Here is a 57,671-nt window from a genome sequence, read left to right as displayed (position 1 = left end):
CGGCCAGGTGTAGAAGCGATCCGCGATGATCCATTCGGGGTTCAGGATCCGGCCCTGGACGGAGGGAAACAGTTGAACTGTGCAGCGGCTGGTGAGGTGTGGGGCGAGGTTGTTGGTGGCTGCGACGAGGGCGCCGTCGGGGATCTGGTCCATCAGCTGCTGGGCTGCGGTGGCGCGCGGGCTGGGTTGCCAGGTTGCGGCTTTGGTCAGTTTGGCGAGGGGTTCGCCGGTGAGGCCCGCGATCACCATCACGACGCTGATCCCGATCACCGCCCTGCGCAGACGGAGGAACGCCGGTGCGGGGAGGATCCGGCGGCCCGCCCCCAGGCCGTCGAGCATCGCCAGGTACATGATCGGCATCAGCACGGCGCTGTAGTGGAAGCCGATGATCCAGTACGAGGAGTTCGTGGACATGAAGCGCCACAACAAGGTTGGAACAGCCAGCAACGCCAGTGGCGAGAACAGCGCTAGGAACGCCGTGGGGACAAGCAAGGCCGAGAGGGTGAACAGCTTCTCCTGAGGCGCCACCAGACGTTCGGGTCCGTCCAGCATGATCTGCCACCACGGCTCGTCCTTGCCCAGTTCATGCGCGAAATCGTACGACCCGGTGGGGTTGAACGACGGGATCAGCACCACCAGGATCAGCAGGAAACCCGCGACCCCCGAAACCATCACCCACACACCGGGACGCCGTTGTCCTTTGAGGACCAAGTAGACTCCCAGCACCGCGAAGGTCAGCGGCAGGTCCTCCTTGACCAGGACAAGGGGCGCCGCCCAAGCGACAGCCGCGGTCCAGCGCTGGCGCAACAAGCACTCCATGGCGAAGGCCAGCAGCGGCACGGCGAACACGACCTCGTGGAAGTCGAAGTCCACAGTGGTCTGAAGGCCCCACGACAGTCCATACGCGACACCCACCGTAGCGGCCAGCCCACTCCCGAACCGTTCCTGTGCGATCCGCACGACCGGCACTGCCGAGACCCCAAGCAGCACCGCCTGGGCGATCAACAGCGTCAGCGGCCCCGGGAAGAGGCGGTAGAACGGCGCCAGCGTGACCAGGATCGGGTGGAAATGGTCGCCCAACAGGACGTACCCGGGGCCCTTCAGGTCCGAGACCGGCGCGCGAAGCTCGCTGTACGCGCGCACCGCCTGCTCGAAGATGCCCAGGTCATAGCCGGTTGTGCCCAGGTGGAGGTGGTTGGTGACCGACAACAGGGCGTACAGCACCGTCAGGACACCGGCCACCAGCCACGGCAACGGGCGCCACAGCCGGGTCGCCACTGGGGTGGGGAGAGTCAGCACGTGGGCCAGCCTCGGCAGGCGTGGCTGAACCCGGGCTGAAGACAGCTGAAGACGTCTTCAGCAAGACGATCACGCTGTGGCACGCTGGAGGGTGATGCGCGTACTGGTTGTCGAGGACGAACGCCGGCTGGCGGCGGCGCTGAAGCGCGGCCTGGAGGCGAACGCGTTCACGGTCGACATCGTCCACAACGGATCGGACGCGTTGTGGACGGCCGCCCAGCGCCCGTACTCGGCGATCGTGCTGGACATCATGCTGCCCGGCCTGAACGGCTACAAGGTGTGCGCCGAGCTGCGCCGCGGCGGGGTGACAACGCCGATCCTGATGCTGACCGCCAAGGACGGCGAGTACGACGAGGCCGAGGGCCTGGACACCGGCGCCGACGACTACATGACCAAGCCGTTCTCCTACGTCGTGCTGGTCGCGCGGCTGCGGGCGTTGCTCCGCCGTGGGCACGCGGCGCCCGCGCTGCTGAAGGTCGACGACCTGGTGCTGGATCCGGGATCGGGCACGTGCAAACGGGGCGAGCAGGAGATCACGTTGACCGCGCGGGAGTTCGCGGTGCTGGAGTGCCTGGTGCGGCGGCCGAACCTGGTGCTGAGCAAGTTCGAGATCCTGCAACAGGTCTGGGACGAGCACTACGACGGCGACGTGAACGTGGTCGAGGTGCACGTGAGCGCGTTGCGCAAGAAGATCGACCAGCCGTTCGGCGTGCGCAGCCTGGAGACCGTGCGCGGCATGGGATACCGGTTGGTGGGCCGTGCTGAGTGAATGGTGGCGGCGATGGCCGGTCGGGCTGAGGTCGGCCGTCGCGGCCGGGCTGATCGCCGGGTTGCTGCTGACCGCTGGGGCTTTGTGGTTGCGGTCGACGATCGCGGACATCGACCGGGAACGCATCGCCGCCCGGATCGCCGGTGGCGAGACCGTGCTGACCGCGGTGCGGAGCACCATCCTCAGTGGACAGCCACCACCGGTGATGGACACCCCCTACGAGATCCTCGGCGGCAACGGCACAGTCCTTCCATCCAGCAATCCGGACCTGCGCGCGGTCGAGGAGAGCCAAGGCCCGGCCACGCCGCCGCCTCAGCTGAACGACCCCGCCGGGACACAGGTACTCACCTCGCAAGATCTGGACTACCACAACGACCTGTGGGGCATCGACCTGCCGTCGTGGACGGTCATCGCGGAGACGATCCCCACTCCGCCCGCGCTGGTGTCCACATTGGGCGAACGGCTGCGGATCAACGTCCTGGTGACCCGCCCGGACGAGCATCCCCTGCCCGGGCTGGACCGGGTGCTGTGGCCGGGAGTTCCGGGCGCGGCGCTGCTCGTCGCGCTGGTCGCCTGGCTGTCCGCGGCGCACGCATTGCGGCCCGTCGAACGGATCCGCAGGCAGGCCAAGGAGATCAGCGCCACCGCGCTGCACCGGCGGATCACGTTGCCCGGCAGGTGGTCGCGCGGGTGGTCGATCGGGATGCGGGCGGCCGTCGCCGCCGGGTTGATCGCGGCGGTGCCGTTCGTCGTGGGCGCGGTCTGGATGCGGCACACCCTCGACGTGATCAACACCGCCCGGATGATGTCCAACGCCGAAGCGGCCGACGCCGCCCTCGACGCGCTCAAGGTCCTTGTCCCCCAGGGCAAGTCCATTCCCACCGCGGAGGCCTACCGGTTCAGCGTCGGGCAGCCGCTGTCCACACCTGACAACTACCGCTTGCTGGACCAGGCGAACGTTGACGGCACAGAGATCTACACCTACGAGAAGCTGATCCCCGGCTGGAGCCCGGCGCCGGAGATGGACCGGGTGCTGTGGCCCGGTGTCCCCGCCGGGATCGCGCTCGTCGGGTTCGTCGCCTGGCTGGCCACCACTCGCGCGTTGGCTCCGGTGGAACGGATCCGCAAGCAGGCCGCGGAGATCAGCTCGCAGGCGTTGGACGTCCGAGTTCCCGTTCCACCGACCCGGGACGCGATCGCGCGGCTCGCGGTGACGTTGAACGAGACCCTCGACCGCCTGGAGAACTCGGTACGCACCCAGCGCCAGTTCATCGCCGACGCGGCCCACGAACTGCGCAGCCCGATCGCCAGCCTGCGCACGGTTCTGGAGGTCGCCAACGACCACCCGCAGAGCGCGGACTGGCCCGCGGTGGTGCGGGACGCGGTGATCGACACGCAGCGGCTGCACTCCCTGGCCGACGATCTGCTGCTGCTGGCCACATTGGACTCGGCGATCCCGTTGCGGATGACCGGGATCGACCTGGCCGAGCTGGTGAAGTCCGAAGTGGGCGGTCGCGTCGAGGTCATTGTGGACGGACCGGCGCCGATGATCGGCGACGTCAGGAAGGTGTCGCGGCTGCTGCGCAACCTCGTCGACAACGCCGAACGCCATGCCGCGGCACGGGTCACCGTCACCGTCCGGGCGACCCCCATGACGGTGTCCGTTGAGGTCGCCGACGACGGGCCGGGAATCCCAGTAGAAGACCGGGAACGCGTCTTCGACCGGTTCACCCGCCTCGACGAGGCCCGCGACAGCGACGCCGGCGGAACCGGCCTGGGCCTGGCCATCGCCCGCGAGATCGCCCACCTGCACGGCGGAGACATCACCGTCGCCGACACCGGCCCAGGCGCCACCTTCGTGGCCCGGTTCCCCCGCGACTAACGACGCTTCCGTGGCGTCAAACGGATCGGCGGCAGCGGGGGCGCCGGAATCCGGTCGGTGCCGTGGAACGGGATGGAGCCGAACCGGGCAGCCTGGGCCTCCCAGTCGGCGCGTGCCGCTTCGATGTCCTCGTGGGACCGGCCCACGAAGTTCCACCACATCACCAGTTCGTCCGGGAACGGCTCGCCGCCGAGCAGCACCGCGCGGGCGTCGCCGGAGATGTCCAGCGAGCAACGGCCGGTCCCGAGGTAGAGCAGTGGCCCACGGGACAGCTCGATATCGGCGGCTGCCAGAGAACCATCGAGGACCAGCAGGCCGTACTCGAAATCGGGCCGCAGCGGCAACGTGGCGTCACCGGAGATCGTCAGGTCCGCGCCGACCAGAGGCGTGTACACAGTGGCCGGAGACACGACGTCGCCCAGCTGGCCCATGAAGACAGTGGCGGACAAGCCGGGAACCGTGAACGACGGCAAGGTCACGTACTGCGCGAACGCGTGCTCGATCTCGACGCCCGACGGGAGCGCGACCCACAGCTGCAGGCCGTGCATCTGGCCGGTGCTGACCGAGAACTCCGAGTGCGAGATGCCCGGGCCGCTGGTCATGAGGTTCAGCTGGCCCGGCTTGAGCACCACGTCGCTGCCGATCGAGTCACGGTGCCGGATCTCCCCCGCGATCGGCCAGGTGACCGTCTGCAGGCCGGTGTGCGGGTGCGGCAGCACGTTCATCCGCTCGGTGCTCGGGCCGAACTGGTCCAGGAAGCACCACGCCCCGATGGTGGGCAGGCCACGCTGCGGCAGCACCCTGGACACCGTGATGCCCCGGATTCCGCCGAGCGGAACCTCACGCGCCTCGAACAGGGTCGCCTCGGGCGTGGCCGGCGCGCTCGTCACACATTCGGTCACAGCCGGCCGGGCGTCGAGGTTACTCACCGATACCGACATCCTTGGGCCATTTGACGTGGCTCTCGTAGCGGTCCTTGTTCCGGATGACGAAACGGGCGATGAACGGGCACACCGGCACGATGGTCCCGCCGTTCGCGACGACGTCGTCGAGCGCGCCCTCGGCGAGGATCTTGCCGAGCCCCTGCCCGGCGAATGCCTCGTCGACCTCGGTGTGCACGAACACCGTCAGGTCACTGATCTCCTCGTACCGGGTGAAGCCCGCGAGCTTGCCGTCCGACCACACCTCGTAGGAGTTGTCGCCCGGGTTGTGGACGACCTTGGTCTCAGCCATCGAGCCCCTTACGCCGCAGGTGGTTCTTGCGCCCATACCGACGCACCCAGGGTGATTTTCATTCCCTCCGCCGGTGAACGCCACAGCGTTACGCTACGTTGTCGTCCTTGTGGAGACCGACGCCGAGATCACCCGGCTGGCGTTCGCCGCCCGAAGGGGTGACCGTACCGCCCTGGAGCGGTTCGTGCGCGCCACGCAGCGTGACGTCTGGCGGCTCGTGGCGCACCTCGGCGACGTCCGGCTGGCGGACGACCTGGCCCAGGAGACCTACCTGCGCGCGCTGGGCAGCCTGGCCCGGTTCGAGGGCCGTTCGTCCGCGCGGACCTGGCTGCTGTCGATCGCGCGGCGGGTCGTGGTGGACCAGATCCGGGCCACCTCGGTCCGGCCGCGCAAGGCCGACCTGGCCGACTGGGCGGCAGCCGTCGAACGCTCCCAGCCGGTGGACGGGTTCGAGGACGCCGTGCTGCTGGCGGAGCTGGTCCGCGGCCTGGACGAGGACCGCCGCGAGGCCTTCGTGCTCACCCAGACGCTCGGACTGTCCTATGCGGACGCCGCGGAGGTCTGCGACTGCCCGATCGGCACGATCCGGTCCCGCGTGGCGCGCGCCCGCGACGACCTGATCAAGGCCATGCGGGACACCGGCGGCAACCGCTCGGCGATGTGAGGACGACGCCGGACCAGTGGGCGGGGAGCCGGACCGGTCCGGCGTGGGCCGGCTGGAATGTCCAGTGTGGACACTATACCGGCGCGGTTTTCCGGGTCGTGCGCAGCCATGCCCAACCCACCACGGCCGCCGCCGCGAACTCCAGCGCCACCAACGACCACGCGAGCCAGTACCCGCCGAGGTCCACCAGGAGGCCGAAACACGGCGGCCCGACCGCGAACCCGCCGTAGAACCCGGCGGACACCAGCGCGGAGTGCCGCCCGACCTGCTCCCCCGGCAACGACAACACGACCAGCATGGACACCGCGTTGCCCGACACGGCGAACACCCCGATCCCCAGCACCCCCACCCAGGCCAGGAAGGTTCCCAGCGAGGCCGCCGCCAGCAGGATCACCGCCGCGACCGCCGCGCCCAGCCCCAGTGGTACCAGCACTTTCCCGGCCGGACGGCCGTTCGCGACGAGCCGCGACCAGCCCAGCCTGCCCGCGATCCCGGCGATCCCCAGCACCGCCACCAAAGCCGCGGCCACCTGTGGACCGAAGCCGAGGTCCTGCGTCGCGAACAACGCCACATAGGTGTTCACCGCAACGGTTCCCGCGCCCAGCAACGCCTGGAACCCCATCAGCCACCACACCGCCGGATCCACCGGGCCAGAAGACCGCGCCGCCCGGCGTAAAGGTGGATCGCGCGGCAGCAACCCGCTCGCGAGCATGGTGACGAAGGCGCACCCCGCGGCCGTCCACACCGCGACCCGCCAGCCCAGGCCACCGGCCAGCGCGGCCAAGGGCAGCCCGGCGGCCAACGCCCCGAGCTGCACCCCGGACTGCTTGATCCCGACCATGAGCCCCCGCCGCGAAACCGGGATGTGGGAGGCGATCAGCTTGTTCGTGGCCGGGTTGGCCAACGCCTGTGCCACCCCGCAGAAAGCGATCGCGACCACAAGTACCCCGTAGTCCCCAGCCTGTGCGAACACCGCCAACGCGGCGGCGACCACGCCGAACAGCACGAGCATGGCCCGCCGCGCGCCCACGGCGTCCACGACCTGGCCGATCACCAGCGACAACAGCGCGCCCACGCCATAGCCTGCGGTACCCAGGATGCCCAGCAGCGGCCGGGCGATCCCGAACGAGGCCACCAGAGCCGGCGCCAGCGCCCCTACCAGGAACAGCGGCAGGTTCGGGAACGCCATTGCCAACGTGGCAAGCCCTCCAACGATCCTCACCACGACGAAACTAGCGGTCAGAGCGATGCCAGCACTGCTTTCGTCGATGTGATCTCGGCGAACCCACCCGAGTGGAGGTTTGCCGCCGTGGCGCGGGACAGCTCGTCGGCGGTCACGACCGCGCCATCCGGGGTGGTGGCGTCGTAGGTGTGCGTGGCGTCGATCGCAACCCTGACGTGGTAACCGAGATTGCCGCCGACGCGGGCGGTTGTCTCGACGCACCAGTTGGTCTGGATGCCGATCACCACGATGTCCTTGATACCGCGGGCGTCCAGCCACGCCTTGAGGTCGACGTGGCCGTGGAAGGCGGAGTTCACGTTCTTGGTGAACATCAGGGTCGGCTGGACGCCGTCGAGCTCCGGCTTGAACGCGTTGCCGGGCGTGCCGGCCCGCAGCGGCGACTCCGGCTTCAGCGAGTCGTGCCGGACCAGCACGATCGGCTCCCCGGCCGCCTGCCAGGCGGTCACCAGCTCGCGGATGTTGCTCTCGCTCGACGGGTTGTTGCGCGGCGGCAGGTCCGGGGAGTCGAAGCCGAGCTGCACGTCGATCACGATCAAAGCTGTTGTCATGCCGGCAAGCCTGCCGCGGGCAGCGCCACGAAGGGAGTGGCAAAACCGGCGCGATCCGGTACTTTTCTGCCATGCGCACTGTCGGCTTGCTGGTCCTCGAGGGCACCCGGACGTTCGACACGGCGGTCGCCGCCGAAGTCTGGGGCCGCCCGCACGCCGACACCGGTCTGCCGCCCTTCGAGCTGCGGATCTGCACGCCCGGCAAGGTGACCATCCCGATGCACCCCGTCGGCGCGCTCGTCCCGACGCACGGTCTGAGCGGCCTCGACGAGTGCGATCTCGTCCTCGCGACCGGCCGCGGCGACCACCTGGCGGACGTGCCACAGTCCGCGCGAAGGGCGTTGAAGAACGCCTACGCCCGAGGTGCCACCGTGGCGTCCTTGTGCTCGGGCGCGTTCACCCTGGCCGCAGCGGGGCTGTTGACCAACCGCAAGGCGACCACCCACTGGGCGCTGCTCGACGACCTGGCGAAAGCCGCACCGGAAGCGGACATCAGCGGGGACGTCCTGTACACGCAGGACGGTCCGGTCTACACGTCGGCGGGCGTGGTCGGCGGCCTGGACCTGTGCCTGCACCTGATCCGCCGGGACTTCGGCGCGCAGGTGGCGACCCGGCTGGCCAAGCGCCTGGTCATGCCACCGGCCCGGGACGGCGGTCAACGCCAGTACGTCGAAGCGCCGGTCCCCGAGCAGCCGCCGGTCAGCATCGCGTCCACAGTGGACTGGGCAATGGCCCGGCTCGGCGACCCGATCGGCATCACCGACCTGGCCGGGCACGCCCGGATGAGCGACAGGACGTTCCACCGCGCCTTCGTCGCCGCCACCGGCAGCACCCCCGGCAGGTGGCTGTCGATCCAGCGAATCCGCCTGGCGCAACGACTTCTGGAGACGACATCGCTCACTGTGGACAGTGTGGCGCAGCGATCCGGCATGGGCACCGCCGCCAACCTGCGCCGCCGGATGAAGGCGCAGATCGGCGTCAGCCCGGACAGCTACCGCAGGACCTTCGGCGGGTCAGCCCAGCTCGAGAACGGCCTTCCCGGCGACCCTGCGGCCGCGCAGCGCCTCGACGGCCTCCTCGAACCGCTCCCATGACCCCCGCCAGCCCAGGTCCACGGTGAGCCTGCCCTCGGCGGCCAACCGGGCCACCTCCTCGATGTCCGGGCCGAACGGGCTGACGGCCTCGAAGGCCCGCAACGACTTCGGCTGTCCCACGGTCGCGTACGGCGGGAAGGTCGCGGGCTCCAAAGACGTCCAGCCGATGCTCTGCAGCACGCCACCGGGCGCCAGCAGACCCCACGCCTGCACGAGCTGCGGCCCGCCGACGGTGTCGATGATCACGTCCACCGGGTCCAGTCCGTCCAAGGTGGACACAACCTCGTCGGCGCCCAGTTCGGCGAGGCCCTCACCACGACGGGCAGCGGCGATGACGTGCGCGCCCTGCGCGGCGGCCAGCTGCACGGTGTAGCGGCCGACACCACCGGAAGCCCCGGTGATCAGCACGCGCTTGCCCTCGATCGGCCCGGACGCCCGCAGGCTCTGCACACCGGTCACACCCGCGACCGGAACCGCCGCGGCCACAGCGAAATCCACCGCGTCCGGCACGACACCCACGTCCTGCGTCCGAACCGCGCGCCGCTCGGCCCAGGCGCCGTTGTGGTGGAACGACGACACGCGCGCGCCGACCGCGGGCCCGGAGCCGTCCGCCGCGGCCTGCACGACCACACCGGCCGCGTCCCAGCCGGGGACCGTGCCTGGCTTGGCCCGTGCGATGCCGTTCACGTCGCCGAAGTTCAGCGAGACCGCCTTCACCTCGATCAGGACCTCGTCCGGCCCGGCCACCGGATCCGGCGCTTCGGCCAGCTCCAAGCCGGACTGTGTGGTGGGGTTCGCTACCAGTGCTCGCACCGGACTACCTCCGTCAGACGACCCAGTTCGTTCAATTTTGAACGAACTCCCGCGTACGCAGACTTATTCCCCGGCGTACGCGCCAGTGCGTAGACCGAGAGCCGCGTTCGGGCGGACGACCATGCCCGCCCGCCGCCGAACCATAGAGCCCATGACTACAGCACGGGCGGGAAACATCGCCGAACGACCCGCGAGGGACGGGATGCGGCTCGCCAAGAACCCGCGCAAAGGCTTCCTCGTCTTGCACATCGTGTCGTCCGGCGTGTGGATCGGCATGGACGTCGTGATGGGCGTCCTGGTGTTCACCGCGCTGGCCGACACCGGGACCGCGCTCACCATGTACCAGGGCCTGGCCCAGTTCGCCGTCTGGCCGTTGCTCACCGCGGGCCTGTTGTGCCTGGTCAGCGGCATCGTGCTGGGCCTGGGCTCGAAGTACGGGCTGATTCGCTACTGGTGGGTGGCGGTCAAGCTCGCGTTGAACGTCGTGCTCTGCGTCCTGGTGCTGTTCCTGTTGCGCCCGGGCGTCGAGGCGGCGGCCGCCGGCGGCGCCACCGACGACACGATGGTCTTTCCCCCGATCGTGTCCACCGCCACCCTGCTCTTCGCCACGATCCTGTCCGTTTTCAAGCCATGGGGGCGTGTCCGCGATGAATCCGATTGAGACAGACAACCTCACCAAGCATTTCGGCACCACCAAAGCGGTCGAAAAGGTCAGCCTGACCGTCCGGCCCGGCGAGGTCTACGGGTTCCTCGGGCCCAACGGTGCCGGGAAGACCACCACGCTGCGGATGCTGCTCGGCCTGATCCGGCCGACGTCGGGCCGGTTGCGGGTGCTGGGCCAGGAGCCCGGACCTGGGTTCCTGGACCGGGTCGGGGCACTGATCGAGGGGCCGGCGTTCTACCCGTACCTGTCCGGCCGCCGCAACCTGCGTGTGCTGGCCGGGCACGCGGGTGTCGCACTGTCCCGTGTGGACGAGGTCCTCGACGTCGTCGACCTCACCGAACGCGCGGACAGCCGGTACTCGACCTACTCGCTGGGCATGAAACAGCGCCTGGGCCTGGCCGCGGCGCTGCTGAAGAACCCGCGGCTGCTGATCCTGGACGAGCCGACCAACGGCCTCGACCCGGCCGGCATGGCCGACATGCGGGTCACCATCCGCAAGCTCGCCGCGGACGGCTGCACGGTGCTGCTGTCCAGCCACCTACTGGCCGAGGTCGAGCAGATCTGTGACCGGGTCGGCGTGATCAGCCGGGGCAGCCTGGTCGCCGAGACCACCGTGGCCGAGCTGCGCGCGGGCGGCACCCTGCGGGTCGTCGGTGCCCCGCTCGACCGGGCCCGCTCGGTGCTGACCTCGATGATCGGCGTGCACAAGGTCATCGTCGACGGCGACCACCTCGACCTGGAGGTCACGCCCGCGGACGCCGCCCGGATCAACGCCGAGCTGGTCGGATCCGGCGTCGAGGTCAGCGAGCTGCGCTGGCGCGAACCCGACTTCGAGCAGACGTTCCTGCAGCTGACCGGAGGTCACCATGCATAACATCCGGGCCGAACTGGCCAAGCAGGTGCACCGCCCGGCGAGCTGGCTGCTGCTGGCCATCGCCGTGGTGCAGACGATCACGTTCGCCTACATCATCCCGTACGCGGGTTCGGGCGGACCGGTCAGCCGGGGGCTGGACGCGATGCTGCCCAGCGGGTTCGTGTCCAGCTCGATCGCCGGGCTGCCGCTGTTCATCGGCGCGCTCGCGCTGATCTTCGGCGTGCTGGTGGCGGGCAGCGAGTACGGCTGGGAGACCTGGAAAACCGTTCTCGCGCAACGACCTTCCCGGTTGAGCGTGTACGGGGCCAAGCTCGTCACGGTCGCGGTGGGCACGTTCGTGATGGTGCTCGCGCTGATGGCGTTCAGCGCTGCGACCAGCGCGGTCATCGCCGGGATCGAGGGCAGGCCGATGGCCTGGCCGGGGGTGCTCGACATCCTGCAGGGGTTCGGCGCGGGCTGGCTGGTCAGCACGATGTGGGGCGCGCTCGGCGTGCTGCTCGCGATCCTGTTGCGGGGCGTGGCGTTGCCGATCGGGCTCGGTCTGGTGTGGATGCTGGCGATCCAGAACCTGTTGTCCGCCATCGCCGCGCCGATGCTGGACTTCATCGCGCAGCTGCAGAAGGGCCTGCCCGGGCCGAACGCGGGCTCGCTGGTCGCCGCGATCACCGGCCCGAACCAGGCACCCGGGGTCGACGCCCTGGTGAGCGGCGGCCCGGCGGCGCTCGTGGTCACCGCGTACCTGATCGCGTTCGCCGGAATCGGTGGCTGGCTGCTGCGGCGACGGGACATCATCTAGCCATGAAGGTCTCGGATGTCGTCCTCGCGTTCGCGGTGACGGTGGTCAGCGTGGGCGGGTCGATCGGCGCCTCGCGGATGTTCACCGGCGCCGGGCAGCACGTGGACGGCTTCGGGCTCGCACTGGCCGCCGGCTGCGGCGCCGTACTCCTCGTGCGGCGCCGCTGGCCGCTGCCCACGCTGGCCGTCTCGACCACGCTGATCACGACGTACTTGTTGCTGAACAACCCGTATGGGCCGGTCTTCCTCGGGTACGCGATCGCGGTGTACACCGTCGGCCGCTACGAGCCGTTCCGCACGGCCGTGCTGGCCAGCGGGATCTCGCTGGTGGTCCTGCTGACGCACCTGCTGACCAACCGGGGGGCGTTCCCGGATCTCTACGGCCTGATCCCGGCGATCGGCTGGGTGCTCGTGCCGCTCGCGCTCGGCGTGATCATCCGGACCAACCGCGAGTCGGTCGAGCAGGCCAGGGCCGAGGCGGTCCGCCAGCGGGTGGCGGACGAACGTTTGCGCGTCGCCCAGGAGGTGCACGACGTGGTCGGCCACGGGCTGGCGGCGATCAAGATGCAGGCGGACATCGCCCTGCACCTGCTGACCAAGAAGCCCGAACAGGCCGAGATCGCGCTGACCGCGATCAGCCAGACCAGCGAGGCCGCGCTGGACGAGCTGCGCGCGACGCTGACCGTGGTCCGGTCGGCCGACCGCGCCCCCGCGCCCGGCCTGCACAACCTCGCCGAGCTGCAGGACCGGATGAGCAAGGCCGGGATGCAGGTCCAGGTGGACGTGCGCGGCGAGTCCCGGCACCTGCCCGCGGCCGTCGACCTGGCCGGCTACCGGATCGTGCAGGAGTCGCTGACCAACGTTCTCAAGCACAGCGAGGTCAAACGGGCCACGGTGAACGTCAGCTACGAGGATGATGGCGTGGTGATCGCGATCTCCAACCCCGCGTCCGCCCCGGTGACTTCGGGCGGTGGCTTCGGCATCCCTGGAATGCGCGAACGCGTCACCTCTTTGGGTGGTTCGTTCAGCGCCGGGCCGACCGGGGACGGCCGGTTCGAGGTTCGCGCGTCGATCCCGGTGGAGGCGTCGTGACCCGCGTGCTGATCGTCGACGACCAGGACCTGATCCGGCTGGGCCTGCGGACGTTGATGGAGAACGAGGACGGCCTGGAGTTCGCCGGTGAGGCCGCCGACGGGCTGGCCGCCGTGACCGCGGCCCGGGAGCTGCAGCCGGACGTCGTGCTGATGGACGTGCGGATGCCCGGGATCGACGGGATCGAGGCGACCCGGCGGATCGTGGCCGACCCGGCCTGCGAGCGCGCCAAGATCATCGTGCTGACCACGTTCGAGCTGGACGAGTACGTGTTCGACGCGCTCAGGTACGGCGCGAGCGGATTCCTGTTGAAGGACACCAAACCCGACGAGCTGGTCCGCGCGATCCACCTGGTGGCCGCGGGCGGGGCGCTGCTCTCGCCGTCGGTGACCCGGCGGGTGATCAGCGAGTTCACCGGGCAGCCCAGCCGCGCCGCCAAGCCGCACCCGCAGCTGGACTCCCTGACCCAGCGGGAAAGGGAGATCGTGGCGCTGGTCGGCGAGGGCCTGACCAACGACGAGATCGCCGAACGTCTCGTCGTCAGCCCGGCCACCGCCCGCACCCACGTCAGCCGGGCCATGATCAAGCTCGGCGCCCGTGACCGGGCCCAGCTCGTGGTGTTCGCCTACCAGTCAGGCCTTGTCTGAGAAGAACTCCAGCACGTCCTGGACCAGGATCCCGGGTTCCTCCATGGCCGCGAAGTGGCCGCCCTTGTCGACGTCGGTCCACCGCGTGATGGTGTGCGCGCGTTCGACGTACCGGCGGATGCTGATGTCGTGCGCGAACACCAGCGCGGCGGTCGGCACCTTCGAGACCTCGACCTTCGCGCCCCATGCGCCGGTCTGCGCGTAGCCGACGTAGGCCGCGGACCCGGCGGTGCCGGTCAGCCAGTAGATCATCACGTTGGTCAGCAGCCAGTCGCGGTCGAGGATCTCGTCCGGCGGGGTCTGCCGTGGGTGGGTCCACTCGCGGAACTTGTCCATGATCCACGCCAGCTGGCCGACCGGGGAGTCGACCAGGCCGTACGCCAGGGTCTGCGGGCGGGTGGACTGGATGTGGATGTAGCCCATCTCCTCGCGCTGGAACGCCTCGAACCGCTTCAGCCGATCCTGCTCGACCTCGGTGAGGCCCTCGTTGTCACCCAGCGGGTACGCGGGCGGACCGTTGAGGTGGACGCCGATCACCCGATCGGGTGCGACCCGGGCGACCTCCGGGCTCACGATCGCGCCGATGTCGCCGCCCTGCACGCCGAACCGCTCGTAGCCCAGCCGGGTCATCAGCTCGGCCCAGGCTCGCGCGATGCGGTTGGTGCTCCAGCCGCTGTCGTTCGTGGGCCCGGAGAAGCCGAAGCCGGGCAGGGACGGGATGACCAGGTGGAACCTCCGCGACAGCGGCTCGATGACCTTGACGAACTCGGCGACCGAGCCCGGCCAGCCATGGGTCAGCAGCAGCGGAAGCGCGTTCTCCCCGGCCGAGCGGACATGGAGAAAGTGGATCTTCTGGCCGTCGATCACGGTCGTGAACTGCGGGAAGGAGTTCAGCTCGGCCTCGGCGGCGCGCCAGTCGTAGCTCGTGCGCCAGTAGTCGACCAGCTCATGCAGCCACTTCGTGGGCACGCCGGTGTCCCACCCGTCGCCGGGCAGCGGCGCGGGCAGACGGGCGTTGCTGAGACGTTCTTTCAGGTCATCGAGCTGCGCCTGCGGGACCTTGATGCGGAACGGAATGATCTGTTCAGTCATGACATCACCGTACCGGCGATTGCGGTCAGTTTCCGACCGCAATGAACTGCTTCGTGAACTCGTTGCCGAACTTGCCCTCCGGGTCCCAGCGGGCGGCCAGCGCCTTGAAGTCGGCTCCGCGTTCGTAGTCGCAGGTCCGGGTGAAGAGTTTGGCCCAGTGCGGTTTCGGGTCGAACGGCCGGAGCCGGCGCTCGATCAGCTCGATCACCGGCAGGACGCGGTCGGCGTCCGAGTGCAGCGTGAAGTGGATGCTCACCGTGTCGCGGTGGTAGAACGGGCTGAGCCAGAGGGCGTCCGCCTTGATCGTGCGGACCTCGCTGATGTGCAGGACCGGGTGGATCTGGTCGCGGATCTCGTTGATCGCGTGGAGTGCGTCGACCGCGTTCTCCTTGGCGACCATGAACTCGGCTTGCAGCTCATCGCCCGCGCTCGGTGTGAACTCGGGGCGGAAGTGTGGGAGGCGGGCGTACCACGGGCCGGGGACGCCCATCTGCTGCGTGCAGTTCTCGGCCGGCATGCCCGCGACCGGGTGGCGGGGGCCGTCGGCCGGGGTCGCCGGGATGTCCACGTGCGGGTCGGTGGTTCGCTCCTTGACCCAGACCTGGGTGATTCGGTCGCTGGACCAGTCGGTGAAGAAGCTGACGCTGTAGGCGCTGTGCAGGATCGCCAGCAGGTCTTCGGTCAGCGACAGTCCTTCGTAGACATACTGGCGGATTTCGAAGTACGGCACGAGATCCAGGGTCACCGCGGTGACAATTCCCAGCGCGCCAAGGTTCACCACCGCACCGTCGAAGTCGGGGTCGCCTCTCTCGATGGTTCGCAGCTCCCCGTCCGCGGTCACGATCTCCAGGCCGGACACCGCGGTCGAGAGGCTGCCGGTGCCTGAGCCGTGGGTTGCCGTGGCGCAGGCACCGGCGACCGAGATGTGCGGCAGGGAGGCCAGGTTCGGCAGCGCGTACCGCTCCAGGTGGGGGTTGATGTCGGCGTACTTCAGGCCGGCGGTCACCCTTACCCGGCCGTTCTCGATCTCCATCACCTGCGGCAGGCCCGCCACGCTGACCAGGTCCTCGGTCGTGTCGGCGATCTTGTTGAAGGCGTGCCTGGTGCCCAGGGCGCGGATCCTCGGGGTGCGCGCCACCAGTTCCTGGAGGTGCCCGACCTCGGTGGGGCGGTGGATCGTCTTGGCCCGGTAGGTGACGTTGCGTGCCCAGTTCAGTTCTGCCACAACACCATTAGTACTCGTCGTGGTACTTCAGCGCAGGACTTCCCGCCGGGGCGCCGAGGCCGGTGGCGCGGCCTTTGGGTTCCTCCCACGCCTCCTGGCGGCCCAGCGGCGTCAGGTCCAGCAAGGTCGTCGTGCTGCCCAGGCCGTCGAGCCCTCGAGCGTACGTCGAGTACGTGTGGAAGGTGCCGCCTCCGGCGTCTCGCAGGAACACGCTGATCCCTGGGTACTCGCCGTCATCCCTGGTGGCGTGGAAGTCTTCGTTGAAGTCGCTGCCGTTCGAGGAGTACCACGGGATGTGGCTCCAGCCCATTCGCTGCTTGTGCTTGTCCAGCTGGGCTTGTGGGGCACGGGAGACCGAGGCGAAGGTCGTGCCCCGGGCGTTGAGGTGGGCCAGGTGGCCGATCTGGTCGAGGAACGCCGAGCAGCTGCGGCAGCCCGCATCCCACTCCGGGGCGTACATGAAGTGGTACACGATCAGTTGCATCCGGCCTTCGAACAGGTCGGCCAGGCTGAGATCGCCTTCGAACACATAGTCCTTGCCGATCTCGACCATCGGGAGGCGGCGGCGGTCGGCGTTCAGGACGTCCCGGGCCCTCGTGGCCGCTTTCTCCTTGAGCAGCAGTTCGTCGCGGGCCTGCTGCCATTGGTCTCGGGTGACCACCTCGGGGAGACTCATGTCTGCTCTCCTTTCCTCAGGAGTACAGACTGGTGTCGCCGGGAGAACTCATCGCAGTCTCTGGAGTTGCTCGTCGAGCAGGCGTCTGGTCAGGGCCATCACCTGGGCGTGGTGGTCGCCCTCGTAGCCGCGTGGGACCGTCTCCACGATCATGATCAGGTAGAGGTACGTGCGGTAGAGGGCGATCCGGCGGCGAGTGTCCACTGTGAACTCCGGATTGCCGTAGCCTTCCAGGAAGTCCTTGTCGTCCTCGATGTCGCCGAACAGGCTCAGGGAGACGAACTCGGCCGCGGGGTCGCCCCAGAAGGCTCGTTCGCCGTCCACCAGGCCACTGATCCTGTTGTCGTGGATCAGGATGTTGCCTGGCCAGAGATCGAAGTGGACGAGAACCGGTTTGCGGATCGCGTCGAGGAGATGGGCGTTCTTGCCGAGGCTGTCCTTGATCTCGGGGAGGTCGACTCCGTAGCGCTCGGCGTCGTTGAGGACGTCTTCGAGCATGCCGGTGAAGGCTTCGCGCCAGGTGGCTTTGGGTGGCTGCTGGGGGTAGCCGAAGGTCTCGCCTTCGATGGTGTGCAGCTTGGCGACGATTGCGCCGAGTTCACGGCGGAGCTCGGCGTGGTTGGGTTCGTCGCGGCCGAACCAGTTGTGGCCGGGGAGCTCGGTCATCAGGAGGTGTTCGTCGTCGGCGTGGATCACCTCCGGGACCGGGATCCTGCCTTTGGCCTGGGTGTAGAACATGGCCTCGGTGCGGATGAGGTCGTGTTCGTGGGCCAGGCCGGGGGCCGTGGGGTCGGGGGCGACCTTGAGGATCCGCCCCTGGCCGTTGGTCCTGATGCGGTAGACCGTGTTGTAGCTGGCCTCGGTGAGTTCCTCGAAGCCGTCCACTGTGGAGAGACCCGGGATGGCTTTCAGGTCTTCGAGGGTGAGGTGGCGGCGGTAGCGGTGCGTGTTCAGAGCAGTCCCCCAAGGATGGCGCCGAAAGCTACATGGTCCAGGATTTGCGGCAGTTGTGGAAGGGCTCTCACCGCCGGGTACCTCTTCGCCGCTATGCCGAGGTCGAGGGCGGCTATCGCCAGGCCTGCCGCTGCCCCGCCTGTGATGCCCAGCTTCCAGTGCTTGTTGGCCGTGCTGATGACTGTGGTCCAGCCGGTCGAGATGATCGCGTGGGCGACCGCTCCGCGGATGATCGTCGGCTTGCTGCCGGGGAGGAGCGTTCCCGCTGCCCTTGTTGCCGCGAGGACATTCCTGCCGGTGACGAGGGCGTGGACTGTCGACGGGATGCCGCTGGCTGTGGCGGCGATGACTCCGGCTCTGAGGGGCCCCATCCTTGAAACCCTAGACCTGGGGGCGCTCGTGGGCGCCGTGGCGGGGCGTGCGGATCGATTTGGTGTGGGGACCCCTTGAATGCCTTCCTCTAGGTGCGTTTCCGCACGTCTTGCCTCGGGGTTTGGGGTTAGTTGGTGATGAGGTCGAATTGTTCCCAGGGGCCGATGGCGTCTCGGTTGGCGATGAGGGGGGCGGCGCCGGCGTTGTCGGCGCAGACGTAGCGGTTGTTGATGGTGGCGCGGAAGGTGACTGTGGTGTTGGGGTTGTGGATCAGCTGGAAGGTTTCCCAGGGGCCGGCTGTGTCTCTGTTGGCGATGAGGGGTTGGGCTCCGGCGTTTTCGGCGGCGACGTATTTGGCGGTGGCGTGGGCGCGGAGGGCGATGTTGTTGTTGCCGAGGTCGATCATGTCGAACTGTTCGGTGGGGCCGATCGAGGTTTTGCTGGCGATGAGTTGGGAGTTGGTGGCTACGCTGACGTATTGGTTGTTCGCGCGGGAGCGGAGGCTGATGGTTCCGTTGCCGCCGGTGGGTTTGGGGAGGCCGATGGTGACGTTGGCGGTTCGTTTCGCGGTGGTGGCCGGGGTTCCCGTGAGGGCCGCGAACGGTTGGGTGTTGGTGGGGGCTGAGGTTCGTTCGATGAGGTAGGACTTGCCCGGCTGGGTGGGGATGGTGAAGGTGGCGTTTGCCTGGGGGGCAACGACTGTGGCGCGGGTTTGGCCGTCGACGACGGTGACGCTCTGGCCGGGCCAAGGGCTGCGGACGGTGATGGGGTCGGAGGAACCCGCGGCCACCGCAACGGTTGTGGGGACACCCGCGTTGATCTGGAGGTGGACCTTGGTGTTGTGCTGGATGTACACCGTGCCTTCGCCGGTCCAGTCCGAGGGCCAGGCGGGCGCGATCCTCAGCAGGCCGTCGTAGTCCTGGACGAATGCTTCTGCCACAGCGGAAGCGAGGACGCCGGTCTGCTCGATGTACGGCTCGAACGCGGGTTGCGCGGTGAAGCTCGCCAGTCCGGAGGGATACACCTGGTAGCGCTGGATGGCCGCGATCAGCGCGGTCCGCATGTCGCTGGGCAGGCCTAGACGAGCGGCGTGCAGGGCGTCGTAACTCCAGTCGTTTCCGTTGACGTAGCTGCGGGATGTGTAGGTACGGCGGCCCAGGGCCGTCATTGCGTCAGTATCGCCGATCAGGCCATACGGCCAGACTGCCTCCAGGCCGATGTTCTCGCTGTTGTGGCGTTGAGCGGTCGGCTGCCTGGACAGACCGATCATCGTGCGGCCGCTGGCGTCGTCGGCGGGGGTGAGCAGCTGTTGCTGCGTGGCGGTGTCCGTGCGGGGCAACGGTTGGATCTTGGCGATGGCCGCGTTGAGCTGGTCGACCAGGCCAGGATCTTGGCCGAGGGTCTGCGCCGCCTTGATCGCGACCGGGAAGAACGCCTGCATCGCGGCGATGTCCGTGGTCGGATCCGTGACGCCCCATTGGGTCTCGTGCGCGTTCGAGAGGGTGTGCAGCCTGCCGTCGGAACCCGTTGTGGCGTGGGACAACAGGAACTGCGCGGCGCCGCGGATCAGCGGGTAGCTGGCCGACAGGAACGAGCGGTTGTCGGTCATCTGGTAGGTCCACCAGACCCACAGGCCGATCTCCGGGCCGGTGGTCACGTTGAGCGAGTTGTACGAAGGCGCGATCGTCGAGTCGCAGGAGGCGTTGTTCACCGCCGAACCGCCCTCGTAGTAACCGTTCCCGTTGAACCGCATCGTCTCCGGCACGCACAACCCTTGCCGCCCAGGCATGTGGCCCTGCGTCCAGGACGCGATCGCGTTGATGTTGTCCCGGTACAACCGGAAGTACGGGTCGTTCAGACCATTCAGGCCCGCGGACATGTTGGCCAGCATCTGCATGCGCAGGTTCCAGAACCAGTAGCCGCTCGGGTACCAGTCGCGGTGGTCCTGCGAGAACGTGAACAGGTCGGCCACGCCCGCCTGCGAACCCGGCAGCACGCCCCGGCTCTGCGCCGCGCTCAGGTACAGGTTGATGGTGCGCAGGTTCTCGACGTAGTCACCGATGCCATCCGGTGACGTGATCTTGATCAGCCCGGCGGTGTCCCAGTGGTTGTGCCAGAACGACAGGTGCCCGGATCGCACGTCCGGCCGGGTTGTGTCGCCGTTGATCACCGAGTTCGCGGTGGCGATGGCGTCGCCGCCGGTCCACGAGGGGGCCGCGACGACGATCCGGAACGAGCCGTCCGCGTTGGGCTGGAACGAAACCTGCGCGGTCCGAGTGTCCGGTGTGGACGCCGCAACGTTGCGGCCACCCGCGCTGATGCCGGTCATCGCGCCGAACGTCCGCCCCGAGTTGCCGGTCGCGGTGTTGTCCACCCACGTCTCGGCGAGCGTCGCCACTCCCCCGGACGCCCGCGCCTGCGGCGACCGCGGGCTCCACAGCTTGACCTGCGCGGTCTGGGTGCTGTTCGGGTCGGCGCCGGTCACGTCGACGACCAGCTGCTGGGTGTCCGCGCGGACAAACGCGGTCATCGTCATGCCACCGCCGGACTGGCGCAGCATGCCGTCGTAGAGGTCGAGCCGGCCGGTGAAGTCGGTGGCGCCGGTGAGCCGCGAAAGCCCTGGGATCACCACCTGACCGAGCGACTTGCGGTCCGGGAACGTGTCCGTCCGGTTGAGCTGCGCGGTGAACCCGCCCGCGGCCCACACGGCAGCGCCCAGCTGACCGTTGCCCAACGGCATGGACTCGGTGGCGGCGGTGTTCGGCCGGCCGAGGATGACATCGGATCTATGCACCAGGTTGGGGCGGTCGACCACGAACGACCCGTTCTGCCACGCCGTGGTGGCCGGAGCGGCACCGGCGGGCGCTCCGACACTCACCAACGACAGCAGAACCAATGAGGACAGGCATAAGACACGGCGTCGAGTCATCGGCCATCCACTCGGATTAGTTCAATGCATGAATTAACCGAAGGACAGCGTAAGCAGATCATCACAGGCAGTCAAGATATAGATCGGATGTATCGCCATTAACCGGTCACAGCGAGAGCGCTTCCACACAACCCGGAGATGATCTTGCAGTACGGTGCCGGTCATGACGACGGACGGCTGGCTGACCGACACCCGGATCTCGTACGACACAGTGGCGGTCAGCTACCTCGATGTCGTGCGCGACTCGTTGGCCACCCTGCCGTACTTACGCATGGCGCTGGCCTTGTTCGCGGAGAAGGCGCAGAACGGGCCGGTGGCCGACATCGGTTGCGGCCCAGGGCAAGTCACCGCGCACCTGAACGGCCTGGGCGTCGACGCGTTCGGCATCGACCTCTCCCCCGGGATGATCGAACTCGCCAGGAAGACCCACCCCGGGCTGCGCTTCGAGGTCGGCTCGATGACGGAGCTGGACCTGGAAGACGAGTCCGCGGCGGGCCTGATCGCCTGGTGGTCGCTGATCCACATCCCGGACGAGGAAGTGCCGGGCGTCCTCGAGCACTTCCACCGGGTGCTGCGCCCGAACAGCCCGCTGCAGCTCGGTTTCCACGTCGGCGACGAGTCGAAGCTGAAGACCGAGGGCTACGGCGGCCACCCGATGAAGGTGCACGTCCACCGCCGCCGGCCGGAGCGGGTCGCGGAGTGGTTGCGCGAGGCCGGGTTCACGGTCGAGGCCGAGCTGCTGACGGACCCGCACGACAAGCCGAGCGCGATCCTGTTCGCGCGAAGATGACTCAGTTCTTCGCGGGCGCGTCCGCGTCCAGGTCCTGAGCCAGCAGGGCGGCGAGCTCTTCCAGGGCCGCCTCGGCGCCCTCGCCCTCGGCGGTCAGCTCGACCTCCTCGCCACCGGCCACACCCAGTGACATCACGGCGAGGATGCTGGCCGCCGGCACACCCGCGGTGCCCGGGCGGCCGATCAGCACCGGGACCGGCTGGCGGGACGCGGCCTGGACGAGCAGTCCGGCGGGACGGGCATGCAGGCCGACGGCAGATCCGATCTTCACTCGCGTGGTCGCCATGTCACTCCCTTGTCCGCAGGTCAGGAGGACACGGTAACCAGGACGAATGTGGTTACGCAAGGGTTTTGTTTGGTTTTATGTTGGAATACGTGGCTACACCATGACCATCTTCGGACCGGCGGCCCCGATCTCGGCCGCGACCTCGGAGTCGATGGCCGAGTCGGTGATGAACGTGTCGATGTCGCCCAGGTCGGCGAACCGGGAGAAGTGGTCGTTGCCGACCTTGGTGTGGTCGGCCAGCAGCACGCACCGGCGCCCGCACGCGATGGCCGCCTTCTTCACCATCGCCTCCGCGGGATCGGGCGTGGTCAGCCCCCGCTCGACGGAAACCCCGTTGGTGGCGATGAAAGCGACCTCGACGAAGGTGTCCCGCAGCGCCTGCAGCGCCCACGCGTCCACGGAGGCCAGGGTCCGGCTGCGCAGCCGCCCGCCGACCAGCATCACCGTCACGTTGGGCCGGGTGATCAGCGACAGCGCGATGTTCACCGAATGGGTGACGATGGTCAGGTCACGGTCGACCGGCAGCGCGTCGGCCAGCTTGGCCGTCGTCGAGCCCGCGTCGAGCAGGATCGTCCCGTTCTCCGGCAACTCGGCGAGCGCGGCCTTGGCGATCCGCGTCTTCTCGTCGGTCATCACCGTCTCGCGCACCGACAACGCCGGCTCGAACCCCAGGCGCTCCACCGGGATGGCGCCGCCGTGCACCCGCCGCAGCACACCGTGGCGTTCGAGTACGGTCAGATCCCGCCGGATCGTCTCGGTGGTGACGTCGAACTCCTCCGCGAGCGCGGCCACGTCCACACGCCCCTTCGCGCGGGCCCGCTCGAGGATCACCTGCTGTCGTTCCTCCGCGTACATGGATGTGACTTTATGTGGGTTCACACAACTCGGCAACGAAGAATCAACATCCGCCCCTTGCAAAGCCACATGAACACATGCACAATCACTGAATCCAATATTGGCTCAACGTGGAGCAACATGGAGGTGGGAGCAGCGTGTACGTCACGGTGACGGCGAACCCGAGCGTCGATCGGACGATCGAGGTGGCGGGGCTGGTACGTGGCGGGCTGCACCGGGCCACCGGCGTCCACGTCCAGCCGGGCGGCAAGGGCATCAACGTGGCCCGCGCCCTGGTGAGCAACGGGATCAAGGCGCGTGCGGTCGTGCCGGCCGGCGGCGCCGAGGGCGAGCAGCTGATCAGCCTGCTCAGCGACTACTCGATCGAGGTCGTCCGGGTACCGGCGCTGGGGCCGGTCCGGATGAACGTCAGCGTCATCGAACCGGACGCCACGGTCACCAAGCTCAACGAGCCGGGTGCGCGGTTGTCCGCAGCGGAGGCGAAAGCCCTTGCGGACGCGGTGATCACGGCCGCCCGCGACGCCGCGTGGGTGGTGCTCGCGGGCAGCCTCCCGCCGGGCGTCGAGCCGGAGTTCTACGCCGAGCTGCTCGGCCGGCTCGCGGGCGAGGACGTCCGGGTCGCGCTGGACACGAGCGGACCAGCGCTGCGCGCGGCCTTCAAAGCCAAGCCGGCGCTGGTCAAACCGAACCACCACGAGCTGGAGGAGGCCGTCGGCTGTCCACTGAGGACACTCGGGGACGTGGTGGAGGCCGCTCAGGAGATCCGTGGTCTCGGCGCCGGAGCCGTGCTCGCCAGCCTGGGCGGCGACGGCGCCGTCCTCGTCTGCGAAGACGGGTGCTGGCACGCCGAGGCCCCGGTCGTGCAGGCCCGCAGCACGGTCGGCGCGGGCGACGCCACGCTCGCCGGGTTCCTGGCCGGTGGCGGGCACGGCGAGCGGGCGCTGGTGTCCGGGGTGGCCTGGGGCGCCGCCGCGGTGTCCCTGCCGGGCAGCACCATGCCCCGTCCCGATGATCTGCGGCCGGAACTGGTCACAGTGCACGAGATCGACGCCGGCCGGGGGATTCAGGGGGACCACTGAGTTACTGGTTTTGCCGGACGAACAGCAACGGGAAGTGTCGACGATGACAGATACAGAAGCGGCGCCCTCGAAGGCGCACCAGATCAGGGCCTCGGTGCAGCGCTTCGGTGGCTACCTCGCGGGGATGGTGATGCCGAACATCGGCGCCTTCATCGCGTGGGGTCTGATCACCGCGTTTTTCATCCCGACCGGCTGGACGCCGAACGCGCACATCGGTGAGCTGGTCAACCCGATGATCAAGATCCTGCTGCCGGTGCTGATCGGCTACACCGGCGGCCGGCTGGTGCACGGCCAGCGCGGCGCGGTGGTCGGCGCGATCGCCACCATCGGCATCGCGGTCGGCGCGGACATCCCGATGTTCCTCGGCGCGATGCTCATCGGACCGCTGACCGCGTTCCTGCTCAAGCTGTTCGACAACTCGGTGGGCGTGAAGGTCGGCGCCGGCTTCAAGATGCTGGTGGACAACTTCAGCGCCGGGATCATCGGCGGCGTCATGGCCATCCTCGGCCTGCTGAGCATCGGGCCGGCGGTCGAGGGCATCACCAAGGCGCTGGGCAACGGCGTGCAGTTCCTGCTGGACGCGCACCTGCTGCCGCTGGTGTCGATCATCGTCGAGCCGGCCAAGGTGCTGTTCCTCAACAACGCCATCAACCACGGCGTGTTGTCGCCACTCGGTGTCGCGCACGCGGCCGAGAACGGCAAGGCGATCGAGTTCCTGATCGAGCCCAACCCCGGGCCAGGCCTGGGAATCCTGCTCGCGATCACGCTGTTCGGCGTGCGCGCCATGCGATCGACCGCTCCCGGGGCGATCGTGATCCAGTTCCTCGGCGGCATCCACGAGATCTACTTCCCCTACATCCTCGCGGCCCCGCGCCTGATCATCGCCGCGATCGCCGGTGGCGCAACGGGTGTGCTGGTGTTCAGCATCACCGGCGCCGGCCTGGTCGCCACCCCGTCGCCGGGCAGCATCATCGCGGTCCTGGCGGTCACGCCCAAGGGCGGCTACTTCGGTGTCATCGCCGGTATCGTCCTGTCGGCCGCGGTGAGCTTCGTGGTGGCAGCCGTGCTGATGAAGTTCGGCCGCGGTGAGAAGGCAGCGGAACGGGAACGCGAAATCGCCAACGGCGGCGAAGTCAAAGGAGCAGCATGAGCACCATCGAGGGTTCCGCCATCAAGAAGGTGGTCATCGCCTGTGACGCCGGCATGGGCAGCAGCGTGATGGTCGCCTCGCAGCTGGCCAAGCGGCTCAAGCCGTACAAGGTCTCGGTCAGCCACACGCCGGTCAACGACATCCCGGCCGACGCCGATGTCGTGCTGTGCCAGTCGACCCTGCTGGCGCGGGCCAAGAAGGGCAGCGGCGACAAGGTGATCCTGGGTTTCCAGAGCTTCCTGGGCGACCCGGTGTTCGACAAGGTGGAGGCGGCCATCCGGGACGGTGGGTCGCTTGCCGACTGAGCGCACGGCGCTGCTGACGCCCGAGGGGGTCCGGCTCGGCCGGACCGCCTCGGGCAGGGCGGACGCGATCGACCAATGTGGACAGGCGCTGCTGGACGTCGGCGCGGTCAGCGCCGAGTACCTGCCCGCCATGCACGAGCGCGAGGAGTCGGTGTCCACCTTCATCGGCGAGGGTGTGGCCATCCCGCACGGCACCGACGCGTCCCGCCAGTACGTCAAACAGACCTCGCTGGTTGTCCTGCAGTTCCCCGATGGCGTGGACTGGGGTTCGGGCAACGTGGCGAAGCTCTGCGTCGGCATCGCGGCGCACGGGTCCGAGCAGGTCGGGATCCTCTCGTCGCTCGCGATGATCCTGATGGACCCCGCCAAGGCGGCCGAGCTGCGCGAAGCACCCGACGCCGAGACCGTGATCCGCCTGCTGCAGTCGATCGACGAGGAGAACTAGCTGTGAAGGTCGCGCGCTTCTACGCGCCCGGGGACATCCGCATCGAGGAGGCGCCCGAGCCCACGCCCGGCCCGGACGAGCTGAAGATCAAGGTGCACAACTGTTCCACCTGCGGCACCGACCTGAAGATCTTCCGGTTCGGCCACCACCACATCGACCCGCCCCGGGTGATCGGGCACGAGATCGCCGGCGAGGTGGTCGAGGTCGGGTCCAATGTGGACGGTTGGACCACCGGTGACCGGGTGCAGGTGATCGCCGCGATCCCGTGCGGCGAGTGCCCGGACTGCAAGCGCGGCTGGATGACCATCTGCCCCAACCAGGTCTCCATGGGCTACCACTTCGACGGCGGTTTCGCGGAATACATGATCGTGCCGCACGCGGTGCTCAAAGTGGACGGTCTCAACCGGATCCCCGACGGCCTTTCCTACGCCGAGGCCTCGGTGGCGGAGCCCTTCGCGTGTGTCCTGAATGGACAGGAGCTGGCCGGGGTCGGCAGCGGGGACACCGTCGTCGTGGTGGGTGCGGGCCCGATCGGGTGTCTGCACGTCCGGCTAGCCCGCGCCCGTGGCGCCGAGTCGGTGTACCTGGTGGAACTGTCCAAGCAGCGGCTGGAGATGGCCGCGGCGCTGGTCAAGCCGGACGCGGCCATCTGTGCGGCGCCAATGCTCGACCCTGCAAGCAGATCTTCGGCAGACCTGGACCCGGTCGAGGAAGTGCTGCGGCTGACCGACGGCCGCGGCGTCGACGTGGTGATCACCGCGGCGGCGGCCGGGAAGGCCCAGGAGGACGGCCTGAAGATGGCCGCCCGGCGGGGCCGGATCAGCTTCTTCGGTGGCCTGCCCAAGGACAACCCGATCATCGCGTGCGACTCCAACCTGGTGCACTACCGCGAGCTGACCATCGTCGGCGCGAACGGCTCCAGCCCGGCGCACAACAAGAAGGCCCTCGAGCTGATCGCCACCGGCGCGGTGCCGGTCGAGGACCTGATCACCCACCGGATGCCGCTCGACGGCGTGCTGGACGCCATCAACACGGTGGCCAGCGGCGAGGCCATCAAGGTCACCATCGAACCGTAAGGATTCAGCTGGAATCCGGGCCCTGCCCCGGCTGTTGACCTGGTCATGAACACGACAACTCGTGGCCGGGTCCGGCTGGAGCAGGGCTCGAAGCGCGTCCGCGTCTACCTCGGCGGCGAGCTTGTGGCCGACACGTTGACCCCCACGTACGTCTGGGAGGTCCCGTACTACCCGGCGTACTACTTCCCGCGCGGCGATGTGCGCGCCGACCTGGTGGAAACCGGGGAGACGGCGCCCTCCCCCAGCCGCGGCGAGGCCACGCTTTACACCGTCAAATCCGGTGGCAACCAGGCCGTCGGCGCGGCCCGGATCCACCAGGACTCCCCCATCGAGGAGCTGCGCGACCTCGTCCGGTTCGACTTCGACGCCATGGACAACTGGTTCGAGGAGGACGAGGAGATCTACACCCACCCGCGCGACCCGTACACGCGGGTGGACGTCCTGGCCAGCTCCCGGCACATCCGGGTGGAGATCGACGGCGTGACGGTGGCCGAGAGCACGAACGCGCGGCTGCTGTTCGAGACCGGCCTGCCGACCCGCTACTACCTGCCGAAGACCGCGGTCCGCCTGGACCTGTTGGAGCGCACCGAAACCAAGTCGCACTGCCCGTACAAGGGCACCGCTGAGTACTACTCGGCGCGCATCGGGGACACGCTCCACGAGGACATCGCCTGGTTCTACGACACCCCGTTGCCGGAGTCGCAGAAGGTCGCCGGCCTGGTCGCCTTCTACAACGAGAAGGTGGACACCTTCGTCGACGGAGTCCGGCAACCCAGGCCGAAGACCAAGTTCGCCTAGCCGTTGAACGTGTCGGGGTGCGGGCCGAGCCGGGTGCCGTTGTCCAATGTGGACATCTCGGCCAGGTCCGCCTCGTCTAGCCGGAAGCCGAACACGTCGATGTTCTCGGCCATCCGCGACGGCGTGACCGACTTCGGGATGACGATGTTGCCGATCTGCAGGTGCCAGCGCAGGATCACCTGAGCCGGGGTGCGCCCGTGCTTCCCGGCGATCGCGGTGACCACGGCCTCCTTGAGCACGTCCCCGCCCTTGCCCAGCGGGCTCCAGGCCTCGGTGGCGATGCCCAGCCGGTCGTGCACGGCGCGCAGTTCGGCCTGCTGCAGGTACGGGTGCAGCTCGACCTGGTTGACCGTGGGCACCAGGCCGACCTCGTCGATGAGCCGCTCCAGGTGCGCCGGCTGGAAGTTCGACACACCCGCGGCGCGGATGCGGCCCTCGCCGAGCAGCTTGTTGATGGCCTTCCAGCTGTCGACGTACTTGTCGTTCGCGGGCGCGGGCCAGTGGATCAGGTAGAGGTCGAGCTGCTCCAGGCCGAGCAGGCCGAGGCTGCGGTCGAACGCGCGCAGCGTCTCGTCGTAGCCCTGGTCGGAGTTCCACAGCTTGGTGGTGATGAACAGCTCCTCGCGGGGCACACCGGCGATCGCCTTGCCCACGCCCTCTTCGTTGCCGTACGCGGCGGCGGTGTCGATGCTGCGGTAACCGGCCTCGAGCGCGGCGGCGACGGCGTCGTAGGTCTCCTGCTGCGGGACCTGGAAGACACCGAAGCCCAGCTGCGGCATCTCGATGCCGTTGTTCAGCTTGACGGTGGGAATGTCGGGCACAGCGAGTGTTCCTTTCAGCGTGACGAGCGGCGTGAACAATAGTTGCACACGCCGTATGTTGTCAACGCTTCCTATTTTACCCCGGTCTGCCGCGCCCCGCTTGACGGACCGCGGCAGACCCGGTGGCCGGGCCGAGCCGTCCGATGTGGACTCTCGGCATCCGGTGCGGCGACGGGCTTTCACGCAGTGACGGCGAGGGTCTTCCCGGCCGGGACCACGTGGCGGCGACGGACCGGAAGCATCGACGTCGGGTGGGCGACGCTCCAGGCGGCGACCTTGCAGATCATCTCCTTCAGGCGTGCGGCCGTCCCGCCGGTGACCGCGGACGGCTTGGGCTGGTCGTCCGGCGTCATCCACTGCACGACCGCGTCACGGCGGCCGAGGCTGATGCACTGGGCGGTGTAGCCGACCTTGTTCGGCGGGATCGGGCGCCCGGTCAGGCGCGCGGCGATGACGTCGGCCGCCAGGTGTGCCGAGGGAACTCCCGAAGCGCACGACATCCGCAACGGTGTACCGCTCGCGCCCGGTGCGAGCGCGGCATCGCCGACGGCGTAGACGTCGGGGTGCGAGACCGACCGCATGGTGTCGTCGACGACGATCTGCCCCGTCGCGGAGACCTGCAGGGTCGTGGCCGCGGCGATGGGGTGGACGGCGAAGCCCGCGGTCCAGACGGTCACCTGGGCCGGGAGCACGCGGCCGTCGGCGGTGACCGCGCGGGCCGGCTCGACACCCACGATGCCGGTGTGCTCGTGCACGGTGATGCCGAGCCGGTCGACCGCCGCGCGCAGGTGGCGCTGGGCCTTCTCGCTCAGCCAGTCGCCGAGACCGCCGCGGGCGGCGAGTGCGACCTCGAGGTCCGGCCGGGCCTCGGCGATCTCGGTGACGGTCTCGATGCCGGTGAGGCCACCACCGACGACGAGCACCGTGCCGCCCGCGGGGAGGTCGGCCAGACGGGCACGCAGCCGCAGCGCGGACTGCTTGCCCGCGATGAAGTGGGCGTGCTCGCCGATGCCGGGAACGTCACGGTCGGCGGCGGTGCTGCCGAGGGCGTAGACGAGCGTGTCGTAGGCGATCCGCTCGGCACCGTCGGTGTCGACGACGACGACCGTCTTGTGTTCGGCGTCGACCTCGGTGACCCGAGCGATCCGCAGCCGCACACCCGTGCCCGCGAAGACGTCGGCCAGCGGGCGGCGCTTCAGGTCCTGGCCCGTCGCGAGCTGGTGCATGCGGACACGCTCGACGAACTCCGGATCGGCGTTGACGAGGACGATCTCGGTGCCGGCGGGGTGCAGTCGCTTGGCCAGGCGCGCGGCGGCGTTGGCTCCGGCGTAGCCGGCGCCGAGGACGACGATGCGGTGCTTGTTCATGGTCTCGCTCCTGTCCGGTCGGTGTGTGCTTCCTGAACCGGGCAGCGACGCGAACCCTGACAGCAGGTGGATGTGACCCGCGTCACCAATCGCCGGCGAGCGGCTCCCCGTGCCCGGACACGGCCCACTGGCGCGTCGCGCGCTCGAGCTTGCCGGGGTTCGCCTGGGCGTGGACGCCCGCGATGCCGTCGGTGGTCACGTCCAGCGAGAACACCCCGGCCACCCGGTCGCCGACCACCATCACCAGCGCGGGTGAGCCGTTGGCGACCGTGGCGAACAGGTCGGGCCGGCCGCCGATCATCTCCCACTTGGCGTCGCTGGGCGTGAACAGCCCGCGCAGGAACCTCGCCACCCGCAGGGCACCGGTGATCGGACGAGGCACCGAGAAGACCACACCGCCACCGTCGCCGACGCTGACCACGTCGTCGGTGAGCATCCGCACCAAGGAGTCGGTCCGGCCGCTGACGGCCGCGGCGAGGAACTCCTCGACGATCTTGCGGGCCGCGGCCGCGTCGACCTCCACCCGGCGCCGGTCGGCGGCCAGGTGCTGCTTGGCCCGCCGGTAGACCTGCTGGCAGTTCGACTCGGTGATGTCGAGCAGCTCGGCGATCTCGCCGTGCGAGTACCCGAACGCCTCGCGCAGCACGTACACGGCGCGTTCCTTGGCCGCGAGCCGCTCCATCAGCGTGAGCATCGCGACCGAGACCGATTCACGCTGCTCCACGGTGTCGGACGGGCCGAGCATCCGGTCCCCGGCGAGGACCGGCTCGGGCAGCCACTGGCCCACATAGGTCTCCCGCCTGGCACGCGCCGACGTGAGCCGGTTGAGGCAGATGTTGGTGAGCACCTTCGTCAGCCACGCCTCGGGCGTCTCGATGAGCTCCCGGTCGGCGGACTGCCAGCGCAGGAACGTGTCCTGCACGGCGTCCTCGGCATCGGTGGCCGACCCCAGCAGGCGGTAGGCGATCGCCTCCAGCCGCACCCTGGCCCCCTCGAACAGCTCGACCTCGTACGCACCGACCAGCATGGCCCCAGTTAACCATCCGCGCCGGTCACAGCGATCATTCGCGGTGATCATCTCCCGGTGATCATTTCCCGGTCCGGATCCACTACACACCCAGCCTGGCTCGAACGCTGTCACCGAACCACTTCCGGGTGACCGCGGCCAGTTCCGCGGCATCCGGGTCCGGCGAAGCCGACGCCCACGCCACGTAACCGTCCGGCCGGATCAGGATCGCGGTCAGGCCCGGGATCTCGGCGTTGATCGTGTCCACTGTGTCCGGTGCCGTGAGTGTGCCGGTCGAGTCGACCAGGATCGGCCGCGCGTTGGTCAGGCTGCCGGGTGGCGGCGCGGAATCCGGGACGAACCGGCCGACGAGGGGATGCGCATCGCCGATGTCGTACCGGATGTCGCAGCCCGCGGCCCAGTCGGCGAGCACCTGCACGACGTCCCTCTTGGCCATGAGTTCGGTGAACAGGGCACGCAGGCCGGTGATGTCCTTGCCGGGCGCCAGCAACGCGCTGTACGCCTCGCCGTGGGTGATCATGCGTTCGGCCACCGGGCGGCGCTCGACCTCGTAGGTGTCCAGCAGGTCCTCGTCCGCCTCGCCGCGCAGCACCACGCCGAGCTTCCAGGCCAGGTTGATCCCGTCCTGCATGCCGACGTTCAGGCTGGAGCCGCCGCTGGCGTAGATGTGCGCGGCGTCGCCGATCAGGAACACCCGCCGGTCACGGTACCGCTCGGCCAGCCGGGTGTTGCCCTCTCGCCTGCGGCGCAACAGATGCGGCCCCTCCCCGGCCGGCGGGCCGAACGGCACGTCCACGCCCAGCACGCGCCGGATGCTTTCCCGCAGTTCGTCGAGGGTCATCGGTTCGTCGGACTCCGGCTCGTCCCACTCGGTGGTCGCGAGCATCGGCGGCAGCCCGGGCATCGGTGCGTACGAGAACCCGCCGGTCTCCGTCCGTACCCCCACGAACGCGTGCACCATGCCGAAGCCGGGGACGTTCAGGCCACCGGTCGCCTTGTCCACCAGGTCTTCCGGGACGCTGACATGGGCCGTGCGCAGGGTCGTGCGGCTGTAGGTCACTCCGGGGAAGTCGATGCCGCAGAGTTTTCGGGTCACGCTGTGCGCGCCGTCCGCGCCCACCAGATACCGCGCCCGCAGCTCGTACTTTCCCTGCGGCCCTTGGACTTCGACCGTCACCGACTCGTCGTCCTGGGACAGGCCCACGAGTTCGTGGCCCCGGCGGATCTCCACCCCGAGTTCGAGCGCGCGTTCCTCGAGGATCTTGTTGATCTGCCGTTGCGGGACCGGCAGTACGTGGATCGGGCTCTCGTCGAGCAGTGTCATGTTCAGCGTCAGCCCGCCGAACAGGAAGTAGGGCGTCGGCTTCGGCGGCTCCGAACTGCCGGTGTAGCGCTCGTGCAGGCCCCGGTAGTGCAGCAGCTTCACGATCTGGCCCATGATCCCGTTGGCCTTGGGCTCCAGGCTCGGTTCGGTCAACGCCTCCAGGACCACCGGCCGCAAACCGGCGAGCCTCAGCTCACAGGCCATCAGCAACCCGTTCGGGCCGCCACCGGAAATGACCACATCCAGCATTGGGGTTTCTCCTTTTCAAGGCATGACGAAGAAGCCTGGCGTCGAACCAGGCCACAGCGGACTTTCCTCAGGTGACCGGCAGGCCCGCGCGAATCCGTTCGAACGCTTCCCGCAGGTAAGGAATCACCGACCCCCTCAAGTCGGTGATGAGTACCCATTCACGCAGGCCCGCGGCGATCGCGCTGCCGATCACCCCGGCGACCAGATGCGGGTACAGGCCTTCGGTCCCGGTACGGCAAGCCACCGCATCGGCCAGCGCATCCTCAGCGGCCACACTGGCTTTGAGCACCTCGCCATGCACGGCCGGTTGCGCGAGAACGCCTTTCACGCCCTCAATCCAGCGATCATGGCCAGGGCCCGGCGGTCCGCCGTCGAACTGGGCCAGCACCGCGGCGACGACCGCGTCCCAGAACGGTTCCTCCGCGGGGCGCGCCCGGATCTCGTCGGCGATCCGCAGGGTACGTTCGGCATGGCTGGCCGCAACCGCCTCCGCCTTGCTGGAGAAATAGTTGCGGAACGTGCGCACCGAGACGTCCGCCTCGGCGGCGATCTCGTCCACGGTCACGTTGTCCCAGCCGCGCTGGACGCACAGCCGGAGCGCCGCCTGGCTCAGCGCCAGGCGGGTCTCCCGTTTCTTGCGCTCGCGCAGGCCCTCTTCGCCGGTCACGAGGACGACACTAGCAAAACTTGCCAAAAGTGCAAGATTGCCAAGTTGGCAAGATCGCTACCGCTTGCGCTTGGGCACCGGCTTCAGCTCGACCGGGCCGGCCGGACCGACCTCGCCGCGCGCGGTGCCGTCCACGCTGACCTTGTCGCCCACCTCGGCGGCGACCACGAACTTGCCCTCTTCGTCGACCTCGGCCGCGCCGTGCGGGGTGGACACCAGCGTGCCCGCCGCCTGGTCGGTCCGCCCCGCCACGTACAGCCGCTCCTCGGGCTTGCCGTCGGCCGGGTTGGTGATGATCGCGAACCGCTGCACCGGCGGGCCGGCCGCCACCAGCAGCGAACTGTCCACTGTGGCCGTCACGGTGACGTCGAGACCGGGCTTGAGCTGGCCGCCAAGAGCGGACCAGAAGTCGGAGTTGTCCCGGCCGTCGCCGGAGGCGATCTCGATGCCGGGCAGCGGCTGGATGGTGCGGTAGGCGCCCTGCAGGTACTCCGCGTCGATCCGGTCGTGCTTGAGCAGCGCGGCCAGGGTCGCGCCGAGCAGCGAGTGCTCGTCGCGGATGTCCGAGGTCCACGCGGTCACCAGGTAGCGGCAGTCCACCCGCGGCAGCGGCGGGCGGCGGTGCGGGCGGCCGTTCTCGTCGTGCACCGTCTCCAGGCCCAGCTCGCGCTCGGACACGTTGCGGCGCACGTCCCACAGGTACATGTTGATCGTCGGCCGGGACACCCGGGCCGACCAGTCCTTGTCCGGCGCGTCGAACGAGATGTCGACCTCGCGCTTGGGCAGCGGCACCACCGCCCGGAGGAACTCCTCCAGGGACTCATCCAGCAGGTTCAGCATCGGTGTCCCCGTTCACAAGGTCGAAGTAGCGGTCGAACTCGGTCTCGGTCCGCAGCCGGCCGAGCTTCTGGAACTCTCTCTTCAGTGCCAGCGCGACCCGTTCCATGGTCACCGGCCCGTCCTGTTCGGCGGCGAGGAAACCCGCGCCCAGAGCGGCGTTTCTGATCAGGCCGCCGGTGATCCGGAACTGCCGGGCCAGGAACTCGTAGTCCAGCTCGCCCAGCGGCGCCCCGGCCGGGAAGGCCTGCTGCCAGATCAGCTTGCGCTGCGGCTCGTCCGGCGCCTCGAAGTCGATGGCCACCGAGATCCGGCGCAGGAACGCCTCGTCGATGTTGCGCTGCAGGTTGGTCGCCATCACGACCAGGCCCTGGTAGGACTCCAGGCGCTGCAGCAGGTACGCGACCTCGATGTTGGCGTACCGGTCGTGCGCGTCGCTGACCTCGGAGCGCTTGCCGAACAACGAGTCCGCCTCGTCGAAGAACAGCACCAGGTCACCGGCCGCGGCCGCGCCGAAGATCCTCTCCAGGTTCTTCTCGGTCTCGCCGATGTACTTGCTGACCACCGACGAGAGGTCCACTTTGTACAGATCGAGGCCAAGCTCGCCCGCGATGATCTCGGCCGCCAAGGTCTTCCCCGTACCGGACGGGCCGGAGAACAACGCCACGACACCCTTGGAGGGGAACGGCGAGTAGCCCCACTCGTTGTACACAGTGGACCGGCGCCGGTAGCGCGCGATCAGCTCCCGCAGCTGGGCGGTCTGGTCTGACGGCAGGACAAGGTCCTTCATCACGCGCTTCGGCCGGATCCGCACCGAGAGCCCGTCCAGGTGACCGCCCGCGAGCCTGCGCACACCGGCGGAGATCCGGCCCGGGTTGCCCGCGGAGGCCGCGCTCACCAGCCGCAACTGGTCGCGGGACAACGGGAACGCCGGATCCGGCGCGATACCAAGGGCTTGCTGCCAGTCGGCGGCCCCGGCCAGCCCGGACTCCAGGTGGATCTCCCGCCATGGCCTGCGCGGCAACGAGTCCAGCGCGAGCTCGACCGGTGAGCTGAGCACCCAGCTCAGGTGCGCGGCCCGGTCGATCCGGTCGGCGGCCTTGCGGTCCGGCGGCCCGTCCAGTTCCAGCACCACAGCGCGGTCGCCGACACCGGCCTCACGCACGACCGCCGCCCACTCGGCAGGGCTCGACGGTACCGGGCACACCAGCAAGGCCTTGCCGGGCCAGCGTTCCCGCAGCGCGTTGAGCCTGCTGTCCTCGTCCGCGCCGGTCACCAGCAGCAGCTCGGGCTCGATCCGGCCGGTGCCAACGGGTTCCAGCCGCCGGGCGCCTGCGGGCAGCGCCGAGTCGGCGGAGTCGTCGCCGGACATCGCCCACGTGACCCGCAACGCGGGCCAGCACATCCTGGTCGCCCAAGGACCTTCGGTGCCCAGCTCGACCAGTTCGGCCCGGCGCAACGGCGCATCCGGCGAGACCGTGCGCGCGCCGCCGTCGAGCATCCGCGTCAGGCTGGCCATGGTCAGCCGGGGCAGTTGCACGTTGTCCTGGAAGTACGACACCAGCCGCATCCGGTGCGGGGAGCGTTCCACCGCGATCAACAGGGCAAGCGCTTGAGCGGCGGTCTCGTCGAGGCCCGCATTGCGCACCAGACAGTCGAAAACCGACGTTCCCTCGGCCAGTGCCTCGGCGAACTGCTTGCGCGCCAGGACAAGCTCGGGCTCCAGCCGGTTCAGCAGCTCCTCGACCCGTTGCGCGGCAGGGCCGGACGCGCCCGGCAGCTCGGCCAGGATCCGGTCGACCTCGTCGTGTCCGATGTAGAGCCCGGCGAAGTCGTGCGGCAGCAGGCCCTCACCGAGCCGGCACACGAGCGCCTCTCGCTGCAGCAGTGTGTCGGCCAGCACCTGCCACGGCGGCGCCGGGCGCCGGCCTTGGTCGCGCACGTCACCCCCGGGCGGAGTAAGTAATGGTCAAACGCCAGCCGAAGTTAGCACCAATCCGGACGCACCAGCGCGAATCGTGCCCTTTTGGGCACACGAAATGCCTCCCCCGGGCCAGGAAAGTCAAACATAATGGCGCTATGGCCCGATACACGGCGGAGCAGATCTACGCCTTCGCGCGGGAGGCCGGCTTCTCGCCGGACCAGGCCGCGACGATGACGGCTGTCGCTCTGGCCGAGTCCAGGGGCGACAGCAACGCGCACAACCCATACGGCGAGGACAGCAAGGGGTTGTGGCAGATCAACTCGGCCGTGCACCCGCAGTTCCGCGGAATGGACCTGTACGACCCGGTGCAGAACGCGAAGGCCGCGTTCTCGGTGTCGCACGGCGGCAACGACATCTCACCGTGGACGACGACCCACAACGGCGCCATGGCCAAGTACGTCCGGTACAAGGCGGACGCGCAGGCAGCGGCGGCCGCGTACGGCGACGGCCCGGGCCGCGGCATGTGGAGCGGGTCCAGCGGCTACGGCGACGTGACCAGCGCGGGCGACGGGCGCGGCGCGGGCCAGGGCATTCACCAGACCAACACCGCGCCGAGCGGCGCGGGCAGCGACAACGTCAACGTCGCCCAGCCCGTGGTCAACGCCGGTCAAGGCGGTGCCGGGCCGGCGCACACACCGGTCTACGGCTCCGCGCTGGACGAGGACGTCATGCCTGGCCAGGGCGGTGAGGCGCAGGGGTTCACCACGACCGGGCAGCCTGACGCCGCGGCGGCCGGTGGCGCACATACCCCGGTCTACGGCTCGGCCTTGGACGAGGACGCGCAACAGCAGGTCCAGCAGCCGGTGAACACCGTTCCCGCGCAGGGCACGAACGTCCAGCCGATGGGCACCGGCAACCCCGGCACGCTGCAGAAGTTCCTCGACTCCGCGGTCGCGCAGTCCGGCGACCGGTACGTGTTCGGCGCCGAGACCAACCTCGACGACCCCAACCCAGGCGTGTTCGACTGCTCGGAGCTGGTCGAATGGGCCTCCCACCAGGCCGGGGTCAAGATGCCGGACGGCGCGTGGAACCAGTACCGGCACCTGGCCGCCGAGCACTCGACGATGTCGGTCGAGCAGGCCATCCACACCCCCGGCGCGCTGCTGTTCAGCTTCGACCGCGACCCGATGACCGGCAAGCCGGGCGCCGCGCACGTGGCCATCAGCCTGGGCAACGGCAAGACCATCGAGGCCAAGGGCACCCAGTACGGCGTCGGCTCATGGGAGGCCAACACCCGGCGGTTCCAGTACGCGGGCTACATGCCGGAGATGATGTCCGGCGCGGGCGGCGCCCCGTTCGTGCCGACCCCGCACACCCCCGCGCCGCCGCCGGACGCGTTCAACCACCGGGTCAACAACGACCCCGTGCACATGGACAAGCAGCCGGAGACGGTGAACATCAGCCACCAGATGACGGCCGCGCCGCCACCACCCGAGCCGCCGCACGCCCCCGAACCGCCACCACCACCGCCGCCGGACCCGCAGGAGGTCGCGCACGTCGAGGCGGCCTACGGCGACACGAACTCCGACGGGCACGACGACGCGCTCCAGCACGCGATGTCCTGGACCACTGACGACCACGCGCTGCACCCCGCCGACTACCCGGTCCACGACGACACGCACACCGACGACCACGCGCCAGGGCACCCATGACGACAGCGACCCATACCGCAGCAGACACCGCGGAGATGCTTGCCCTGCTGGACACGTCGATCGCGGAGATGCGCTCGGCGGGCCGGCCGGACCTGGCCGAGAAGCTGATCAAGTGCCGGCGGCAGCTGACCACCGGCGCGTGGCACGTGCTCGTGGCCGGCGAGTTCAAGAAGGGCAAGAGCGCGCTGGTCAACGGCCTGCTCGGGGTGCCGTTGTGCAGCGTCGACCCGGTGACGTTCACGGCCGTGCCGACCCTGGTCAAGCACGGTGAGACGGCTTCGGCGGTGCTGGTGCCCGAGACGTCCGAGGACGCCGCGGTCACGCCGCCGCCGATCAAGATCGACCCGCGCAAGGCCGCGGACTTCGGGCGGACCGGGCTCGCCGATGACGGCACGCGGCTGCAGGCGATCGAGGCCACCCTGCCCCGGGAGCTGCTCGCCGACGGGCTCGTTCTCGTTGACACGCCTGGACTTGGTGGCGGGTTCGCGGCGGCTGCCGCCTCGGCGACCATGCGGGCGTTGGCTTTGGCGGACGGCGTGATCGTCGTGACCGATGCCTCGCAGGAGCTGACCGCGGCGGAGGTCGACTTCATCAAGCACGCGGCCGATGTCTGCCCGAACCTGATCTGTGTCATGACGAAGATCGACTTCTACCCGCAGTGGAAGCGGATCCTGGACATCAACAAGGCACACCTGGCCGAGGCGGGGATCGACGCGGAGATCATCGCGGTGTCGGCGGTCTTGCGTGAGTACGCTTTGGACACCGGCGACAACGCGCTGAACGCCGAGTCCGGATTCCCGGTCCTGGTGGAGCGGCTCGGATCTCGTTTGCTGGCCGAGCATGCGGCGAAGTCGGTGCTCGCGGCCGCTGGTGTGGTGCGGAGTTCGTTGCGGCAAGTGGCCGAGACGTTGTCGACCGAGCACGCGGCGTTGACCAAACCCGAGCAGCGCCAGGCGACCATGCGGAAGGTCGAGGAGAGCGGCAAACGCGCGCAGGCGATGTCGAGCCCGTCCTCCCGGTGGCTCAACACGATCAACGACCGGTTCGCCGACATCCAGGCCAAACTGGACGCCGACATCACCGACGTGGTGCGGCGGCTGGACGCCGAGGCGGTCAAGCGGATCAAAGAGGGCGACCCGACCAAGGAGTGGTCGGAGATGGTGCCCTGGCTGTACAAACGGACCAACGAGGAGATGACCGACGCGCACGCCCGGCTGCTGGCCCAGATCGACGGCCTGGCCGGGGAGATCGCCGGGCTGTTCGACAGCACCGCCGAGGAGGTCAACGCGGTCACCGGCACGAACATGATGCCCGCACAGGACCTCAAGCTGGAGAACCTGGGCAGCAAGAAGGGCGGCAAGCTCGAGGTCGGCATGCACGCCGCCCGTGGCTGGTCGCTGTCCAGCTCGGTCGTGACGACTTTGCTGGTGGCGACGCTGAATCCGGGCCTGATCATCGCGTTGCCGATCACCGCGGCGCTCGGTTCGGTGTTCGCCTGGCGGGCGGTGCGCAGCTACAAGACGACCAAAGTGGACGCTGCCCGCAACGAGGCCCAGCGGGCGGTGTCGGTCTACCTGACGCAGGCGCGGTCCGACGCGGTGCGCGCGTCCAACGACCTGATCCGGCACAGCCGTGGCCGGATCCGGGACTATTACTTGGATCAAGCCGCCGAGCTGGTGTCGGCGGCCAAGCACGAGCAGGCGGCCGCGGCTCGTGCCGTGCAGGCGGACGGGCAGGCAGCGGCCTCCCGTGGCCTGGCCGCCAAGGCGGAGCTCGACCGGGTGTCCCACCTGATCGCGACCGCTGACCATCTCGCCGAGGGGGCACGCCGATCGTGAACGTTTCTCTCTCGGCCCGGGTTCGTGCGCTGCTCAGCGAGGCTTCGGCCGCGTACCAAGGCAGACCGAGCGGTCGCCTGCTCGCGGACGTCACCCGGCACCTGGACGGCCCGCTGCGGGTGGCTTTGGCCGGCCGGGTGAAGGCCGGGAAGTCCACTTTGCTCAATGCCCTCGTTGGAACCCGCATCGCCGCAACGGATGCCGGTGAGTGCACGCGGATCGTGACCTGGTACATGCGTGGCCCCAACCCCGCCGCGACGGCTTTCCCGCGTGGCAGCAGGCCCGCTGGGCTCGCCGTCGGCAATGATGGGACCAGGTGGACGATAGACCTCGGCCAGCTCGATGTGGATGGGGTGGACCGGATCGAGGTCACCCTGCCCAGCGACTGGCTCGGGCAGATGACCCTGGTGGACACGCCTGGGATGGGCTCGCTGACGGAGTCAGCCGGGCGTCGCACGCAGGACTTCCTGGGTGAGACCGGCAGTGTCGACGCGGTGCTGTATCTGATGCGGCACTTGCACTCCACCGACATCGACTTCCTGGATGCGTTCCACGACACCGATGGCGCCGAGACCTCGCCGGTGAACGCCGTGGGTGTGTTGTCGCGGGCCGACGAAGTCGGTGGTGGCGAAGGAGATCCGATCGCGCAGGCCGCGAAGGTGGCCGCCGGGTACCGGGCCGACTCGCGGATCCGCAGCCTGGTGCACACCGTGCTGCCGATGGCGGGGCTGCTCGCCGAGACCGCGTCGGCCATGAGTGAGGCGGAGTTCAGGGACCTCGCCGAGATCGCCGCGGTCAGCGAGTCCGGGGTCGCGCCGTTGTTGTTGTCCGCCGGCCGGTTCGTGTCTCCGTCCCGGGTTGTGCGGGTGGCGCCGGAGAAGCGTCAGCGGTTGCTGGGTTTGCTTGGTATGTATGGCATCCGGCTGTCGTTGGACACTTTGCGGTCTGGTTCCGTCGACCGGGCTCAGTTGTGTGCCGTGTTGCGGGAACGGAGTGGGCTCAACGAGCTTCGCCGGTTGCTGCTGACCCAGTTCGCGCAGCGGCGGGACGTTTTGAAGGCCGATGGGGCTCTGCGGGCGATTGAGTCGGTGACGCGCACGGATCCCATTCCGGCGGCTCCCCGGTTGCGGCAGGCTGTTGAGCGGTTGCGGGCCGGGGCGCATGAGCTGACCGAGCTGCGGCTGCTGACCGAGCTGCGGATGGGTTCGGTGCAGGCGCCGGCCGAGCAGATCGCCATGATGGAACGGTTGCTGGGCGGTCAGGGTGCGTCGTTGGCCGACCGGCTGAACCTGCGGCCGGACACTCCACTTGAGACAGTCCAGGCCGCGATCACGGGTATGCACGGGCACTGGCGCCGGGTCGCGCAGAACCCGTTGATCGACCCGAGCGTCACCCGGGCGGCGCAGGTTCTGCAGCGCACGTGTGAGGGTCTGGCTGCCGCAATCCGTTCTGCTCCATCCGGTCCCCCTCAGGGTGGGCCGCCTGGAGGTCCTCCGCGTGGTGGTCCTATGCGGCCGCCGCCGCGTACGCCCACGCCGCCGGGCGGGTTCCAGCAGCCGATGCGGCCGCCGCCTCCGCCTCCGCCGTCACCTCCGTCACCGGCGGAGGAGAAGACCACGACCATCGCCCGGCCGGGGCAGCCGCCGCGCTAGCACCGGACAAGGTCTAGACAACTTTCTTGACCCCGGTGTCGCGGTGTGCGCACACTCGATCGGCTACCACCCTGCGCTGGAGGCCGACCATGGACCTGTCCCGCCGGAGCATGCTCGGAGTTCTCACCTTGGGCGGGCTGGGTCTGTTGCCCGGCACGGCGTCGGCGGCCCTCGGCCCGGGCAATCCCACGCTCGCCAACGACGTGCGCCAGGAGTTCCTCACCGCGTGGACCGCTTACCGCCGGTTGACCTGGGGGCGTGATGAGCTGCGTCCGGTGAGCGGGACCGGCAGTGAGTTCTTCATCAGCGGCACGCCCGTCGGGCTGTCGATCGTCGAGTCGCTGGGCACGATGTACCTGATGGAGCTGGACGGCGAGTACGCGGCCGCGGTGAACTGGATCAACAACAACCTGAACTTCGACCGCAACGCGAGCGTGCACGTCTTCGAGATCATCATCCGGATGCTGGGCGGGTTGCTGTCCGGGTATCACGCCAGCGGCGACGCGGTGTTGTTGAACCGCGCCCGCGACCTCGCCGACCGCCTGATGCCCGCGTTCAACTCCCCCACCGGCGCGCCTTACCAGTTCGTGAACCTCCGGACCGGTGCGGTGTCGGGGAACCAGGTGCCGCTGGCCGAGGTGGGCAGCAACATCACCGAGATGGGGTTCCTGTCGCAGCTTACCGGCGATCCCAAGTACTTCAACGCCGCCAAGCGCGCTTTGAAGGCGGCCTATGACCGCCGTTCTTCGCTGAACCTCGTCGGCACAACGCTCAATGTGGACAGTGGTCTGTGGACGGACGCCACCGCCCGGGTCGACCCGCCGGTGGACTCCTACTTCGAATACCTTTGGGACGCTTACCAGTTCTTCGGTGACACCGAGATCCGCGGCTGGTACCAGACCTTGACCTCGGCCATCTTGTCGCGGCTCGCCACGACGATCAATGGGCGGTTGTGGTTCCGTCAGGTCAACATGAACACCGGCGCCCAGGTCGGTACCAACCAGTCGGAGCTGACCGCGTTCTACGCCGGTTTGCTTGCGCAGGGCGGAAATCTGTCCCAGGGCGAGTCTTACCACACCTCGTGGACAGCCGTCCTGGGCCAGAACAAGCTCCCACCCGAGGCCGTCAACACCTCGACCTTGGCCGCGCTGAGCAACGCGTATCAGCTGCGGCCCGAGTACGTCGACTCCGCGCTGTTCTTGTGGCTGCTGACCGGTAACGAGGTGTACCGCACGCGCGCGCAGGACATGTGGAACCGCCAGAAGGCGCACTGCAAGGTCGCCAACGGCTACACGATCGTCAACAACATGACCACGAACCCCACCACCAAGGGCGATCTGACCCCGGGCTACTGGTTCGCCGAGAACATGAAGTACTACTACCTCATGTGGGCGGCGGCCCCCAGGTTCAACTACACCACCAACTACCTCACCACCGAAGGCAACGTCCTGCGCGGAATCAACCGCACCGCAACAACTTTCGGCAACACCACGTACCGTATCGTCCACCGCGCCTCCGGCCGTGTCCTCGAGGTCCGTGGCAGCGCCACCACCGACGGCGCCCAGGTGAACCTCTGGGACAGCAACAACTCCAACACCCAACGCTGGATCGCCACCACCACCGCCGGCGCCACCCGCCTCACCTGCCTCAACAGCGGCAAACTCCTGGAAGTCCCCAACTCCTCCACCACCAACGGAACCCCCCTCGCCCAACACGCCCACACCAACACGCCAACCCAGCAATGGACCCTCCAACCCTCCCCCACCCCCGGCTACCACACCCTCATCAACCGCAACAGCAACAAAGCCGCCGACACCACAACCACCACAAACGGCACCCCCATCACCCAACAACCCCCATCCGACAGCACAACCCAACAATGGCAACTAATCCCCAGCTGACCGCCGGGCTCAGGCCTTAGCGCTGGGAGCGGCATGGAAGGCTCCGCTCGCCTGCAGGGCCCGAGGCCAGCCGGTTTTGACGACGAGGGCCTTCCACGGGGTTGACGGGATCGGGGTGCGGAGGTGAGCTTGGGGCGGCTCGAAGGCACCGGGGCGCGGCCTGGAGCACGAATGACTCGGGATCGCTGGAGTGGCCGAGAAACGGGCCACAGCTCGGGCTGGAAGCTGGAGCGTGCTCGACTCGGGTCGTAGGCTCGCGCGGGTATGAGAGCGGTTCAGCGCGGGATCTAAGGTGGGTGCCAGACTGGGTGCAGCTCAACCCGGGTTACGGGTGGTTGCCGGGCTGGGAGCGGCTCAACTCGCGTCCGCTAGGGGCGTGCAGGGCTGGGAGCGGTTCAGCCTGGAACTACGGGTGGGTGCCGGACGGAATGCAGATCAACTTGGGGTCCGTTAGGGGCGCGCGGAGCTGGCAGCGGTTCAGCGCCGGGGCTACGAGTAAATGCCGGGCAGGGCGCAGCTCAACTCGCGTCCGCCGGGGCGCGCGGGCTGAGAGTGGTTCAGCCCCGGGGCTACGCGGAGATGCCGAGCTGGGCGGCTCAACACAGGGTCCGCTAGGCGCGCGGGGGCTGGGAGTGGTTCAGCTCGGGTTACGGGTGGGTGCCGGGCTGGGTACAGCTCAAGTCGGGTCCATTAGGAGCGGGGGGTTGGGGTGCAGTTCAATTCGGGATCCGCAAGGGATGTTCAGGGCTGGGTGCAGCTCAACTTGGGGTCCGTTAGGGGCTTCGTGGGTTGGGGCGCGGTTCGGTTTGACATGGGTCCCGTCGGCGGCCCTACGGCAGGGAAAGCGGCAGGTCCACACTGGGGCGTGACTTCAAGGCCGAGCCCGATCGCGGCTGGCCCTGGACCTGCCGCGCGGCGAGCTTAGGGCCGCCGCCACCCATGTAAAACCGAACCGCGCTCTGTGCCTACTGCGGGCATCCCTGTAGCCCCAGGGATGGCGGTCCCTGGGGTTATGCGGCGATGGGCAGGGGTGTTCGTGGTTGTGGTGGTCTTCGGGCGGAGTTGGTTCTGGGGCGGCGGTGCGGGTCGATGTAGGCGGGCGGGATGAATTGTGGGGTGCGGTTGAGCATCTGGATGGTCCAGTCGCTGCGGTGGACCAGGCGGTGGTGGTGTGGGCAGAGAAGTACGAGGTTGTCGATTTTGGTGGGGCCGTGGTTGCGCCAGTGGATGATGTGGTGGGCGTCGCAGGCGCTGGCGGGGGCTCCGCAGCTGGGGAAGGCGCAGCCTCCGTCGCGGAGGATCAATGCTCTGCGGATGTGGGCGGGGACGGTGTAGGAGCTGACCCCGATGTCGAGGGGTTCGGACTTGCTGCCCAGCACGGCGGGGAACACGTGGCTGTCGCAGGCGATCCGCCGGGCCTCGCGGGCGGTGAGATAGGTGTCCGGACCGACGAGGATGCGGTCGTCGAGGTCCCGCAACAAGTCCTGGTAGGAGATGGTGATGGCGACCGGCGTGCGCAGCCCGTTCTTCGTAGACTTGGCCGGGCACTGCGTGGCCATCCGCAGGGTCTCTACGAACGCATCAGCGGTGCGCTCGGCCTGGCAGCGGTCATCGGCACGGTCGGCGGGACGCTGCTCGCCCTTCTTGATCATGGGGTGGAGCAGGTGGGCGTCTTCGGCGGGGAGGTGGCCGCGGAAGTCAATACCGCCGTCGCGGCGGGTGCGGGTGTGCAGCATCCGGTCCGGTTGCTTGGGTTCCGGGTCGGGTGGGGGTGGGCCGTCGGGGTCGACGATGTTGCGGACCCGGGTGCCGAAGCGGGCCAAGGCGTTCGGATCGTCCTCGGCGGCTTGAGCGACCATCGTGGACTCCGCCAGAGCGAACTTCTCGGGCGCCAGATCCGGCAGGTCATTGAGAGTCTTGCGGATGACATCCACGGCTTCTGAACCGATGTCTCCAGAGGCCAGAGCAGCCGAGGTCGCCGGGAGGGCAGGCTCGATGACCGACCCGGTAGGCGTGATGCTGGGAAACAAGGCTTCGGCCTGCGCGAGGCGGAGTTTGGCTTCCCTGGGTGAGATCCGCAGCGCGTGCACCAGGAGCGCGGCGGGGTTGGAGTAGCCGAGTTCGGTGGCGAGGCCTTGGTTGTTCAGGAAGGCGATCAGTTCCAGCTCCGCGTAGTAGGTCCGCCGGACCTGGGACTCAAACTCCTGCAGGGCAGCGACTATCTCTTCTTTTGTTTTACCCCAATGGTTCCCGCTGTCTTGCATAGCTCCATACTACCGGGCAGAGCCCGTGATTTCAGTGCTGTACAGGGGCTTCACTGATGTGGGTGACCCGCCAACGCGAAGCGCAACAGACCCCGCCTTCGTGCCCTGTCCCTCTGCGTGGCGCTGCCGCGCGGCGAGCGCTCTTTCACCCAGCTGCCCGTCCGGCGAGGACAAACCCCACCTAGAAGCCTAGGCCAGCGGACACCGGCTACTTGTGCGGCCCGAAGTTCACGATCCACATAGCAGCGTCATTCCCAGAACCAGACTTAGGCTGCCCCAGCCCAACGATCACGGTCTGAGTAGCGGGATACATCCCATACAGCAACAGCGGCTGAGGTGAGTTGGCATCCGCCTTGACCTCCCACCGCTCCCAATGCTGATCAGAAGCCTGAGTCCAGCACCCGAGTGTCGGCGGCACGGCCGTCCCGATGGTCCCGCAAGCCATCAACTGCCCGTTGGGCTGCCGAGTGATCCCCTGCAGGGAGGGCTTCCCCTCAGGGTGGTACGGCGAGAGATCCCACTTCTGCCCATCCGTGGAAGTCCAGAAAGCAGGCCCCCGCCCAGCCCCGTCCAGCACCGACCCCATAGCAACGAAAGTCTTGTCCGAAGCCAAAGTCAGCCGCGCGACGTCCTGCGGCCCAGTCCCGGACAACCCGGAGGTCGGCGCCGGGGCCCAAGTCCGGCCATCACCAGAGGTGTAGACCTGGCTGTCGCCATCCTTGTCGTTCCGCACATCGGACCCAATGGCCAGCAACTTGTTGTCCGGCGTGACAACCACCGCGTTCAACTGCTTGATCCCGCTGTTGGGCCGGAACTCCCCCGCCGGATCAAGAAGTGTCCACTTGGAACCATCGGAGGTCGTCCACACCGCGGCCCGAACGGTTGTCCCCTCACCGGTCCACCCCACACCCACCACAGTGGACCCAAGAGTGGCGACGTCCAGAATGGCGCCCTGCTTGTCCACCTGAACATCAGAGACGGTGAAGTCGCCGGACCCCGGATAAACCCACGCCCGAGGCTTACGAGTCACCGAATACCCCACGGCGACAACATTGCCGTTGGGCATCCCGGTCACGGCGGTCATCTGGTCCCCACCATCCGGCGCCGTCACCAACTGCCCGCCGCTCAAAGTGATCGTCCCCACCGGAGGCGGCCCCGGCACGGCAGGCGCGGGTGTCACACTGGCCGAAGTGGACGGTTCCCCGGTAGTCCCGGTCTTGTCCTGCAACACAAAGATCAGCACTGCCACCACGGCGGCGATCAACAACACGACAAGCAAAGCCACCCAACGCCCGCGGCTGGAGGACTTCCCCGTCCGGAACTCGGTGACCCCATCCCCCCGGGGCGGCGGCGGAGTCATCACCACAGGCTCGGACGGCATCATCGACGCCAGCACCGCGCGCACGTCGGTGATCCCGGTCAGCCCCGACCGCGCCAAGTCCACCTGCTGGCTCACCGCCGGAGCGGGTGGCGCGGCAGGCGCCTGGATCCCGACGTCACTCCGCTGGCCAGGACCGGGACCACCGGCGCCAGGAGGCGGCACCGGCTGGAACTGCGGCCGGATGGGTGGCGGTGGCTGCCGGTTGACAGGTGGCGGCGGCATCGGCCGCACCGGCCCCGGCGGCGCGAACCCCGCCGAAGACCGCACCCCGGCGAACCGTGGCGCAGCGGCAATGGCGGCGCCCAGACTCACGGTGTACTTGGGGTGCGCGTCCACCGCGACCCGGATCCCCAGCTCCTGCGACAAAAGCTGACGCACCAAGGGAATCCGCGAGGACCCGCCGACCAGCAACACCCCGTGCAGCTTGGCCGGATCCACCCCGGCCCGCCGCACCACCTGACCGAAAACTCCCACGGTCCCCAGCACGCGCTGCCGGATCAGGTCCTCGAACTCCGCGCGAGTGATCAGCACCTGCCGGCTCAACCCGGGTAGCACCACCGGGATGACGACCTCGACGTCCGCGGACAAGGCCTCCTTGGCCTCGACCACCGAGCCGAACAGCTGCGCCATCTGCGAAGCGGTCATCTGGTCGGCCATGTCCAGCTGCGACACGTCCGCGCCGGCCAGCGACCCGACGTGCCGGAACAGCGCGTGGTCGAAGTCGATGCCGCCGATGGAGTCGTCCCCGCCCGCCTCACCGAAGATCTCCACGCCCGTGGCCGTCTTGCGCACCACGGACGCGTCGAAAGTACCGCCACCGAAGTCGTAGATGCCGATCAGCGAACCCGGGTCGATCCGCTCCTGTGAGGCGTACCAGGTCGCCGCGGCCACCGGCTCGGGCAGCAGCCCCACCTCGCGCAGTCCCGCCTGCCGGGCCGCCTGCACCAGCAGGTTCTTGCGGTAGTCCCCCCACGACGCCGGGTGGGTCAGCACCACGTGGTTGGGCGGGCCGCCCTGCAGTTCGGACACCCGTTCCAGCACGAACCGCAGCACCTCGCCGGTCAGTTGGTGCGCGGTCATCCCCCGGCCGCCGATCAGGATGGGGATGTCGTCACCCATCCGCCGCTTGAACTCCCTGGCCTGCCGGTCGGGGTCGATGATGCCGCGCCGGGCCGCCGCCTCGCCGACCAGCATGCTGCCGTCCTCGCGCAGGAACAGCACCGATGCCACGGCGTTGGCGCGGTTGCCGAGGGGAACGGTCTGCACCCGGCCGTCGCGCCACAACGCCGCCGCGGTGTAGGTCGTGCCGATATCGACACCCAGCGGATACGTCACTTGGCAAACAGTAGTGGCCCGGCACCGTGAATCGTCGGCGATCCCCCGGCGAAGGTCACGTTCGTCGCGACCGGACGCCCGGAACTCTGCCCGAAGGGGCAGGCCCCCACCGGCCAACCGGTTTAGCCTTTGACGAAAATAAGTACCGGGACGGGGGCGGGATGACCTACGGCACGCAGCTAGCCGAACGCGTCGGCTGGGTGCAGCGGCGGTGCAATGACCTGGTCCGCAACGTGGAGCATTTCATCCATGGCAAGACCAACGTCATCTGGAACGCCGTGGTCGGCCTGCTCGCCGAGGGGCACCTGCTGATCGAGGACGTGCCCGGCGTGGCCAAGACGTCGCTGGCCAAGGCGATCGCGCACTCCGTCGGCGGCTCGATGCGGCGCATCCAGTTCACCCCGGACCTGCTGCCCTCCGACGTGGTCGGGGTGCAGATCTACGACTCCGGCAAGGGCGAGTTCCAGTTCAAGGAAGGCCCGGTCTTCGCCAACATCGTGCTGGGCGACGAGATCAACCGCGCCTCGCCGAAGACCCAGTCCGCGCTGCTGGAGGCGATGGCCGAGCGCCAGGTCACCGTGGACGGCGTCACCTACGCCCTGCCGCGGCCGAACTTCGTGATCGCCACCCAGAACCCGGTGGACCAGCAGGGCACCTACTCGCTGCCGGAGGCCCAGCTCGACCGGTTCATGATGCTGCTGCGGATCGGCTACCCGACGCCGGAGCACGAGGTGCGGATCGTCGGCGACGCGATCGCCCGGCGGCTGCCCGAGCAGCTGCAGCCGGTCTGCACGATCGAGGACATGCAGCAGATGATCGAGGTGGTGCGCGGGATCTACGTCGCGCCCGCGCTGCAGGCGTTCATCGTCACGATCACCAACGCCACCCGAACGATCCCCCAGCTCAAGCTCGGCGCTTCGCCGCGGGCCAGCAACGCCCTCGCCACCGCCGCGCAGGCGCGCGCCGCAGTCGACGGCCGCGCGTTCGTCACCGCGGACGACATCAAGCAGATGGCCAAACCCGTGCTGGCGCACCGGCTCGTGCTCACGCCGGAGGCCGCGGTCCAGGAGTTCAAGCCGGAAGGCATCGTGGACCGCATCCTCGCGGCGGTCCCCGTGCCGCAGGCGCCCGTCGGAGCCTGACATGCCCACGCGGTCCGGAGTGGCCATGGCCGTCGCGGCGGTCCTGCTGCTCGCGCTCGGCTGGTACGCCGACTATCCGGAGCTCATCGCGCTCGGTTTCGCCGCGCTGGCGACGTTGGTGGTCGCGGCCGGCTGGATGGCCTTGCGGCCGGACCTTTCCGCGGTCCGGGAGGTCCGCCCGCAGCGGGTCTCCGAGGGTGAGAAGGCCATGGGCGTGATCACCCTGACCAACGAGTCGAAACGGCGCAGCCCGCCGATCGTGGCCAGCGAGCAGATGGCCAACCGGCACGTGCAGGTGCCGATCCCGAGCCTGGCCGGTGGCGGCTCGCACACCACCACGTACTACCTGCCGACCAACCGGCGCGGCATCTACCAGGTCGGGCCGATGAGCATCGGGCACACCGACCCGTTGCGGCTCATGCGGGTCGGCCGGGTGTTCTCGGCGTTCTCCACTTTGTACGTCCACCCGCGACTGCTCAATGTGGAGCCGGTGCCGACCGGGCAGACCAGGGACATGGACGGCCCGACCTCCAGCTACGCGCCGCAGGGCGGGGTGGCGTTCCACAGCCTGCGCGAGTATGTGTCCGGTGACGACTGGCGGCTGATCCACTGGAAGTCGACCGCGCGCACCGGCCAGATGATGGTGCGCCATAACGTTGTTCCGAATCAGCCGCGGCTGATGGTGGTGCTGGACACCAACTCGCTGGGATATTCCGAGCAGTCGTTCGAAAACGCCGTCACGGCAGCGGCTTCCCTCGCGATCGCGGCCATTCGCGGCGGTTTCCCGCTGGAGCTGCGGACCACCGGCGGTGGCGCCGCCGCGAGCGACCGGGCCGCCGAGGGTGCGGTGGGCGCGCTCGACATGCTCGCCGCGGCCCAGCCGACCCGTGACGACCCGGGCCTGGCCGCATTGCCCAGCATGGTCTCGACCGACGACAGCGTCGCTCTCGGTGTGGTGACCGGGTTGCCCGATCCGCGGATGCTCTCGGTGCTGCCGACCATCCGGCGGCACTTCCTGATGGTCAGCCTGATCCAGTTCGCCGACCGGTTCAACGCCCCGCCCGCTCCCCTGCAGGGCGTGGTCTCGCTGACCGTGCGCAGCGCCGAGGAGTTCCAGGACGCGTGGAACAAGCTGGTGCGCACGTGAGGCCCGGCGTTCCGCAGAACACGCAGATCCGGCCGCAGAGCGCCCCGGCGGGACCGGCGAGCGCCAGCGGCAACGTGATGCACACTGTCGGCCAGACCCAGCGGGCGTTGCAGCAGAACCCGAACATGCGGCCGCCCAAGCAGAAGAAGCGCAGCAGCCAGCACATCCCGCAGCAGCCGGCGTCCCGAGGACCGCGGATCAAGGTCGGGCTCGCCCTGTACGTGCAGCTTGTGCTCGCCGGGGTGGCCGCGGGGACGGCGAGTCTGGCCTACCTGCGGTACTTCAGCACCTTGGGCTTCCTGATCTCGACGCTTCCGGCGGCGGCCCTCGGTGTGCTCGTGGGGGCGTTCACGTCGGTGCGGCGCTGGAAGTTGTTGCCGTCGTTGGGTGCCGCGGCGGTGGGGTTCCTGCTGATCGCGATCTTCGCGGTGGAGCGGGGAACGCTCAGCCATGGCGTGCCTTCGTGGACGACGATCAAGGCGTTGGGCACCGGGCTGGTGTCCGGGTGGACCAAGATGCTCAGCGTCAGCCTGCCCGCCGATCCCGCGGGCGAGCTGGAGTTCGTGCCCGCGCTGATCACGTGGGCGGCGGCGGCCGGCTCGGCGACGCTGATCCTGCGCTACAAGTCTTTGCTGGCCCCGGTTCTGCTGCCGGTCCTGGCGTTCCTGATCGCCCTGCCGTTCACCGCGCCGCGGCCGGTCGGCGGGATGATCCTGATCGGCGTGCTGCTGGGCGAGGTGCTGCTGCTGACGCTGGTGCGGGCCGGGGTGGCCGATCCGTTGCAGCGGCAGGTCGCCGACAAGGCCACGCTGAGCCGGTTCCTCTTTGGACTCCCGGTGGTCGTCGTCGCGGTCGCCGCCGGGCTCGCCGGGATGAAGTTCATTCCCTTGGCCGACGGGACCGACCGGTTCGACCTGCGCACGATCGTGCCGCCGGAACTGCGCATCGACGACACCATCTCGCCGTTGTCGACGCTGAAGAGCCAGCTCAAGAAGCCGGACAACAGCCTGTTCACGGTGAAGCTGTCCGGGGACACCACCGGGATCGACCGGGTCCGGACGGCCACTTTGGACCGTTACGACGGCGCGATGTGGAGCTCCGGCGACAAGTTCATGGTGTCCGGGCGGTCGCTGGCGCCGGACGAGTCGCTGGTGAACCCGCGCCGGGTGACGATGAACGTGTCGATCAGCGGCCTGCAGGGGCCGTACCTGCCCGAGATCGGCGCGCCGGTGGAGCTCACGCCCGCGCCGAACACGTTGCCGCGGTTCGGGTTCAGCGAGGACTCCGGCACGCTGGCCACCAACGAGACGCTCAGCGGCGTGAGCTACGACCTGGTCGCCGAAGTCGGCAGGCAGGCCGGGCTCGACAAGAGCGTCCCGTACGTGACCTCGAACTCCGAGATGACCAAGCTGCCCGACGACCCGCCGGTGCCGGACGCCATCCGCACCAAGGCCGAACAGCTCGTGGGCAACGTCAGCGAGCCGTACGCGAAGCTGCTGGCCATCCAGAAGTACATGCAGTCCTTCCCGTACAACCTGGAGACCCGGCCCGGGCACTCGTACGACGCGCTGAGCCGGTTGTTCGGCGCGAACCTCACCGAACAGGTCGGCTACGCCGAGCAGTTCGCCGCAGCGTTCGTCGTCCTCGCCCGCCAGCAAGGGTTCCCGGCCCGGGTCGCGGTCGGCTACCTGCTGAACAAGGACCACAAGAAGGGCGACGCCTACGAGGTCAAGTCCGGCGACGCGCACGCGTGGGCCGAGGTCGACCTGGCCGGCTACGGCTGGGTCGCGTTCGAACCGACCGACCCGCAACGGCACCCGGCGAACGCGCCCAAGAAGCAGGAGACCGAGACCCCGGCGGACAACAACAAGCCCGAGCAGACCACCACCGCCTCCCAGCCCGCCGAGGACCCGAACCTGCCTCGCCTGGCCGGGGCCAAGATGACCCTGCTGGACTGGGCCATCTACGTCCTCATTGGACTCGGCGCGCTGCTGCTGCTCACCCCGATCGGGATCGCCATCGAGAAGTTCCGGCGACGGCGGGCACGGCACACCGGCAGCCGGGCGGCGCGGATCGTCGGCGCCTGGCAGCAGGCCACGGACCGGTTGATCGAACACGGTGTTCCGGTAACGGCGTCATCGACGACCTCCGAGGTCACCACCCAGGCGCAGGAGCGGATCGGTTCGGAGGGAACGGGTTCGCTCGCCGTGCTGGCCCCGATCGTCACCGCCGCCATGTACAACCCGGAGGAGCCGTCGGACACCGCCGTGCAGGAGGCCTGGCAGCTGGAAGCCCAGCTGCGCAGGGAGTTGCGCAAGGTCCGCAGCACGTTCTGGACCCTGCGGGCATGGCTGGACCCACGGCCGCTGTTCGCGCGATGGCGTGACGAACGCAGGCGCCGCAAGGACATGGATAGACTCACCCGCGGTTGACACGAGTTTCTTCCGCCCAGTGGCCACCGGACGATCGGAACTGACCGAAGGTACGTCCAGAGGGGCAGGTTTCCCCGCCAGAGCTTGACAAGGATGGACGCCAGTGGTGATGCGCGGCGTGCTCCACCGGCCATGGATGAGGGCCGGGCTGGCCGCGGCGGCAGGTGGTGCCGCCGTGGGGCTGATGGCTGTCTTCGGCGCGCAGCAGGGCTTCCCCGCGCAGGACGTGCACCTGCTGTCCGGGGCCGCGTGGCTGCCGTCCGGCCGGGTCGGCCAGCTGACCCTGCTGGACGGGCCGAGCGCCGAGGTGTCCGCCCAGGTCCAGGTGTCCGCCGGGAGTGACGTCCTCGAGGTCGTCCAGCAGGGCATGACCGCCTACGCGGTGAACAAGACCGCGGGCACGATCCGCCGCCTCGACGGGGCCACCTTCCAGCTGACCGACAGCGAGTCGCCGATCCAGGGCGCCGGTGAGGGGCTGACCGCGTTCGCCGGGCCGAACGTGCTGTACGCGCTGGACACCCGCCGCGGCCTGTACGTCCCGGCCGACCCGAGGACCGGCCGCGCGCTGTCCCCGCAGCCCAAGTCGCTGTCCCAGCACGTCGCCGCGAACACCACCGCAATCGACGGCCAGGGCCGGTTGTGGATCATCGACAACGAGACCGGCGACCTCGCCTACGCCGACCGTGACGGCGTTACGCCGTTCAAGAACTTCACCAAACCCGGCCGCAGTGTGCTGACCATGTCGGCCGGCCGGCCGGTGGTCGTGGACACCCAGAGCCGCAAGGCGATGACCGTCGACACCGACGGCAAGCCGGTGAGCTCGATCGACGTCGACCTGCGGGCGGGCGAGGACATCCAGGTCAGCGGCTCGTCGGGGCCCCAGTTCTACGTCGTCACGCCCCGCGGTGTGCTCACCGTGTGCGAGCTGGACCGCAAGTGCGACAAGGTCATCCCGCTCACCGACGCCGGCGCCAAGCTCGGCGCCGCGGTCGAAGCGGGCGACAAGGTGTTCGTGCCGGACTACGGCACCGGCCAGGTCTGGGTCGTGGACGTCAAGCACACCAAGGTGGTCGCCAAGCCCACGGTGTTCGCCAAGGCCAGGCAGTTCCAGCTGGTCAACCGGGACGGCGTGGTGTTCTACAACGACCCGGACTCGCAGGAGGCCGGGGTCATCCGGCTGAACGGGGAGTTCGAGCCCGCCGCCAAGTACGATCCCGCGGACCCCAAGAAGGGCCTGAAGTCCGACCTGACCGCGGTGGGGCCGTCGCAGCCGCCGACCTCGAGCGAGCCGGCCTCGCAGACCCCGGTCGCGCCGCAGCAACCCGTTCCGCCGCAACAGAACCCGCCGTCGGCGCCGCCGCCGAGCGCTCCCCTGCCACCGCCGCCCGCGCCACCGGCGCCCCCGCCGCCGACCGTGCCGACCCCGCCCGGTCAGCCACAGCCTCCGCCGCCGCCGGACGAGACGCCGGTCGTCAAGATCACGCCGTCCAAGGACAAGCCGGTCGTCGGCGAGGACATCACGCTCAAGGTCGACGACCAGCACGGCAACGCGCCCGCCAAGGTGGAGTGGACCTTCGGCGACGGCCAGACCGCGACGGTGAACGCCGCGATGACCAGCCACCACTGGACGACCGCGAAGTCCTACCAGGTCAGCGCGACTGCCACGATGCCCAACGGCAAGCAGGCCACTACCTCGCGGACCATCGAGGTCACCGTGCCGCCGGACGTCGACGTGCCCAATGTGGTCGGTCAGACCAAGGCGAAGGCCATCGAGAACCTGACGAAGGCGAACCTCCGTAACGCCGTTGCGGACGTGCCGAGCCACACGGTCGCGGCGGGGCTGGTGATCTCGCAGAACCCGGCCTCGGGCAAGGTTCCGCCGCAGACCCAGGTGGCCTTGCAGGTGTCCAGCGGCCCACCGGCGCCGGTGGACCTGCTGGCCAAGGCCTCCGGGGCGTTGTGGCGCAACGGCGGCGGCGTCACGTTGCCGTTCGGCGGAAGTGATGTGGACGAGCGCGGGTTCGTGCTGATCCGCGACAACTACCCGATGGAGGACGGGTCGAACCGGACCATCCTGGAGACCCACCCGCAGTGGATCGCCAACGGCGCCATCTCCGGCCTGTACACGCTGCCCCGGCCGATCGCCGCGGGCGACCACTTCAAGGCGACAGTCGGGTTCATCCCGCCTTGCTGCGCACCGTCCGCCGGGGACGTGACGTTCCTGTTCTACGTCGTCAAACCGAACGGGCAGAGCGTGCTGGTGCAGTCCATACACGACACTGGCGCGGACGGTGTGCTGCGGACGTTCAACGCCGACCTCAGCCCGTACGCGGGCTCGACCAAGATCCAGCTGATGGTCCAGGCCGGGGCGTCCGCGGCCCAGGACTGGGCGTCCTGGATCCAGCCACGAATAGAAGGATGACTATGGCCACCGCGTTGAAAGTGACCGTCGCTCCCGAGCGGATCTCGCTGCGGCCGGGCGAGTCCGCCGATGTCGAGCTGACCGTCCAGAACGCCAGCCAGGTCGTCGAGCACTTCACGGCCACCGTGGTCGGGCTGCCCAGCAACGACCTGTTCACCTGTGAACCGGACGTGGTCAAGCTGCGCCCGCGCGAGGTCGGCACGCTGCGGATGAAGATCTCGGTGCCCGAACGCGGCGGGCTCGTCGCCGGGCCGTACACGCTCGGCCTGGTGGTGAAGTCGCCGTACAGCCAGGACGTTTCGCGGTGCGAGGAGCTGCCGCTGGACGTGCAGCCCGCGCCGTCGCTGAACGTGTCGATCCAGCCCGAGGTGGCCACCGGCGGCAAGGTCGCGCACTACGGCGTGAGCCTGTCCAACGAGGGCAACATGCCGATGGCGGTGACCTTCTCCGGCACCGACCCGGAGAACCGGGTGGGATTCCGGTTCGAGCCCAAGGAACTGCGCCTGGAACCGGGCATGGCCGCGGGCGCGAACCTCGTGGTGAACTCCGACCCGCCACTGACCGGCCAGGAGATCCGCCGCTCGATCACCGTCCGCGCGCACGCCGGTGAGACCACAGTGGACAAACCGCTGACCTTCGTGCAGCGGCCGCGGATCAAGGGCGGGATGATGAAGTTCGGCGCGCTGGCCGCGGGACTGGCGGTGCTCGGCGGGATGACCTACGGCGGCGCGAAGCTGTTGCGGGACTTGAAGACCACGAACGCGGCCGCCACCAGTGCGTTGCAGCCCCCGGTCAACCCGACGCAGGGTGGCGGCGGGCAGAACGGCCAGAACGGGCAGAACGGGCAGCAGTCGCAGCCGGCTTCACAGCCACCGTCGGCTCCGGCCAGCCAGCCGGCCTCCGCCCCGGCCAGCCAGCCGCCGTCGGCTCCGTCCGGGCCGCCCGGTGCGCCGCAAGCGGTGGCGGTCACCGACAACATCGACTTCACGATCGACACCAAGACGCAGCAACCGGTAGCGGACAACGAGTTCATCGAGGACGACCACTACGCGGCGCGGGGCCTGCGGCTGGCGAACCTGACCGAGAAGGCGCCGCTGGAGTGCAAGAACGCCACCAAGCAGGCTATCAAGATCAACCGTGCCGGGACGACCATCCCGGTAGCGGGCGTCGGCGCGTACCTCACCACGGTGAAACCGGCCGAGATCCGCGACTGCAACATCGTCCCGGTCCGGATGACCTTCGACACCGCGCTGACCGCGGTGAACATCTGGTTCGCCGGACTGCCGGACGTGGAGTACACGGCGACGGCGAACTTCGCCGACGGGACGACGGCCAGCGCGAAGGCCTTGGGAGCCGGGGTGACGAACCTCGTGCCACTCGGGTTCCAAGCCGCCAAGGAGAAGCCCATCAAGTCGGTGGACTTCGCCGTCAGCCCGCAGATCCAGCTGTCGAACAAGTCCTTGATCATGCTGAAGAAGGTCGGCTACACCCGCATCCCGGCCTGACCGGCCCGAAATGGGTCGCGGCCCAGGCGAGGGGCGTTAGCCTGGGCCGAGTGGATCTCCCAAAGACGACAAGACCAATGATCATGGCCATGGCCGACCTGGGCACGCCGATGTCCATCCGGGTGGCCGCGACGCTCCGGCTGGTGGACCGGGCCGGGAGTGCGGGGGCGACGGCGGAGGAGTTGGCGGCGGAGACGGGAACGGTGGCGTTGGCGCTGCGGAGGGTGCTGGATCACCTGGTCACGGTGGGTGTGTTCGAGGTGCTGGAGTCGGGGCGGTATCGGGGGACGGAGCTGGGGGCTCAGATCGGTGAGTTCCGGCATCTGCTCGACATGAACTGTGCGGGTGGGCGGGCGGAGTTGGGGTTTGTGGAGTTGCTGGGGACTGTGACCAGTGGGGTGCCCGGGTATGTGCAGCGGTATGGGCAGGAGTTCTGGGCGGACATCGATGCTCAGCCGGAGTTGCGGCGGTCGTTCGACGCGCAGATGAACTGGCGGTTCCGGGGGCAGCAAGCGCAGATTGCCGAGCGCTTCGACTGGGGGCGGTTCGCCGAGATCGTCGATGTGGGTGGCGGGGATGGGATGCTGCTGGAGGCGATCCTCACCGCGCACCCGGAGGTTCGCGGGAAGGTGGTGGAGCTGGCGCCCTCAGCGGCCGCAGCGGCGGAGCGGTTCGAGAAGGCGGGGCTCGCTGACCGGGCCGAGGGCGTGCCGGGGAGTTTCCTCGATCCGCTACCTACAACAGGCGCCGATGCCTATGTGCTGTCCGACATCCTGCATGACTGGGACGACGAGCACGCGAACACGATCCTGGCCCGGTGCGTCGAGGCCGCGCGGCCGGACAGCGCGGTAGTCCTCATCGAGGCGATGCACGGCCGGGCCGGGACCGGGATGGACCTGTTCATGCTGATGTGCTTCGGCGGCCACGAACGAACCGTCGAGGAGCTGACGGAACTCGCCGCCGGACACGGTCTCGTCCTGAACAACGAGACCGACGTGTCCGACGAGCGGGTCGCGCTGGAGTTCCAGCTGGGTCAGAGGAAGTAGGCCAGCGCCCAGACCGTTCCCATCGCCAG

At 68.9% G+C, this 57,671-nt stretch carries 50 protein-coding genes (2 of these 50 cut by a window edge); 26 read left to right on the top strand and 24 right to left on the bottom strand.

Annotated features, from left to right (window positions below; translation table 11 throughout):
* Positions 1-1,299, bottom strand: partial view of a DUF2079 domain-containing protein gene (locus AB0J95_RS09850; protein ID WP_364754901.1) — the 5' portion only. The gene continues 108 nt to the left of window position 1, outside the view; 1,299 of the gene's 1,407 nt are visible here — the first part of the coding sequence; the start codon lies at positions 1,297-1,299; its stop codon lies off the left edge, out of view.
* A gap of 94 nt (positions 1,300-1,393) precedes the next feature.
* On the opposite strand from AB0J95_RS09850, the gene AB0J95_RS09845 reads away from it, so the two are divergent.
* Positions 1,394-2,068: a response regulator transcription factor gene (locus AB0J95_RS09845; protein ID WP_364754899.1), complete on the top strand. Its 675-nt coding sequence runs from the start codon at positions 1,394-1,396 to the stop codon at positions 2,066-2,068.
* Complete coding sequence (locus tag AB0J95_RS09840; protein ID WP_364754896.1) at positions 2,058-3,950, top strand: HAMP domain-containing sensor histidine kinase; 1,893 nt, start codon at positions 2,058-2,060, stop codon at positions 3,948-3,950. The genes AB0J95_RS09845 and AB0J95_RS09840 overlap by 11 nt, the downstream gene beginning before the upstream one ends.
* Here AB0J95_RS09840 and AB0J95_RS09835 read toward each other — a convergent pair.
* Both AB0J95_RS09835 and AB0J95_RS09830 read right to left on the bottom strand, forming a co-directional pair.
* Complete coding sequence (locus tag AB0J95_RS09835) at positions 3,947-4,879, bottom strand: pirin family protein (protein ID WP_364754893.1); 933 nt, start codon at positions 4,877-4,879, stop codon at positions 3,947-3,949. The genes AB0J95_RS09840 and AB0J95_RS09835 overlap by 4 nt on opposite strands.
* A complete protein-coding gene (locus AB0J95_RS09830) occupies positions 4,872-5,183 on the bottom strand; it encodes a GNAT family N-acetyltransferase (protein ID WP_364754890.1) in 312 nt (103 codons plus the stop codon). The genes AB0J95_RS09835 and AB0J95_RS09830 overlap by 8 nt, the downstream gene beginning before the upstream one ends.
* A gap of 73 nt (positions 5,184-5,256) precedes the next feature.
* Between AB0J95_RS09830 and AB0J95_RS09825 the strand changes: the two genes are divergently transcribed.
* Positions 5,257-5,847 carry a sigma-70 family RNA polymerase sigma factor gene (locus AB0J95_RS09825; RefSeq protein ID WP_364754888.1) on the top strand — a complete coding sequence of 197 codons (591 nt, stop codon included), beginning with the start codon at positions 5,257-5,259 and terminating at the stop codon, positions 5,845-5,847.
* 73 nt (positions 5,848-5,920) lie between these two features.
* Here AB0J95_RS09825 and AB0J95_RS09820 read toward each other — a convergent pair whose 3' ends face one another.
* Together AB0J95_RS09820 and AB0J95_RS09815 are read right to left on the bottom strand one after the other, a co-directional pair.
* Positions 5,921-7,069: an MFS transporter gene (locus AB0J95_RS09820; protein ID WP_364754886.1), complete on the bottom strand. Its 1,149-nt coding sequence runs from the start codon at positions 7,067-7,069 to the stop codon at positions 5,921-5,923.
* Positions 7,070-7,086: 17 nt separating this feature from the next.
* A complete protein-coding gene (locus tag AB0J95_RS09815; protein ID WP_364754883.1) occupies positions 7,087-7,638 on the bottom strand; it encodes a cysteine hydrolase family protein in 552 nt (183 codons plus the stop codon).
* Between the two features lie 71 nt (positions 7,639-7,709).
* Between AB0J95_RS09815 and AB0J95_RS09810 the strand changes: the two genes are divergently transcribed.
* Positions 7,710-8,732, top strand: a complete 1,023-nt coding sequence (locus AB0J95_RS09810; RefSeq protein WP_364754881.1) for a helix-turn-helix domain-containing protein — start codon at positions 7,710-7,712, stop codon at positions 8,730-8,732.
* On the opposite strand, the gene AB0J95_RS09805 is transcribed toward AB0J95_RS09810, so the two are convergent.
* Positions 8,652-9,545 (bottom strand): zinc-binding dehydrogenase, encoded by an 894-nt coding sequence (locus AB0J95_RS09805; RefSeq protein ID WP_364754879.1) that lies wholly within the window; start codon positions 9,543-9,545, stop codon positions 8,652-8,654. The genes AB0J95_RS09810 and AB0J95_RS09805 overlap by 81 nt on opposite strands.
* A 151-nt stretch (positions 9,546-9,696) precedes the next feature.
* On the opposite strand from AB0J95_RS09805, the gene AB0J95_RS09800 reads away from it, so the two are divergent.
* Genes AB0J95_RS09800 through AB0J95_RS09780 form a run of 5 tightly spaced genes read left to right on the top strand, consistent with a single transcriptional unit; the run spans position 9,697 to position 13,617 of the window.
* Positions 9,697-10,206, top strand: a complete 510-nt coding sequence (locus tag AB0J95_RS09800) for a hypothetical protein (protein ID WP_364754876.1) — start codon at positions 9,697-9,699, stop codon at positions 10,204-10,206.
* Positions 10,193-11,083, top strand: a complete 891-nt coding sequence (locus AB0J95_RS09795; RefSeq protein WP_364754874.1) for an ABC transporter ATP-binding protein — start codon at positions 10,193-10,195, stop codon at positions 11,081-11,083. Before AB0J95_RS09800 ends, AB0J95_RS09795 begins: the two co-directional genes overlap by 14 nt.
* Positions 11,076-11,879: an ABC transporter permease gene (locus AB0J95_RS09790; protein ID WP_364754873.1), complete on the top strand. Its 804-nt coding sequence runs from the start codon at positions 11,076-11,078 to the stop codon at positions 11,877-11,879. Before AB0J95_RS09795 ends, AB0J95_RS09790 begins: the two co-directional genes overlap by 8 nt.
* Positions 11,880-11,881: 2 nt before the next feature.
* The gene (locus tag AB0J95_RS09785; protein WP_364754870.1) at positions 11,882-12,970 is read left to right on the top strand and encodes a histidine kinase; all 1,089 of its coding nucleotides are present in this window, start codon (positions 11,882-11,884) and stop codon (positions 12,968-12,970) included.
* Positions 12,967-13,617 (top strand): response regulator transcription factor, encoded by a 651-nt coding sequence (locus tag AB0J95_RS09780; RefSeq protein ID WP_364754867.1) that lies wholly within the window; start codon positions 12,967-12,969, stop codon positions 13,615-13,617. The genes AB0J95_RS09785 and AB0J95_RS09780 overlap by 4 nt, the downstream gene beginning before the upstream one ends.
* On the opposite strand, the gene AB0J95_RS09775 is transcribed toward AB0J95_RS09780, so the two are convergent.
* From AB0J95_RS09775 to AB0J95_RS09750, 6 genes are all read right to left on the bottom strand, one after another.
* Positions 13,603-14,709: an epoxide hydrolase family protein gene (locus AB0J95_RS09775; protein ID WP_364754864.1), complete on the bottom strand. Its 1,107-nt coding sequence runs from the start codon at positions 14,707-14,709 to the stop codon at positions 13,603-13,605. The genes AB0J95_RS09780 and AB0J95_RS09775 overlap by 15 nt on opposite strands.
* A gap of 25 nt (positions 14,710-14,734) precedes the next feature.
* A complete protein-coding gene (locus tag AB0J95_RS09770) occupies positions 14,735-15,934 on the bottom strand; it encodes a D-arabinono-1,4-lactone oxidase (RefSeq protein ID WP_364754861.1) in 1,200 nt (399 codons plus the stop codon).
* Between the two features lie 7 nt (positions 15,935-15,941).
* A complete protein-coding gene (locus AB0J95_RS09765; protein WP_364754859.1) occupies positions 15,942-16,610 on the bottom strand; it encodes a DUF899 domain-containing protein in 669 nt (222 codons plus the stop codon).
* Between the two features lie 48 nt (positions 16,611-16,658).
* Positions 16,659-17,495 (bottom strand): aminoglycoside phosphotransferase family protein, encoded by an 837-nt coding sequence (locus AB0J95_RS09760; RefSeq protein WP_364754856.1) that lies wholly within the window; start codon positions 17,493-17,495, stop codon positions 16,659-16,661.
* A 65-nt stretch (positions 17,496-17,560) separates the two neighbouring features.
* Positions 17,561-17,935: a hypothetical protein gene (locus AB0J95_RS09755; RefSeq protein ID WP_364754853.1), complete on the bottom strand. Its 375-nt coding sequence runs from the start codon at positions 17,933-17,935 to the stop codon at positions 17,561-17,563.
* A gap of 128 nt (positions 17,936-18,063) precedes the next feature.
* On the bottom strand, positions 18,064-20,865 hold the full coding sequence (locus AB0J95_RS09750; protein ID WP_364754850.1) for a DUF5703 domain-containing protein: 2,802 nt from the start codon (positions 20,863-20,865) through the stop codon (positions 18,064-18,066).
* A 163-nt stretch (positions 20,866-21,028) separates the two neighbouring features.
* On the opposite strand from AB0J95_RS09750, the gene AB0J95_RS09745 reads away from it, so the two are divergent.
* Positions 21,029-21,655 carry a class I SAM-dependent methyltransferase gene (locus AB0J95_RS09745; protein WP_364754847.1) on the top strand — a complete coding sequence of 209 codons (627 nt, stop codon included), beginning with the start codon at positions 21,029-21,031 and terminating at the stop codon, positions 21,653-21,655.
* 1 nt (position 21,656) lies between these two features.
* On the opposite strand, the gene AB0J95_RS09740 is transcribed toward AB0J95_RS09745, so the two are convergent.
* Both AB0J95_RS09740 and AB0J95_RS09735 read right to left on the bottom strand, forming a co-directional pair.
* On the bottom strand, positions 21,657-21,941 hold the full coding sequence (locus tag AB0J95_RS09740) for an HPr family phosphocarrier protein (RefSeq protein WP_364754844.1): 285 nt from the start codon (positions 21,939-21,941) through the stop codon (positions 21,657-21,659).
* A 93-nt stretch (positions 21,942-22,034) separates the two neighbouring features.
* Positions 22,035-22,796, bottom strand: coding sequence for a DeoR/GlpR family DNA-binding transcription regulator (locus tag AB0J95_RS09735; protein WP_364754842.1), 762 nt, complete (start codon positions 22,794-22,796; stop codon positions 22,035-22,037).
* A gap of 137 nt (positions 22,797-22,933) precedes the next feature.
* On the opposite strand from AB0J95_RS09735, the gene pfkB reads away from it, so the two are divergent.
* The 6 genes from pfkB to AB0J95_RS09705 are packed head-to-tail and all read left to right on the top strand — an operon-like array spanning position 22,934 to position 27,649.
* Positions 22,934-23,875 carry a 1-phosphofructokinase gene (gene pfkB / locus AB0J95_RS09730; protein ID WP_364754840.1) on the top strand — a complete coding sequence of 314 codons (942 nt, stop codon included), beginning with the start codon at positions 22,934-22,936 and terminating at the stop codon, positions 23,873-23,875.
* 43 nt (positions 23,876-23,918) lie between these two features.
* On the top strand, positions 23,919-25,025 hold the full coding sequence (mtlA, locus tag AB0J95_RS09725; RefSeq protein ID WP_364754837.1) for a mannitol-specific PTS transporter subunit IIC: 1,107 nt from the start codon (positions 23,919-23,921) through the stop codon (positions 25,023-25,025).
* Positions 25,022-25,330: a PTS lactose transporter subunit IIB gene (locus AB0J95_RS09720; protein WP_364754834.1), complete on the top strand. Its 309-nt coding sequence runs from the start codon at positions 25,022-25,024 to the stop codon at positions 25,328-25,330. Before mtlA ends, AB0J95_RS09720 begins: the two co-directional genes overlap by 4 nt.
* A complete protein-coding gene (locus AB0J95_RS09715; protein ID WP_364754831.1) occupies positions 25,320-25,775 on the top strand; it encodes a PTS sugar transporter subunit IIA in 456 nt (151 codons plus the stop codon). The genes AB0J95_RS09720 and AB0J95_RS09715 overlap by 11 nt, the downstream gene beginning before the upstream one ends.
* 2 nt (positions 25,776-25,777) lie before the next feature.
* The gene (locus AB0J95_RS09710; protein ID WP_364754829.1) at positions 25,778-26,851 is read left to right on the top strand and encodes a zinc-dependent dehydrogenase; all 1,074 of its coding nucleotides are present in this window, start codon (positions 25,778-25,780) and stop codon (positions 26,849-26,851) included.
* A 45-nt stretch (positions 26,852-26,896) separates the two neighbouring features.
* Positions 26,897-27,649, top strand: coding sequence for a DUF427 domain-containing protein (locus AB0J95_RS09705; protein WP_364754826.1), 753 nt, complete (start codon positions 26,897-26,899; stop codon positions 27,647-27,649).
* Here the strand turns inward: AB0J95_RS09705 and AB0J95_RS09700 are convergent.
* The 7 genes from AB0J95_RS09700 to AB0J95_RS09670 all read right to left on the bottom strand — a co-directional run bounded on the left by AB0J95_RS09700 (position 27,646) and on the right by AB0J95_RS09670 (position 35,883).
* A complete protein-coding gene (locus AB0J95_RS09700) occupies positions 27,646-28,470 on the bottom strand; it encodes an aldo/keto reductase (RefSeq protein ID WP_364755056.1) in 825 nt (274 codons plus the stop codon). The two genes, AB0J95_RS09705 and AB0J95_RS09700, sit on opposite strands and share 4 nt — an antisense overlap.
* 179 nt (positions 28,471-28,649) lie before the next feature.
* A complete protein-coding gene (locus AB0J95_RS09695; protein ID WP_364754824.1) occupies positions 28,650-29,837 on the bottom strand; it encodes an FAD-dependent oxidoreductase in 1,188 nt (395 codons plus the stop codon).
* 82 nt (positions 29,838-29,919) lie between these two features.
* On the bottom strand, positions 29,920-30,864 hold the full coding sequence (locus tag AB0J95_RS09690; RefSeq protein WP_364754822.1) for an RNA polymerase sigma-70 factor: 945 nt from the start codon (positions 30,862-30,864) through the stop codon (positions 29,920-29,922).
* 82 nt (positions 30,865-30,946) lie between these two features.
* Positions 30,947-32,437 carry an FAD-dependent monooxygenase gene (locus tag AB0J95_RS09685; protein ID WP_364754820.1) on the bottom strand — a complete coding sequence of 497 codons (1,491 nt, stop codon included), beginning with the start codon at positions 32,435-32,437 and terminating at the stop codon, positions 30,947-30,949.
* Positions 32,438-32,504: 67 nt separating this feature from the next.
* Positions 32,505-33,104 carry a TetR/AcrR family transcriptional regulator gene (locus AB0J95_RS09680; RefSeq protein ID WP_364754817.1) on the bottom strand — a complete coding sequence of 200 codons (600 nt, stop codon included), beginning with the start codon at positions 33,102-33,104 and terminating at the stop codon, positions 32,505-32,507.
* Positions 33,105-33,161: 57 nt separating this feature from the next.
* Positions 33,162-33,944: a DUF4255 domain-containing protein gene (locus tag AB0J95_RS09675; protein ID WP_364754814.1), complete on the bottom strand. Its 783-nt coding sequence runs from the start codon at positions 33,942-33,944 to the stop codon at positions 33,162-33,164.
* A complete protein-coding gene (locus AB0J95_RS09670; RefSeq protein ID WP_364754813.1) occupies positions 33,925-35,883 on the bottom strand; it encodes an ATP-binding protein in 1,959 nt (652 codons plus the stop codon). Before AB0J95_RS09670 ends, AB0J95_RS09675 begins: the two co-directional genes overlap by 20 nt.
* Positions 35,884-36,020: 137 nt before the next feature.
* Between AB0J95_RS09670 and AB0J95_RS09665 the strand changes: the two genes are divergently transcribed.
* The 4 genes from AB0J95_RS09665 (at position 36,021) to AB0J95_RS09650 (ending at position 42,968) form a co-directional block, all read left to right on the top strand.
* Positions 36,021-37,577 (top strand): NlpC/P60 family protein, encoded by a 1,557-nt coding sequence (locus AB0J95_RS09665; RefSeq protein WP_364754810.1) that lies wholly within the window; start codon positions 36,021-36,023, stop codon positions 37,575-37,577.
* The gene (locus AB0J95_RS09660) at positions 37,574-39,415 is read left to right on the top strand and encodes a dynamin family protein (protein WP_364754808.1); all 1,842 of its coding nucleotides are present in this window, start codon (positions 37,574-37,576) and stop codon (positions 39,413-39,415) included. Before AB0J95_RS09665 ends, AB0J95_RS09660 begins: the two co-directional genes overlap by 4 nt.
* The gene (locus AB0J95_RS09655) at positions 39,412-41,067 is read left to right on the top strand and encodes a dynamin family protein (protein WP_364754805.1); all 1,656 of its coding nucleotides are present in this window, start codon (positions 39,412-39,414) and stop codon (positions 41,065-41,067) included. Before AB0J95_RS09660 ends, AB0J95_RS09655 begins: the two co-directional genes overlap by 4 nt.
* 89 nt (positions 41,068-41,156) lie before the next feature.
* On the top strand, positions 41,157-42,968 hold the full coding sequence (locus AB0J95_RS09650) for a glycoside hydrolase family 47 protein (protein WP_364754802.1): 1,812 nt from the start codon (positions 41,157-41,159) through the stop codon (positions 42,966-42,968).
* A 1,010-nt stretch (positions 42,969-43,978) separates the two neighbouring features.
* Here the strand turns inward: AB0J95_RS09650 and AB0J95_RS09645 are convergent.
* Together AB0J95_RS09645 and AB0J95_RS09640 are read right to left on the bottom strand one after the other, a co-directional pair.
* On the bottom strand, positions 43,979-45,232 hold the full coding sequence (locus tag AB0J95_RS09645) for a DUF222 domain-containing protein (RefSeq protein WP_364754800.1): 1,254 nt from the start codon (positions 45,230-45,232) through the stop codon (positions 43,979-43,981).
* Positions 45,233-45,440: 208 nt separating this feature from the next.
* Positions 45,441-47,948, bottom strand: coding sequence for an Hsp70 family protein (locus tag AB0J95_RS09640; RefSeq protein WP_364754798.1), 2,508 nt, complete (start codon positions 47,946-47,948; stop codon positions 45,441-45,443).
* A 161-nt stretch (positions 47,949-48,109) separates the two neighbouring features.
* On the opposite strand from AB0J95_RS09640, the gene AB0J95_RS09635 reads away from it, so the two are divergent.
* The 6 genes from AB0J95_RS09635 (at position 48,110) to AB0J95_RS09610 (ending at position 57,642) form a co-directional block, all read left to right on the top strand.
* Complete coding sequence (locus tag AB0J95_RS09635) at positions 48,110-49,090, top strand: MoxR family ATPase (protein WP_364754795.1); 981 nt, start codon at positions 48,110-48,112, stop codon at positions 49,088-49,090.
* A gap of 1 nt (position 49,091) precedes the next feature.
* On the top strand, positions 49,092-50,237 hold the full coding sequence (locus tag AB0J95_RS09630) for a DUF58 domain-containing protein (RefSeq protein ID WP_364754792.1): 1,146 nt from the start codon (positions 49,092-49,094) through the stop codon (positions 50,235-50,237).
* Positions 50,234-52,669, top strand: coding sequence for a transglutaminaseTgpA domain-containing protein (locus tag AB0J95_RS09625; protein WP_364754789.1), 2,436 nt, complete (start codon positions 50,234-50,236; stop codon positions 52,667-52,669). Before AB0J95_RS09630 ends, AB0J95_RS09625 begins: the two co-directional genes overlap by 4 nt.
* Positions 52,670-52,805: 136 nt before the next feature.
* Positions 52,806-55,091 carry a PASTA domain-containing protein gene (locus AB0J95_RS09620; protein ID WP_364754786.1) on the top strand — a complete coding sequence of 762 codons (2,286 nt, stop codon included), beginning with the start codon at positions 52,806-52,808 and terminating at the stop codon, positions 55,089-55,091.
* Entirely contained in the window at positions 55,088-56,596 is a 1,509-nt protein-coding gene (locus AB0J95_RS09615) for a hypothetical protein (protein ID WP_364754783.1), read from the top strand. The genes AB0J95_RS09620 and AB0J95_RS09615 overlap by 4 nt, the downstream gene beginning before the upstream one ends.
* A 50-nt stretch (positions 56,597-56,646) precedes the next feature.
* The gene (locus tag AB0J95_RS09610; protein ID WP_364754780.1) at positions 56,647-57,642 is read left to right on the top strand and encodes a methyltransferase; all 996 of its coding nucleotides are present in this window, start codon (positions 56,647-56,649) and stop codon (positions 57,640-57,642) included.
* On the opposite strand, the gene AB0J95_RS09605 is transcribed toward AB0J95_RS09610, so the two are convergent.
* A protein-coding gene (locus tag AB0J95_RS09605) for a zinc-ribbon domain-containing protein (RefSeq protein ID WP_364754778.1) crosses the window boundary here: on the bottom strand, positions 57,630-57,671 show its 3' portion. It continues 498 nt past the right edge of the window; the window shows 42 of its 540 coding nt (coding positions 499-540); its start codon lies beyond the right edge, outside the window — the gene reads right to left on this strand; the stop codon is at positions 57,630-57,632. The genes AB0J95_RS09610 and AB0J95_RS09605 overlap by 13 nt on opposite strands.

The sequence above is a fragment of the Actinocrispum sp. NPDC049592 genome, from assembly GCF_040675465.1.
Lineage (GTDB): Bacteria > Actinomycetota > Actinomycetes > Mycobacteriales > Pseudonocardiaceae > Kibdelosporangium.
Note: the sequence above shows the minus strand (reverse complement) of the source record. Positions and strands in the feature narration are given on the sequence as shown.

Coding starts and splice junctions, on each gene's coding strand:
- AB0J95_RS09615 (WP_364754783.1), top strand. CDS start 55,088: ATGACTATGGCCACCGCGTTGAAAGTGACCGTCGCTCCCGAGCGGATC.
- AB0J95_RS09795 (WP_364754874.1), top strand. CDS start 10,193: ATGAATCCGATTGAGACAGACAACCTCACCAAGCATTTCGGCACCACC.
- AB0J95_RS09830 (WP_364754890.1), bottom strand. CDS start 5,183: ATGGCTGAGACCAAGGTCGTCCACAACCCGGGCGACAACTCCTACGAG.
- AB0J95_RS09845 (WP_364754899.1), top strand. CDS start 1,394: ATGCGCGTACTGGTTGTCGAGGACGAACGCCGGCTGGCGGCGGCGCTG.
- AB0J95_RS09775 (WP_364754864.1), bottom strand. CDS start 14,709: ATGACTGAACAGATCATTCCGTTCCGCATCAAGGTCCCGCAGGCGCAG.
- AB0J95_RS09785 (WP_364754870.1), top strand. CDS start 11,882: ATGAAGGTCTCGGATGTCGTCCTCGCGTTCGCGGTGACGGTGGTCAGC.
- AB0J95_RS09735 (WP_364754842.1), bottom strand. CDS start 22,796: ATGTACGCGGAGGAACGACAGCAGGTGATCCTCGAGCGGGCCCGCGCG.
- AB0J95_RS09695 (WP_364754824.1), bottom strand. CDS start 29,837: ATGAACAAGCACCGCATCGTCGTCCTCGGCGCCGGCTACGCCGGAGCC.
- AB0J95_RS09765 (WP_364754859.1), bottom strand. CDS start 16,610: ATGAGTCTCCCCGAGGTGGTCACCCGAGACCAATGGCAGCAGGCCCGC.
- AB0J95_RS09705 (WP_364754826.1), top strand. CDS start 26,897: ATGAACACGACAACTCGTGGCCGGGTCCGGCTGGAGCAGGGCTCGAAG.
- AB0J95_RS09650 (WP_364754802.1), top strand. CDS start 41,157: ATGGACCTGTCCCGCCGGAGCATGCTCGGAGTTCTCACCTTGGGCGGG.
- AB0J95_RS09800 (WP_364754876.1), top strand. CDS start 9,697: ATGACTACAGCACGGGCGGGAAACATCGCCGAACGACCCGCGAGGGAC.
- AB0J95_RS09630 (WP_364754792.1), top strand. CDS start 49,092: ATGCCCACGCGGTCCGGAGTGGCCATGGCCGTCGCGGCGGTCCTGCTG.
- AB0J95_RS09750 (WP_364754850.1), bottom strand. CDS start 20,865: ATGACTCGACGCCGTGTCTTATGCCTGTCCTCATTGGTTCTGCTGTCG.
- AB0J95_RS09745 (WP_364754847.1), top strand. CDS start 21,029: ATGACGACGGACGGCTGGCTGACCGACACCCGGATCTCGTACGACACA.
- AB0J95_RS09620 (WP_364754786.1), top strand. CDS start 52,806: ATGAGGGCCGGGCTGGCCGCGGCGGCAGGTGGTGCCGCCGTGGGGCTG.
- AB0J95_RS09815 (WP_364754883.1), bottom strand. CDS start 7,638: ATGACAACAGCTTTGATCGTGATCGACGTGCAGCTCGGCTTCGACTCC.
- AB0J95_RS09690 (WP_364754822.1), bottom strand. CDS start 30,864: ATGCTGGTCGGTGCGTACGAGGTCGAGCTGTTCGAGGGGGCCAGGGTG.
- AB0J95_RS09675 (WP_364754814.1), bottom strand. CDS start 33,944: ATGCTGAACCTGCTGGATGAGTCCCTGGAGGAGTTCCTCCGGGCGGTG.
- mtlA (WP_364754837.1), top strand. CDS start 23,919: ATGACAGATACAGAAGCGGCGCCCTCGAAGGCGCACCAGATCAGGGCC.
- AB0J95_RS09635 (WP_364754795.1), top strand. CDS start 48,110: ATGACCTACGGCACGCAGCTAGCCGAACGCGTCGGCTGGGTGCAGCGG.
- AB0J95_RS09740 (WP_364754844.1), bottom strand. CDS start 21,941: ATGGCGACCACGCGAGTGAAGATCGGATCTGCCGTCGGCCTGCATGCC.
- AB0J95_RS09685 (WP_364754820.1), bottom strand. CDS start 32,437: ATGCTGGATGTGGTCATTTCCGGTGGCGGCCCGAACGGGTTGCTGATG.
- AB0J95_RS09660 (WP_364754808.1), top strand. CDS start 37,574: ATGACGACAGCGACCCATACCGCAGCAGACACCGCGGAGATGCTTGCC.
- AB0J95_RS09810 (WP_364754881.1), top strand. CDS start 7,710: ATGCGCACTGTCGGCTTGCTGGTCCTCGAGGGCACCCGGACGTTCGAC.
- AB0J95_RS09665 (WP_364754810.1), top strand. CDS start 36,021: ATGGCCCGATACACGGCGGAGCAGATCTACGCCTTCGCGCGGGAGGCC.
- AB0J95_RS09755 (WP_364754853.1), bottom strand. CDS start 17,935: ATGGGGCCCCTCAGAGCCGGAGTCATCGCCGCCACAGCCAGCGGCATC.
- AB0J95_RS09790 (WP_364754873.1), top strand. CDS start 11,076: ATGCATAACATCCGGGCCGAACTGGCCAAGCAGGTGCACCGCCCGGCG.
- AB0J95_RS09645 (WP_364754800.1), bottom strand. CDS start 45,232: ATGCAAGACAGCGGGAACCATTGGGGTAAAACAAAAGAAGAGATAGTC.
- AB0J95_RS09720 (WP_364754834.1), top strand. CDS start 25,022: ATGAGCACCATCGAGGGTTCCGCCATCAAGAAGGTGGTCATCGCCTGT.